This is a genomic window from Herpetosiphonaceae bacterium, assembly GCA_036374795.1.
GTDB lineage: Bacteria > Chloroflexota > Chloroflexia > Chloroflexales > Kallotenuaceae > LB3-1.
In genome coordinates this window covers 57672-115342 of the sequence record DASUTC010000221.1, presented here as the reverse complement: position 1 = coordinate 115342, position 57671 = coordinate 57672, and the positions used below count along the sequence as shown (strand labels likewise).

At 61.4% G+C, this 57671-nt stretch carries 46 protein-coding genes and 1 riboswitch (1 of these 47 only partly in view); of the genes, 24 read left to right on the top strand and 22 right to left on the bottom strand.

Annotated features, from left to right (window positions below):
• Positions 1 to 136: 136 nt before the first annotated feature.
• The 3 genes from mutS (at position 137) to VFZ66_16815 (ending at position 6397) form a co-directional block, all read left to right on the top strand.
• Positions 137 to 3085 (top strand): DNA mismatch repair protein MutS, encoded by a 2949-nt coding sequence (mutS, locus tag VFZ66_16825; protein HEX6290851.1) that lies wholly within the window; start codon positions 137 to 139, stop codon positions 3083 to 3085.
• 249 nt (positions 3086 to 3334) lie between these two features.
• Positions 3335 to 3422, top strand: a riboswitch (cyclic di-GMP riboswitch).
• A 327-nt stretch (positions 3423 to 3749) separates the two neighbouring features.
• Complete coding sequence (locus tag VFZ66_16820; protein HEX6290850.1) at positions 3750 to 4334, top strand: RNA polymerase sigma factor; 585 nt, start codon at positions 3750 to 3752, stop codon at positions 4332 to 4334.
• 155 nt (positions 4335 to 4489) lie between these two features.
• Positions 4490 to 6397, top strand: a complete 1908-nt coding sequence (locus VFZ66_16815; protein ID HEX6290849.1) for a DUF5667 domain-containing protein — start codon at positions 4490 to 4492, stop codon at positions 6395 to 6397.
• 78 nt (positions 6398 to 6475) lie between these two features.
• On the opposite strand, the gene ndk is transcribed toward VFZ66_16815, so the two are convergent.
• The 4 genes from ndk to VFZ66_16795 all read right to left on the bottom strand — a co-directional run bounded on the left by ndk (position 6476) and on the right by VFZ66_16795 (position 11971).
• Positions 6476 to 6928 (bottom strand): nucleoside-diphosphate kinase, encoded by a 453-nt coding sequence (ndk, locus tag VFZ66_16810; GenBank protein ID HEX6290848.1) that lies wholly within the window; start codon positions 6926 to 6928, stop codon positions 6476 to 6478.
• Positions 6929 to 7067: 139 nt separating this feature from the next.
• On the bottom strand, positions 7068 to 7415 hold the full coding sequence (locus VFZ66_16805; GenBank protein ID HEX6290847.1) for a roadblock/LC7 domain-containing protein: 348 nt from the start codon (positions 7413 to 7415) through the stop codon (positions 7068 to 7070).
• 31 nt (positions 7416 to 7446) lie between these two features.
• Positions 7447 to 11229: a tetratricopeptide repeat protein gene (locus VFZ66_16800; protein HEX6290846.1), complete on the bottom strand. Its 3783-nt coding sequence runs from the start codon at positions 11227 to 11229 to the stop codon at positions 7447 to 7449.
• Between the two features lie 412 nt (positions 11230 to 11641).
• The gene (locus VFZ66_16795; GenBank protein HEX6290845.1) at positions 11642 to 11971 is read right to left on the bottom strand and encodes an HNH endonuclease; all 330 of its coding nucleotides are present in this window, start codon (positions 11969 to 11971) and stop codon (positions 11642 to 11644) included.
• Between the two features lie 608 nt (positions 11972 to 12579).
• On the opposite strand from VFZ66_16795, the gene VFZ66_16790 reads away from it, so the two are divergent.
• From VFZ66_16790 to VFZ66_16750, 9 genes are all read left to right on the top strand, one after another.
• Positions 12580 to 12831 (top strand): hypothetical protein, encoded by a 252-nt coding sequence (locus VFZ66_16790; protein HEX6290844.1) that lies wholly within the window; start codon positions 12580 to 12582, stop codon positions 12829 to 12831.
• A 272-nt stretch (positions 12832 to 13103) separates the two neighbouring features.
• Positions 13104 to 14492, top strand: coding sequence for a hypothetical protein (locus VFZ66_16785; GenBank protein ID HEX6290843.1), 1389 nt, complete (start codon positions 13104 to 13106; stop codon positions 14490 to 14492).
• 243 nt (positions 14493 to 14735) lie between these two features.
• A complete protein-coding gene (locus tag VFZ66_16780; protein ID HEX6290842.1) occupies positions 14736 to 15707 on the top strand; it encodes an alpha/beta hydrolase-fold protein in 972 nt (323 codons plus the stop codon).
• A gap of 138 nt (positions 15708 to 15845) precedes the next feature.
• Positions 15846 to 16574 carry a gamma-glutamyl-gamma-aminobutyrate hydrolase family protein gene (locus VFZ66_16775; GenBank protein ID HEX6290841.1) on the top strand — a complete coding sequence of 243 codons (729 nt, stop codon included), beginning with the start codon at positions 15846 to 15848 and terminating at the stop codon, positions 16572 to 16574.
• Positions 16575 to 16710: 136 nt separating this feature from the next.
• Complete coding sequence (locus VFZ66_16770; GenBank protein HEX6290840.1) at positions 16711 to 17430, top strand: alpha/beta hydrolase-fold protein; 720 nt, start codon at positions 16711 to 16713, stop codon at positions 17428 to 17430.
• 30 nt (positions 17431 to 17460) lie between these two features.
• Positions 17461 to 18216, top strand: coding sequence for a glycerophosphodiester phosphodiesterase family protein (locus VFZ66_16765; GenBank protein ID HEX6290839.1), 756 nt, complete (start codon positions 17461 to 17463; stop codon positions 18214 to 18216).
• Positions 18217 to 18307: 91 nt separating this feature from the next.
• A complete protein-coding gene (locus tag VFZ66_16760) occupies positions 18308 to 19492 on the top strand; it encodes a hypothetical protein (GenBank protein HEX6290838.1) in 1185 nt (394 codons plus the stop codon).
• Positions 19493 to 19603: 111 nt separating this feature from the next.
• A complete protein-coding gene (locus VFZ66_16755; GenBank protein ID HEX6290837.1) occupies positions 19604 to 21004 on the top strand; it encodes a hypothetical protein in 1401 nt (466 codons plus the stop codon).
• 2 nt (positions 21005 to 21006) lie between these two features.
• Positions 21007 to 22158, top strand: a complete 1152-nt coding sequence (locus tag VFZ66_16750; GenBank protein HEX6290836.1) for a carboxylate-amine ligase — start codon at positions 21007 to 21009, stop codon at positions 22156 to 22158.
• Positions 22159 to 22319: 161 nt separating this feature from the next.
• On the opposite strand, the gene VFZ66_16745 is transcribed toward VFZ66_16750, so the two are convergent.
• From VFZ66_16745 to VFZ66_16730, 4 genes are all read right to left on the bottom strand, one after another.
• A complete protein-coding gene (locus VFZ66_16745; protein ID HEX6290835.1) occupies positions 22320 to 24347 on the bottom strand; it encodes a S9 family peptidase in 2028 nt (675 codons plus the stop codon).
• An 85-nt stretch (positions 24348 to 24432) separates the two neighbouring features.
• The gene (locus tag VFZ66_16740; protein ID HEX6290834.1) at positions 24433 to 25908 is read right to left on the bottom strand and encodes an O-antigen ligase family protein; all 1476 of its coding nucleotides are present in this window, start codon (positions 25906 to 25908) and stop codon (positions 24433 to 24435) included.
• A 60-nt stretch (positions 25909 to 25968) separates the two neighbouring features.
• Positions 25969 to 26952, bottom strand: a complete 984-nt coding sequence (gene corA / locus VFZ66_16735; protein HEX6290833.1) for a magnesium/cobalt transporter CorA — start codon at positions 26950 to 26952, stop codon at positions 25969 to 25971.
• 53 nt (positions 26953 to 27005) lie between these two features.
• Entirely contained in the window at positions 27006 to 27806 is an 801-nt protein-coding gene (locus tag VFZ66_16730) for a class I SAM-dependent methyltransferase (protein HEX6290832.1), read from the bottom strand.
• Between the two features lie 128 nt (positions 27807 to 27934).
• Here VFZ66_16730 and VFZ66_16725 point away from each other — a divergent pair, with 128 nt between their 5' ends.
• Positions 27935 to 29164 (top strand): hypothetical protein, encoded by a 1230-nt coding sequence (locus VFZ66_16725; GenBank protein ID HEX6290831.1) that lies wholly within the window; start codon positions 27935 to 27937, stop codon positions 29162 to 29164.
• A 4-nt stretch (positions 29165 to 29168) separates the two neighbouring features.
• Positions 29169 to 30086: an MBL fold metallo-hydrolase gene (locus tag VFZ66_16720; GenBank protein HEX6290830.1), complete on the top strand. Its 918-nt coding sequence runs from the start codon at positions 29169 to 29171 to the stop codon at positions 30084 to 30086.
• Positions 30087 to 30299: 213 nt separating this feature from the next.
• Here the strand turns inward: VFZ66_16720 and VFZ66_16715 are convergent, their stop codons facing one another.
• Positions 30300 to 31547, bottom strand: coding sequence for a styrene monooxygenase/indole monooxygenase family protein (locus VFZ66_16715; GenBank protein HEX6290829.1), 1248 nt, complete (start codon positions 31545 to 31547; stop codon positions 30300 to 30302).
• Positions 31548 to 31735: 188 nt separating this feature from the next.
• On the opposite strand from VFZ66_16715, the gene VFZ66_16710 reads away from it, so the two are divergent.
• From VFZ66_16710 to VFZ66_16695, 4 genes are all read left to right on the top strand, one after another.
• Positions 31736 to 32254 (top strand): gamma carbonic anhydrase family protein, encoded by a 519-nt coding sequence (locus tag VFZ66_16710; GenBank protein ID HEX6290828.1) that lies wholly within the window; start codon positions 31736 to 31738, stop codon positions 32252 to 32254.
• Positions 32255 to 32362: 108 nt separating this feature from the next.
• Positions 32363 to 32770, top strand: coding sequence for a hypothetical protein (locus VFZ66_16705; protein HEX6290827.1), 408 nt, complete (start codon positions 32363 to 32365; stop codon positions 32768 to 32770).
• 48 nt (positions 32771 to 32818) lie between these two features.
• Positions 32819 to 33466 carry a histidine phosphatase family protein gene (locus VFZ66_16700; protein HEX6290826.1) on the top strand — a complete coding sequence of 216 codons (648 nt, stop codon included), beginning with the start codon at positions 32819 to 32821 and terminating at the stop codon, positions 33464 to 33466.
• A 118-nt stretch (positions 33467 to 33584) separates the two neighbouring features.
• Positions 33585 to 34886: a Gmad2 immunoglobulin-like domain-containing protein gene (locus VFZ66_16695; GenBank protein ID HEX6290825.1), complete on the top strand. Its 1302-nt coding sequence runs from the start codon at positions 33585 to 33587 to the stop codon at positions 34884 to 34886.
• Positions 34887 to 34947: 61 nt separating this feature from the next.
• Here VFZ66_16695 and VFZ66_16690 read toward each other — a convergent pair whose 3' ends face one another.
• Positions 34948 to 35373, bottom strand: a complete 426-nt coding sequence (locus VFZ66_16690) for a hypothetical protein (GenBank protein ID HEX6290824.1) — start codon at positions 35371 to 35373, stop codon at positions 34948 to 34950.
• Positions 35374 to 35421: 48 nt separating this feature from the next.
• A complete protein-coding gene (locus tag VFZ66_16685) occupies positions 35422 to 36954 on the bottom strand; it encodes a helix-turn-helix domain-containing protein (protein ID HEX6290823.1) in 1533 nt (510 codons plus the stop codon).
• Between the two features lie 385 nt (positions 36955 to 37339).
• Here VFZ66_16685 and VFZ66_16680 point away from each other — a divergent pair, with 385 nt between their 5' ends.
• Genes VFZ66_16680 through VFZ66_16670 form a run of 3 tightly spaced genes read left to right on the top strand, consistent with a single transcriptional unit; the run spans position 37340 to position 39659 of the window.
• Positions 37340 to 38269: a hypothetical protein gene (locus tag VFZ66_16680; protein HEX6290822.1), complete on the top strand. Its 930-nt coding sequence runs from the start codon at positions 37340 to 37342 to the stop codon at positions 38267 to 38269.
• Positions 38269 to 38658, top strand: coding sequence for a phage holin family protein (locus VFZ66_16675; GenBank protein ID HEX6290821.1), 390 nt, complete (start codon positions 38269 to 38271; stop codon positions 38656 to 38658). The genes VFZ66_16680 and VFZ66_16675 overlap by 1 nt, the downstream gene beginning before the upstream one ends.
• Entirely contained in the window at positions 38655 to 39659 is a 1005-nt protein-coding gene (locus tag VFZ66_16670; GenBank protein ID HEX6290820.1) for a DUF3618 domain-containing protein, read from the top strand. Before VFZ66_16675 ends, VFZ66_16670 begins: the two co-directional genes overlap by 4 nt.
• 119 nt (positions 39660 to 39778) lie before the next feature.
• On the opposite strand, the gene VFZ66_16665 is transcribed toward VFZ66_16670, so the two are convergent.
• The 6 genes from VFZ66_16665 to rpoD form a co-directional block, all read right to left on the bottom strand.
• Positions 39779 to 40933: a PAS domain-containing sensor histidine kinase gene (locus tag VFZ66_16665; protein HEX6290819.1), complete on the bottom strand. Its 1155-nt coding sequence runs from the start codon at positions 40931 to 40933 to the stop codon at positions 39779 to 39781.
• Positions 40934 to 40945: 12 nt separating this feature from the next.
• Positions 40946 to 41734 carry an alpha/beta hydrolase gene (locus VFZ66_16660; protein HEX6290818.1) on the bottom strand — a complete coding sequence of 263 codons (789 nt, stop codon included), beginning with the start codon at positions 41732 to 41734 and terminating at the stop codon, positions 40946 to 40948.
• Between the two features lie 184 nt (positions 41735 to 41918).
• A complete protein-coding gene (locus VFZ66_16655; GenBank protein HEX6290817.1) occupies positions 41919 to 43487 on the bottom strand; it encodes a heme peroxidase family protein in 1569 nt (522 codons plus the stop codon).
• 298 nt (positions 43488 to 43785) lie between these two features.
• Complete coding sequence (locus VFZ66_16650) at positions 43786 to 44403, bottom strand: hypothetical protein (GenBank protein ID HEX6290816.1); 618 nt, start codon at positions 44401 to 44403, stop codon at positions 43786 to 43788.
• 251 nt (positions 44404 to 44654) lie between these two features.
• Positions 44655 to 45506: a 3-hydroxybutyryl-CoA dehydrogenase gene (locus tag VFZ66_16645; protein ID HEX6290815.1), complete on the bottom strand. Its 852-nt coding sequence runs from the start codon at positions 45504 to 45506 to the stop codon at positions 44655 to 44657.
• A gap of 174 nt (positions 45507 to 45680) precedes the next feature.
• Entirely contained in the window at positions 45681 to 46646 is a 966-nt protein-coding gene (gene rpoD / locus VFZ66_16640) for an RNA polymerase sigma factor RpoD (GenBank protein HEX6290814.1), read from the bottom strand.
• Between the two features lie 362 nt (positions 46647 to 47008).
• On the opposite strand from rpoD, the gene VFZ66_16635 reads away from it, so the two are divergent.
• The 3 genes from VFZ66_16635 to VFZ66_16625 all read left to right on the top strand — a co-directional run bounded on the left by VFZ66_16635 (position 47009) and on the right by VFZ66_16625 (position 51787).
• Positions 47009 to 48211, top strand: coding sequence for an aminotransferase class I/II-fold pyridoxal phosphate-dependent enzyme (locus VFZ66_16635; protein HEX6290813.1), 1203 nt, complete (start codon positions 47009 to 47011; stop codon positions 48209 to 48211).
• Between the two features lie 179 nt (positions 48212 to 48390).
• Positions 48391 to 50889, top strand: coding sequence for a mannose-1-phosphate guanyltransferase (locus tag VFZ66_16630; GenBank protein ID HEX6290812.1), 2499 nt, complete (start codon positions 48391 to 48393; stop codon positions 50887 to 50889).
• Between the two features lie 49 nt (positions 50890 to 50938).
• Positions 50939 to 51787: a diguanylate cyclase gene (locus VFZ66_16625; protein HEX6290811.1), complete on the top strand. Its 849-nt coding sequence runs from the start codon at positions 50939 to 50941 to the stop codon at positions 51785 to 51787.
• A gap of 441 nt (positions 51788 to 52228) precedes the next feature.
• Here VFZ66_16625 and VFZ66_16620 read toward each other — a convergent pair whose 3' ends face one another.
• The 5 genes from VFZ66_16620 to VFZ66_16600 all read right to left on the bottom strand — a co-directional run.
• On the bottom strand, positions 52229 to 53506 hold the full coding sequence (locus VFZ66_16620) for a Glu/Leu/Phe/Val dehydrogenase (protein ID HEX6290810.1): 1278 nt from the start codon (positions 53504 to 53506) through the stop codon (positions 52229 to 52231).
• 24 nt (positions 53507 to 53530) lie between these two features.
• The gene (locus tag VFZ66_16615; GenBank protein HEX6290809.1) at positions 53531 to 54529 is read right to left on the bottom strand and encodes a TIM barrel protein; all 999 of its coding nucleotides are present in this window, start codon (positions 54527 to 54529) and stop codon (positions 53531 to 53533) included.
• A 115-nt stretch (positions 54530 to 54644) separates the two neighbouring features.
• A complete protein-coding gene (locus VFZ66_16610) occupies positions 54645 to 56570 on the bottom strand; it encodes a glycosyltransferase (GenBank protein HEX6290808.1) in 1926 nt (641 codons plus the stop codon).
• A gap of 23 nt (positions 56571 to 56593) precedes the next feature.
• Entirely contained in the window at positions 56594 to 57457 is an 864-nt protein-coding gene (locus VFZ66_16605) for a ParB/RepB/Spo0J family partition protein (GenBank protein HEX6290807.1), read from the bottom strand.
• Positions 57454 to 57671, bottom strand: partial view of a ParA family protein gene (locus VFZ66_16600; GenBank protein HEX6290806.1) — the end only. Its footprint extends 550 nt past the window's final position; only the last 218 of its 768 coding nucleotides appear in the window; its start codon lies beyond the right edge, outside the window; the stop codon is at positions 57454 to 57456. The genes VFZ66_16605 and VFZ66_16600 overlap by 4 nt, the downstream gene beginning before the upstream one ends.

Genomic DNA, 57671 nt, shown 5'->3' with positions numbered 1-57671 from the left:
ACTTGCGACAGGCTATGGTATAATAGCGCCACCCCAGGCGATGGAACGCGGCGCTCATATCGCCTAAACCTGGATCGACCATACGCTTAACAATGCCGAGCGGCGTCAGCAGACATGAAACGAGCCGGAGTAGACCATGACGACGAGTAACGAGCAGCTCACCCCGATGATGCGGCAGTACCGCCAGATCAAAGCCCAGTATCCCGATACGATCCTCTTCTGGCGGCTTGGCGATTTCTACGAAACCTTCGAGGACGATGCCAAGCTCCTGGCGGCGACATTGGATGTCACACTGACGAGGCGCAGCAACGCTACCAAGAGCGGCGACGGCGTGCCGATGGCAGGCGTGCCCTATCACGCCGTCGAAAATTACGTCCAGCGCCTCCTGCAACTTGGCTATCGTGTCGCTATCGCCGAGCAGACATCGCCCACTGAGGCGATGCAGACCGATACGCGCGCCAAGAGCGTCTATCAGCGCTCCGACCTGATGCGTGATCGCGCCTCGCAGAAGGGCATGGTCGACCGCGAAGTGGTGCGCGTGCTCACGCCGGGCACGCTCTTCGAGCCCGCGCTGATGGATGCCCGCAGCAACAACTATCTCGTCGCGGTGATCATGGAGCGGGGCCGTGTCGGCCTGGCCTACACCGATATTTCGACCGGCGAGCTTGCCGCAACCGAGCTGGAGGGTGCGAAGGCGCTGCTGCGGCTGGAAGGCGAGATCACCCGCCTGCATCCTGCCGAGATTCTAGTGTCGGATGACGAGCGCTGCCGACCGGAGATGCTCCAGCCGAAGAATGCTCGTCTGGCGCAAGACCTGCAACCAATGCATCGCGACGAGCGTGAGCGGCTGCTGCCTCACGAGCGGGTCGCACGCAAGGTCGACGGCCAGCAGGCGACCGGCGAGTGGGTCCAGGGCCGGGTCACGCCCTGGGCCGCGTGGCACTGGGATATGCAGACTACCCGCGATGCTCTCAAGCAGCAGTTCGGCAGCGCCTCGCTGCAAGGCTTTGGCCTGAGCGACAAGCCGCTGGCGACTCGCGCCGCCGGTGCGATGCTGCAATACCTCTCTGAGACACAGCGCACGGCGGCGGCGCAGTTGACGGGCGTGCGCTGCTACAGCGTCGAAGATTTCATGTTTCTGGACCCCCAGACCCGGCGCAACCTGGAATTGCTCGAAAGCGCGACGGGCCGCAAGCATGGCTCGCTGATCGATGTGCTCGACCAGACGCGCACGCCCATGGGCGCGCGCCTGCTGCGCCGCTGGATCTCGCAGCCGCTACTGGACATTGCCCGCTTGCAGCAGCGTCAGCAGGCGGTCAAACGCTTCGTCGACGATGCGCTGTTGCGCGCCGAGGTTCGTGCCCGGCTCAAAAACATCGGCGACATGGAGCGCACGATCAACCGTGTGGTGCAGGGCGTCGCGCTGCCGCGCGATCTCGTCCGGCTGCGCGAGGCGCTTCAGGCGCTGCCGGAGCTGCTGACGCTCCTGGGCAGCGCGCAGATCAAGCCGATCGAGACGGGCATTGCCGAGGCCGCGCCCGATAATACATTTGCGATCGATGATGAGCTGTTCGACGACGGCATCGATCAGGCCGAGCCGCAGCCCGCTTCGACCAAGCATGTGCTCGACACATGCGGCGATATTTGCAAGCTGCTTGAGCGCTCAGTCGCAGACAATCCACCGGCGCTGCTGGGCGGCTGGAATCCCAAAGACGCGGAGAACGTGATCCGGCGCGGCTTCGACCCGGCGATCGAGGAGCTGCTTCAGCGCAGCAGCGAGGCCCGCCAGTGGATGAACGATCTTGAGCGCCGCGAGATCGAGCGCACCGGGATCAAGTCGCTCAAAGTCGGCTATAACAAAAACTTCAACTGGTACATTGAGATCTCCAAGGCTGTGCCTGAGTCGCAGATCCCGCCGGAGTACATCCGCAAGCAAACGCTGGTCGGAGCCGAGCGCTACCGCACCGCTGAGCTGGACGAGTACGAGACGATCCTGCTGCTGGCCGAGCAGAAGCTCAACGAGCTTGAGCGCGACGCCTTCAAGCGCGTGCTCCAGATGGCCGCGCAGCAAGCGCCGCGCCTGCTGACCACCGCCCGTGGCCTGGCCGAGCTCGACGTATACGCAGCGCTGGCCGATGTCGCGGTGCGCGGACGCTACACCTGCCCGATGCTGGCCGAGGAGCCGATCCTGCGCATCGAGGGCGGTCGGCATCCGGTCGTCGAGCAAACGCTGGATCAGCCGTTTGTCGCCAATGATGTCGAGATGGACGCCGCCAGCACACAGATCCTGGTGATCACCGGGCCGAACATGAGCGGCAAGAGCACGTACCTGCGGCAGGTAGCCCTGATTGTGCTGCTGGCGCAGATCGGCGCGTGGGTGCCCGCCGACGTAGCCGAGATCGGCCTGGTCGATCGTATCTTTACCCGCATCGGCGCGCAGGATGATATTGCCACCGGCCAGAGCACGTTCATGGTCGAGATGACCGAGACTGCCAGTATTCTGGCGCAGAGCACCCGCAGCAGCCTGATCGTGCTGGATGAGATCGGGCGCGGCACCAGCACCTACGACGGCCTGGCAATCGCTCGCTCGGTCGTCGAGTACATCCACAACAATCCACGCCTGGGCGGGCGCACGCTGTTTGCGACGCACTATCACGAGCTGACGGAGTTGGCCCAGGTGTTGCCGCGCGTGCGCAACTATAGCGTGCAAGTCACCGAGGCCGATGGGCATGTCGTCTTTCTGCACAAGATCGTGCCGGGCGCTGCCGATCGCTCCTACGGCGTGCATGTTGCCGAGCTGGCCGGCATTCCTAAAGCGGTGGTCCAGCGCGCGAAGCAACTGCTGGCGGAGCTGGAGGGCACGAATAAGGCCGAGCGGCAGCGTATCCGGGGGATCATGCAGCAGGGCACGGAGGCCGATCCGCAGATCCAGCTTTCGTTGTTCGCCGCGTCGGTCGAGCATCCGGTGGTCGAGGCGCTGCGCGATCTGCATGTCGAAGAGCTGACGCCGATCGAGGCGCTGACGCTGCTCTACGACCTTCAGCGCCAGGCACGGCTGGCCGCCAACCCGCAGCCGACCGACTAGACGCTCTGGCGGTACGCTGCCGACATCGATGTTCGGACCCTGATCGTAGGTCTACGGTGATGCCCTGGTGCGGATACGCACCAGGGCATCCGCAATCATTGCTCAAACAGCATCCATGCGTCCCTTCGCGATCAATGGCTCTGACCACCGCTCTAGCTGCGCTACTCCTTTCGCTGCCAAACAATCTTAACTAAATCTCAACTTGTAGAACTATTGCGCAACCTACAGGGCGTCTTTATAATGAACAAGACGCTTTCAGGGCAACTATAGCGAAAGCTATGGCACGCAAAACTATGGGTCTACGGCTCGTAAGAGCTACGATTGCCAGGTTGCCGTCCTCGTTAGAAGCTTGGCCTATTTCTTGCTTAGCTCACGTGCGGCTTAGTTGCGTGCAGTAGTTGCTGGTAGCTTGTCCCCTATCTACGCAGCGGCACTGTGTATCCTAAGTTCGTATCCAACTGACGAGGCGCGCTGATCCTGAGGATGTCGGCGGTCATCCCACCCAGCGATCAGACGTGTCTATCAGAACATTGGCTTAAGTTAGGTTCACAGCAAAGTAGGCGTATCTAAACTGATCGATCCTGCGTTTACTAAGGCGTAGGGGATCGATTAATAGTTCACCTGCGTAAGCGGAGAACGTTGCGCGAGGGTAGGAGTGCGTCCCATGCCCAGCTCCATCGATCTTCCGTCGGTCATCGCGCGGGCCCGCGAGGGCAATCCTCACGCCATCCGCGAGTTGCACGATGTTTATGCCGATTCGGTTCGACGGTATTGTTACGTTCGTCTAGGAGATATTGAGGCTGCCCAGGATTGTGTGCAAGAAGTGTTTATGTGCATCTGGAAGGGTGTCAAAACCTTCGAGTACCGGGGCGATCTCTCGTTTACGGCCTGGCTGTATACGATTGCGAACAATGTGCTTGTAAGTTACATCCGCAAGCGAAAACGAGCGGAACAGGTATCCTTAACGCCGGAGCTAAACTTAACCGATCCCAAAAGCTTCGATACCGCGCGCACGATCTGTGATCGTCTGGCGCTACGGGAAGCGATTAGCCAGCTCACAACGGAGCAACAACAGGTTATTACGCTCAAGTTTTTCGTTGGATTATCGAACTTAGAAATTGCTGCGGCGGTCGATCGTAGTGAGGGAGCGGTCAAAGCGCTCCAACATCGGGCGATCAACCGCTTACAACAGATGCTGGCTCACGAGCGCATGGGTGCGCTTTCAGAGTTGAGTTTGGGAGAGGTGTAACACCGTGTTCCACCTCTCGCTGAGAGGGTAGAACCGTGTCTAGGCTGTCCTTCACAGAAGCACTAGATCAAGCCCTGGAACTTCTTGAACAAGGTCATCCCCTCGAATATTGTGTTCGGCAGTTTCCGGAATACGCTGATGAACTCAGGCCGCTGTTGCAGGTCAGCGATGACCTGCACCGGCTGGCGAATGCCCCGCTGCCAGTCTTCGACAAGTCTACCGTCGAGCCAAATTGGGAAGCCATTCTGGCGAGTGTTCCCCAGGATAAGCCTAGCCTGGCTACGCGCTATCGGGCGGCCTTTATGCAGTGGCTTAAAGAGCTGCAACGGCATCCCGTGCAGCGCTATTCCTCTCTGGCCGCTGCCCTGCTGATTCTGTTTGTGCTGAGCTGGCAGGGATCGAAACAAAGCGATCCTCATAGTCCACTCTACCCAATTAAGCGAGCCGTCGAGCAGGTCGAGATGGTCGCAGCGCTCGATCTGGCCGATCGCGCCGAGCTGCATATTGAGTTTGCGCGGCGGCGGTTTGATGAGCTGGAGCGGCAGGCAACCCTGACCCGCCGGATCGAACAGCCGTTGCTGGACGAGGCGCTGACCGAAACCCATCAGGCGGTGCATGTTGCAAAGCAGGCCGGAGTTGGGCAGGAGCTTTATACCGAGCTGTCACGGCTCTTATCCGAAGCAGACTCGTCGATCGATCAGTTGAAAGAAAGGGTGGAGAGTCCCGCCCCGGATGCGCTCGACAACGCCGGGGAGACTGTCAGCAGGCTACGCGACGATCTGGAAAATGTCGCCGTGGCAGAGTCCGGTACGCCGACGCCTACTGCCACGCCCACTGCTGTAAGAGCGACCCCAACCGCTACTCGCACGGCGACCCCAACCGCAACGGCGGTACGTACACCGGCTGTTACGCCTATGCCGGTGGATGATGCCCCCGATGATGTGGTCGTGCCTGCGCCGACAAAGACGCCCGCGCCGACCAGTGTTCCACCGACGCAGACGCCAGCGCCGACCAGCACGCCGACGACACCACCAGTGACGGCTGTGCCAACCAGGATTCCAACGCCGGTTTCGACACGAGTGTCTACTCCGTTACCGACGGCAGTGCCGACACAAGAACCGACACCGGAGCCAACGCCGAAGCCGACACAAGAACCGACGCCGGAGCCAACGCCGGAGCCGACAGCCGTGCCGACGCAAGAACCGACAGCGGTGCCGACGCAAGAACCGACGCCGGAGCCAACAGCGGTGCCGACGGAAGCGCCAACGACAGAGCCAACTGCACCGACGCAGCCAACGGAAACGCCGACGCAAACGCCAACGGAAGCCCCGACACCGGAGCCGACGGCTGAGCCGACGCAAACGCCAACGGAAGCCCCGACACCGGAGCCGACACAAGAACCGACGCCGGAGCCAACAGCGGTGCCGACGGAAGCGCCAACGGAAGCTCCGACACCGGAGCCGACGGCTGAGCCGACCCCGACCGGGACGCCAGGCGAAACGCCGACGCCGACGCAAGAGCCGATCCCGACGGTGCAGATCACCGTGACGATCATTCCACCCGATCCGACGCAGACGGTAGTGCCAACGGCGCAGCCCACCGAGATCCCGGCGCCGACGATCCTGCCGACGGACCCGCCAGCCGAGACGCCCACGACAGCGCCAGCACCAGTGGTTACGGAGACGGCGACAGCAGAGCCGACGCCAGAGCCATCTCAGGCACCTGCCCCACCGCCGTCCGAAACGGCTACGTCGGCTGCGGTGCGGGTCGCGCAGCCAGCGCAGGCGAGCGCGCACAGCACTTCGACGAGCAGCCTACAAGCAAAGCCGCTTGTCAAGGCTGCGCTGCGCTGGAAGTCTGCAATGAAAAAGATCGCTAAAACCGCCGGGCATAAGCAGATCCAGCAGAACGTCGTAGGGCAGCCGCCAAAGAGCGATCGGCTGGATGTACCCACGCTGCTAGAGGTGCTCAAGGCCGATCCCCTGCGGCAAACTGGCATCGGCTTATCGCCGCCGCTGGGAGAGGGTCTGCTGCCGGATCGGAAGCGGCTGAGCACGCCCTAGCTCTGCGCAAGCGCTCCAAATATAAGAGCACTCGGTGCATAACCGAGTGCTCTTTGCTTATGCTGGCCGCCGAAACGTCTACTCAAAGATCCAGGGATCGACGCTGCGGCTGAAGTCTTGCAGCAGATCCGACTCCTGAAAGAAGTTTTTGACCTCGCGCTCGCCGCTCTCCGGCTTGTCGGAGGCGTGGATCAGGTTGCGCCCGATCGAGACGGCAAAATCGCCCCGGATCGTGCCCGGCGCAGATTTGACCGGGTTTGTCGCGCCGACGATGCTGCGCACCATCTCGATCACGTTCTCGCCCGCGATCACCAGCACCACCACGGGGCCGGACGTGATGTAGCTTACCAGATCGTTAAAGAAGCCTTTGCCCTCGTGCTCGGCATAGTGCGTTCGAGCAAGCTGCTCGTCGATGCGCATCAGCTTCATGCCGATGATCTTCAGGCCGCGCTGCTCAAGGCGTGTCAGAATCGGGCCGACCAGTCCGCGCTGAACGGCATCCGGCTTCAGAATAACGAGTGAGCGCTCCATGTCATCCCTCCACGATCGATGTCAATATTTGGGCGGCAGACGTAGCCGTCTCGCACGCTGTGCATGGTGAAGGACCGCACAAAGGCGGTCCTTCATGATGTCTCCGGTATCTTACTCGATTATGCCAATTTGGACAAGCCTAAATCGGCACGGCCTCGCTGATGCGCCGCGCGGCACGACGCATCTCCATCTTGATCAAGCCCAGGTTGACCATGCGCTGCGTGATGACCACCAGGATCAGGTCTTTGGCCTCAAGCAGCAGGATCGAGCCTTCTTGCGCGTCGATGATCGCATCGACGAGCGTCCCGACGCCGATCCGCTTGGTCGATTTGTCGATCTCACCGTACACGGCGGCGGACATAGCGCCAAGCACTTCCGCATCTTCTGGATCGAGCAGGGTGCTGGCAACGACAAGGCCGTCTTTGCCGACAAGCAAACTGCCGATCACCCCATCAACTCGGATTAAGTCCTCTACAATCTTGCGCATACTGCTGATTATCCCTCTACGTTGGGCCTAGCTACCTGCTACGCGCGAGAGTCCAGCTATACTCGTCCATTGCTTCGCGGAAGCGATTTTGTTTCATATACGCATCGCCCAGCAGCCGGTGGAGTCGGCGGAGCATCTGCGGATCGTCGGTATCGGCGATCGTATCCTGAAGATCGACTACGACCTCGTCCAGCAAGCTGCCGCGCTTGATCAGGTGCTTGTACTGGTCGAGCGCCTGAGCTGTGTCGCTGGTCTGCTGGCTCATGCGCGCCACTGCCAGGCGCATCACATCGTTTTCAGGATCGGACTCAAGCATCGCGCGAATTGCCGATACCTGATCGTCACCCGCGCTGCCCCACATGCCGCTTGAGGCTGGTGCTGCGGCCTGGACTGGCGCCGGATGGTGATACTCCTCGGCGGCGGAAGCAACCGATTGCGCGCCCTCCGGCAGATCCATCGGCAGCGCGTGCTCGGCGTGCGTATCGCTGTCTGTCGTGCGCTCGGTCGTATCGTATGGTGTGCCGCTCGGCTGCGCCGCGCTTTCTTGGGCGCTACCCGCATCCAGATCGGCCAGCGAGAACGGCGACTCAAACGGCTCCATCGCCTGCTGATCCGGCAGCTCGATAGGCTCAGCAGTTTCTCGCCGCGCAATCGCGGCTGCCGCTGCCTCCTCTGCCTCTGCTGCCGACGGCGCGCTCTGCTCCGCTGCCTGGGCCTGCTCGAAGAACGTCAGCTCCTCATCGCTCAGCCCAAAATCGGCCAGCGAGAATGGCGTCAGATCGGGCTCCTGCTCGCCGGTCGCCGCCTCGGCAGGCTGCTCGCCTGTCTCGTCCAGCCGGAGTTCGCCAAAGACCTGATCGGCGGAAGCCTGCGCCGGTGTTTCCGGCTGCTCCGCTCCCCAGACGGCCTGCTCTTGATCCGCCGCCGTTTCTTGCGGCTGGTAGGCTGCCTCAGCAGCCGATGGCAGATCGAAGTCTCCGAACAGCTCTTCAAGCGCGCTGTCCGATTGCTCGGCGGCGCCGACATCGCCTGAGATCTCCGACATATTCAGATCAGCAAACAGCGCGTCGAACTCGCTGCTCGGCAGATCCAGGCTCTCGTCAGCGGCGCTGCCTGGCGCGGGAATCGCTTCGGGCGCTGCGGTCTGATCCGCAGCGGCGCCGGTTTCGTGCTCGGCCTGAGCCTGCTCTAAAAACGCCAGCTCTTCATCGTTGAGGCCAAGGTCGGCCAGCGAGAAGGGCGTTAAGTCCGGCTCTTGCGCGCTGGTGTCGACTGAAGGCTGCGCGGCGGTATCGGACATATCGGAGCGCATATCTTCAGGCAGCGCTGGCGCTTCACTGCCGGTTGGCTCAGCCGCTACCGGCTCGCTCTCTTGCAGATCGAGCGCGGCGATCTCCTCGTCGCTCAAGCCAAGATCGCTCAGCGAGAAGGGCAGCATCTCTGGCTCCTGCTGCTCGCCCGACGCTTCGGATTGAATATCCAACGCGGAAAGCTCTTCGTCGCTCAAGCCGAGATCGCTCAGCGAGAACGGCTGCGTATCTTGCTCGGCAGCGGGCTCGGACGGCTGACTCGCGCCGGGAGTCTCCCAGGAGAAGCCCTGCTCGGACTCCAGCTCGTCGAGCGCGAAGAAGCCCGCGCTATCTGAGGTGGGGCTTTCTTCTGGCGACTGACTCGCGCCGGGAGTCTCCCAGGAGAAGCCCTGCTCGGACTCCAGCTCGTCGAGCGCGAAGAAGCCCGCGCTATCCGTAGCCGCACCCAGGTCGATCTGCTCCGCCGCTGCGCCGCCCGGCATCTCCTGCGCCGGAGCCGTCAGATCGGGCTGCGATGGCTGTGCCGCCTGAAGATCCTGATCGTCGTCCAGATCCAGCCGCAGCGGCTCGTCATCGAGCGAGAAGAAGCTCATCGGCTCGTCCTCAGCGTCCTCCTCTGCGGCCTCCTCCGCTGGCGGCGTCTGCTCCGGCGGGCGGTTGCGCATCAGCTTGGCGAAGATCGACTCGCCTTCGATAGATTCGCTGCGCTCGCTTTGAGTAGTCTGTGTGCGCCAGGAAGGCTCCTGCCAGCTAAACCCGCTGCGCTCCTCGCTCTCCTCGTCTTCGCTGCTAATGTGAGGACCGCTGAGCGAGCTACCGGCCTCGCCCTCCAGCGAGTCGAGCGACAGCTCATCGAGCGAGAAGGGCTTGAAGCCGCCGAATTCGTCTTTCTCTTCGTCCGCGCCTAGCTCGTCGGCGGAGAGCGGCTTCAAGCCGCTGGCGTCGTCGTCAAGGCCCCAGTCGTCGAGCGAGAAGGGCTGTACCTGGCCCAGCCCGGCATCTGCCGGAGCGGGCGCGTTGCCGGATGCGACGCCTTCCTCCTCGAATGAGAAGGGCGCGACACCACCGAAATCGCCGAGGTCGTCCTCTAACGAAAACGGCTTGACTTCCGGCACAGTGTCCTCGGCATCGAAGCTGAACGGCTCAAGCTTACCGCCTTTGCCGGAGGTATCGTCATCCAACGAGAAGGCCTCGATGTCGGGAAAATCAAGCTCATCCTCGGAGGCTGTCGGCGCGGGAGTCTGCGCGGTCGGCAGATCGCTGCCAAGATCCCAATCATCGAACGAGAAGGGCTTAACATCGGCAACATCGGCGCTCGGACGCTGAGCGGTTTCGGCATCGAACATGCCAACATTGTCGAGCGACGACGGCAGCGGCTCGTCGAGCGACGGCTGGCCGCCCTGGGTATCGTCGCCCCAGTCGAAGCCGAACGGCTGTAGCTGATCGCGGTCCCTGGCCGGCGTGGTAGGCGCTGGCTCAGGCTCCGCCGACGCGAAGCCAAGCAGACTGGCTAGCAGGTCGTCGTCATCGGAGGCGGCGCCAGCGCTCGCAAAGCCTGCGTTTGGCTGGGCCTCGTAGATGCGTGTGTTCTGGGCGGATGCGTTTGTCGCGCCCGCCGAAGCTAGCCATGAGTCGGCAAAGAAATCGTCTTCGGCGCTCGTGCTCAGGGCAGCCGCAGCGGTCGCCGCAGCGGGAACCGGCTGCTCGGCGACACGACGAGCCTCTTTCGCGCGCCACTCGGCCTCGTCGAACTCCGGCAGCACCGGCTCTTCCAGACGGATCGGCGGCAAAATATCAAACAGCGACCGTGCCAGCGTCATGGTCGCGTCTTGCTCGGCGGCGCGACGCCAGAGCGTCTCACCTTCGGGATGCCCTGTTGCAAAGAGCAGGTAGCCCAGCAGAACCGTCGGCTTCAAGAGGTCGGGCTGCCGATCGAGCACATCGCGGCAGAACTCCATCGCCTCATCTTCCTGGCCGTCGCGCCAGAGCGCTTCCGCCAGGGCCGCCTTGACATCGTCGCGGCTGGGATCAGCATCCAGCACGGCCCGAAACTCATCGATCGCCTGGCCGAACATACCGCCGCGCGCGTACAGCCGCCCCAGGCCGGCGCGGCTTAGCCGAAACTGACCGGCAGATCCGGGCGTCTCGGAATAGAGGCGCATGAGCTGCGTGCGGAGATCGGCGAGATTGGGCTGAATTTCAAGCGCGCGCTCAAAGGCTGTGATTGCCGCGCTCCGCTGATCCAGGCTTTGCCGCGCCAGACCCAGGCCGTAATAGGCGGCAACATTTTCGGGATCGGCTTGGAGAACGCGCTCGAATGCAGCAGCGGCTTGCTCGGACTGGCTGGCGTTTAAATGAGCTTCGCCCAAGAGCCGATAGCCCTCGATCATGCGCGGGAAGTGTGCCAAAATATGTTGCGCGATACCGATTGCCTTGTCCGCCGCACCGGTTTCGAGCGCCCGGTGGGCTTCGTCGAAAACCGTTTGGAGGGAGACGGTGGCCATGAAACCTCCTCTCGTGGACCGCCCGTACTGGCGGCGTCGAGGTTAGGGGAATCTAGATCATAACAGCAACAGAACAGCCTGACCCACAGAGGGTACATGGCTGGTGCAAATGCTGCATCATTATATCGGAGGTTGTCAAGTGCAGCAATGGGACGTTCCGGCCTACATCCGCGTAGCAACTTAGTGCTGAGCGGCTAGGACTGTAGAACGCCACGCGAGAGGGCAGCCCGGAGCACGATCGGGTGTGGATTGGGTATGTGGAGACGTTTGCATGCCCTCAGGCCGGGGCAAGTGCCATTCGGGCACGTTCTGCGCATGAGCAAACGCCGGGAAGCTCCCAAACATGCGCCTGCTGAGGCAGAATCGGCTGTTTCGCGGACAAGCGTCCTGGACAAGGTATTGCCTTGAACGCTCAGGCCCGCCCGACTGAGCTTGGCAGAAACTTACGCCATTCTTCGTACGCTCCATCGCGCAGACGGCGCTCAATCGCGTAATACGGCCCCGCGCTCGGACGATACGGCAGCTTATGAAGCTTCATGCGCGCTTCCTCAGGCGTGCGCCCGCCTTTCCGGTGATTACACTGTCGGCACGCGCTGACCAGATTTTCCCAGGTATGAGCGCCGCCACGGTGACGCGGCAACACGTGATCGAGGGTCAGATCGTTGCTATGCAGGCCGCAATACTGGCAGGTATAGTTATCCCGCCGGAAGATTTCGCGGCGGGATAGTTTGACTTGCGGCATTGGACGCCTGACCAGATGAGACAGTCTGATCACAGAGGGCGCTCTCAAAACCTGGGACGGGGTAATAATATCGTGGCCGTTATGCTCCAGCACCTCAGCTTTACCACCCAGCACAAGAACAACAGCTCTCCGCGCCGCGCAAATGTTGAGCGGCTCGTAGTTGGAGTTGAGGACTAAAACAGGTATGTCCATCGGTTGTGCCTCCCAGATGTTGACGAAATTGTACCACGGGACGAATCACAGGCGCAACAACATTATGTTGCAAAATGATGTTGACGACCATCATGAATCGGTCATTGACGGAGAGGCAGGAGCGGGCGCCATGCCCAGAGGGCACCCGGCACATCAAGAACCAAGGGCGGCCAGTTGGGGATCTAACGATTCCTCACTCCAATGCGGGATCGTGTGAGCACTTTCCCGAACAGGTCCTTTGATTCCGCCTCAGGCACTCGGTTCGCTTGCGCGCGGCCTTGTCGCATTGCTCAGCATTTTGTCATTATCTTGCAATGCAGCCACTCTCACCAGCGCTCCGGCACCCTACTACAATACAGCATCGGCGCTTGATGGAGCAGCCGCTCCGATCTGACTCTATGATCTTGGAGTATCCGATGGAATCCAATCAGTCATCAGCATGGTCATTGACGGACGAAGAATGGTGCGAGATCTGCTTTATGCTCGTCGAGCTGGGAACAGCCCAGCAGCAGCTTCAAGCGTTGCTGCTGGCCGATAACCGTCCCACGCTGAATCAGCTATGGATCTCCGCCAGCGCATATCAGCGAACATCACAGACATTGTTCGATTATCTTGCGCAGCAGCTACGGTCCCGCGCGCTCGACTCGGAGCGCCGCAACGCGGCCTAGTGTTCGATACCGCAAGCCTCCGCTCATTAACCTATGCCTGTAGCCTCAGTATTGATGCAAGAGCAGCATTCCCACTTGACGATCAGGCATCGCGAATGATAGATTTACCTCAGCCTGAGGTTCATTCACCACCACCATCGGCAGACTCCTGATCAAGGAGGTGTCCGCGCTCTAGGGCAGATCCGTACCCACTGGCAGCGCTTTCCCTCACTCGCTGCATGGTCGTCTTGTCGGCTCGTCACTAACAACAGAACGGATGGAGGATGTTCGTGATGCGACGATCCTACCGCTTCCTGGTGCCGCTCTTTGGAGCGCTCCTGCTGCTCTTGTCCGCGTTTCCCGCCAGCGCCCATGATCCAGACGATGGGCATGATCACGAAGATCACTCCGGTCCAGGATCGACGGGGCCGGACGTGCATAGCCAAAATCTCAAGATCCTGGCAACTTCGCCGCGCCCGACGCGGGTAACACAGTCGGATCTGGCCTTCGACGGCAGGATTGCCTACGCTGGAACCTACGACGGCTTTCGTGTCATCGACATCTCCGACCCGGAGAATCCCGTACAGCTTTTGCACTATGTCTGCCCCGGCTCGCAGGGCGATGTCTCGTTCTATCATGGGCTGCTCTTCGTTTCTATCGACGGGCCGCGCAGCAACGATTCCTGTAGCAGCACGGCGGTTTCGGCCAGCACGCCGGGAGCGTGGGAGGGCCTGCGCATTTTCGACGTACGCGATCCCATCAATCCGCAGTATATCGCCGCCATACGCACCGATTGCGGCTCGCACACCAATACGCTGGTCCCCGATCCGGCCAACAGCCGCGTCTTGATCTATGTATCCTCCTACCCGCTGGGCACTGCTGCGATCGGCCCGAACTGCCAGGTGCCACACGGCTTTATCTCGATCGTCGATGTGCCGCTGAGCAGCCCGGCCAGCGCCAGCGTCTCGAAGTATTATCTCGATCCTGCGACCGAGCTGGGCAATTTCCTGTCGGGAGGGCGGCCCTACGATTTTACCGCCTGCCACGATATTAGCGTCTTTACGGAGCTGAATCTCGCCGCCGCCGCGTGTATGAGCGAGGCCCAGATCTGGGACATCTCCGATCCGGCGAATCCGGTCTTCCTCAGGCGCTTCGATGATCCGGTCATCAACACCCGCAATAGCGACCTGTGGCACTCGGCGGCCTTTAGCTGGGATGGCAGGGTCGTGGCGTTCGGCGATGAGTCGGGCGGTGGCAGCGCGGCCCGCTGCGCTACGCCAAACGATCTGCGAGGCCGGATCTGGTTCCTGGATCTGGAAAGCTGGACGCTCCAGGGGACGTTCAAGATCCCCCGCGTGGTGACAACGTCCTGCACCATGCACAACTTCAACTTCATCCCGCTTACAGGTGGCCGTAAAGTGCTGGTTTCTTCCGCCTATAGCGGCGGCACGACGGTTATCGATGTCGATAAGCTGATCGCCGGAGCCACTCCCGCCGAGGCCGAGATCGGCTATTACCAATCGGGCGGCGGTAGCGTCTGGTCGTCCTACTGGTACAACGGCTTTATCTATGGGCAGGGCAACCGTGGCCTCGACGTGATGCTCTTGAGCGACAATGCGCGCGCGGGTGCTCGCAAGTTCTCGTACATGAACCCGCAGACCCAGGAGACGGTGATTCCGTAGTCGGTCGATCCTCTTGTATCGTCGCGGACGGCTGCGAGACTAAGGAGCCGTCCGCGATGCGTATTGCTGGTACATATCCTGCTTGTTCGGAAGCCGGGATTTGCCAGCCCAGCGCCAGCACAACGCGCTGGTCGATCCCACGGCACCAGCGGTCCTTGCACAAGCTAACTACTTCAGGATACGGCTAGCAGGTCAGCGGTACTGCTGACAGGCGTATAATACGCCTGCATGATTCAAAGATATATGAGCTTATACAACCCCAAGCGTGCCATCAGGCTCGGTCGCCAGACGCTTGCACAGTGGCAGGAGCGGAAGACGCTCGACCGGCGCGTGCACGCGATCAATCTACGCAGTAAAGCTCTGGGCATCACCAAGCGCTGCTATATCTACACGCCGCCACACTTCGACAAACGCCGCGAGCGCTTGCCAGTCCTTTATCTGTTTCGGGGCCACGAGCGCGAGTGGATCAATCCGGCCCAGGATCAGTCGCGCCGGGGACAGACGGTGATCGACGTGTACGAGGATTTGCTGCGTGGGGGCACGATCGGGCGGATGATCCTGGTCTTTCCCGGCGTGTGCAGCGACGACGGCAGCGTGCCAGGATTACTGGTCAACTTCAAGCAGCCCTCGGCTCGGCCAGTGGCGGGTATCGGCAGCGGACGGTTCGAGGATTATTTTTTGCGCGAGCTGATGCCCTACGTCGATAGCAACTTCCACACGCGGCCCGCGCGGGCGGTGGATGGATTTTCGCTTGGCGGCTTTATGGCGGTAAAGATCGCCGCGCAGCACCCGGCGCTCTTCGACTCGGTCGGCGCGTACGATGGCCTGTATTTTTGGGACGATCCCGCCGACTCGCATCGCATCGAGCGCGGAGACGGCACGTTTCAAAACCCGATGTTCGATCCGGCCTTCGGCGCTGACGAGCAGCGTGATGTGATCTATGCCGCCGCGCATAATCCGCTGAATCTGGTGCGCAACGGCGATCCGCAGCGTTTGGGACGCCTGCGCTGGCTGATCGAGTACGGGCCTGAGGCGGGCGAGCCCGGCGACTCGAACTTTTATCGCGGTGATCGGCTGTGCAGGCTGCTGGCGGAAAAAAGGATCGCCAATCATGGGCGCGGCGAGCTTAAGAGCGGCACGCACAACTGGCACTGCGCCGACGAGCACATGCGCTATGTCCTGCCGCTGCACTGGCAGACGTTTCAGCAGATTTGACGACGATCGCGCTCATTGCCGGAGGCTTGTGGTACAATGCCTCGACATAACGGCGGTCATCCGCCGCTTTGATACGGCAAGAGCGCCCCGACCTCTCTTTGGTCGCGGGCTATTTTATTATTTGGGAAGGACACATGGATGAAACCCCTGATCGGCATAACCTGCGGCACATTCCGGGATCGTGAATGGTGCCCCCCGATTCACGGCCATCGTCAGACCTACGTCGATTCAGTGGTGACAGCAGGCGGCGCGCCGTTTCTTTTTCCGCTGGTGGACGACGAGGCCACAGTTCGCGCGCTCTACGAGCGGCTTGACGGCATCCTGCTTGCCGGTGGCTGCGATGTCGATCCGCGCTACTACGGCGAGGAGCCGATACCGGAGCTTGGGCCGGTCGATGCGCTGCGCGACCGGGTTGAGATCTGGCTGGCCCGCTGGGCGGCAGACGAGGGCAAGCCGGTGCTTGGCATCTGCCGTGGCATGCAGGTGCTCAACGTAGCGCTTGGCGGCTCGCTCTACCAGGACATTCCCACCCAACTGGAGCCCGCCTTCGTCCACGACGGCTCGTATGCCTGCGAAGACTGGACACATATGGTCCACGATCTGCGGCTGGAGCCTTCCTCCCAGGTCGCGCGCATCTTCGACACCGACGCATTCCCGATCAACTCGCTGCACCACCAATCGCTGAAAGTCGTCGCGCCGCAGCTCCAGCCGGTCGGCTGGTCGCCTGACGGTATCGTCGAGCTGGTTGAGGGCACCAACGGTCATTTCATGGTCGGCGTGCAGTGCCACCCGGAGGCGCTTCAGGCGGAGGCCGATCCGCGCTGGCGCGGGCTGTTCGCACAGTTCGTCGATAGCTGCCGCGCCTGAGCAATACCTCTCAACAAACGCGCGCCATGCCGAGCACCCGCTCAGCATGGCGCGCAGCGTGTTATGCTACAATAATGCCTCGCTGAGCTGGGACATTCCCCCAACGTCCAAACCTTAGCTGCTGGAGGAGTTTCCGATGCATCGTAGCTATCATCGGTGGTTTAGCCCAACCCTGAATCGCGATATGGAGCTGCTGCTTTTGGGCCATCATGGCGCTCCGGTTCTCGTCTTCCCCACCTCTCAGGGCCGTTTCTTTGAGTACGAAGATCGCGGGATGGTCGAGGCGCTGACGGAGCATCTGGAGCAAGGATGGATTCAGCTTGTCTGCGTCGATAGCATCGACAGCGAGAGCTTCTACTGTGAGTGGGCGCATCCCGGCGGGCGGATCTGGCGGCATGTGCAGTACGAGCAATATCTGCTCAACGAGGTCCTCCCGGCAGTGCGCGCCTACAACGATAATCCTTTCTGGATGACGACCGGCTGCTCCTTCGGCGCGTACCACGCGGTCAATTTCGCGCTGCGCCATCCTGAGCTTATCCGCCGCACGATCGGCCTCAGCGGCATCTACGATATTCGCCGCTTCCTCGACGGCTACTCCGACGACAACGTGTATTTCAATAATCCGCTGGACTACACCGCCAACCTCCAGGATCGCCACCAGATCGAGCGGCTGCAACAGCAGGATATTATCTTTGTCACCGGCAGCGACGACGCGAATCGCTGGACCAACGATCAGCTCTCGACCAATTTGTGGCGCGCCGAGATCGGTCATGCCTACCGCATTTGGGAGGGCTGGTCGCACGACTGGCCCTACTGGCAGCAGATGATCCGCACCTACATCGGCGGGCACGACTGATGCTAGAGCGATAGCAGAGGAAAGAGATCTATGCTCATCACACTTGGAAATCGGCCAGGACCGCAGGTGATCGGCCATCGGGGAGCGGCTGGCTACGCGCCCGAAAATACGATGGCCTCGTTCGAGCGCGGGCTGTCGCTGGGCGTGGATGCGATCGAGCTGGATGTCCACCCGACCAGCGACGGCGAGCTGGTGGTGATCCACGATCCGACGCTCGACCGCACCACCGACGGACACGGCCTGGTCAGCGCCCATACGCTGGCGCAGATCCAGCAGTTGGACGCTGGCTCGTGGTTCGATCCGGCCTTCGCGGGCCAGCGCGTGCCGCTCTTTCGCGACGTGATGAGCTGGGCGCGCGGTCGTACTCGCGTGGTGATCGAGATCAAGCAAGGCCCGATCTTCTATCCCAACGTCGAGGAGCTGCTGATCGCCGCGCTGGATCAGACCGGTATGCGCGATCAGGTGATGGTGATCTCGTTCGATCACCACAGCGTGCGCAAGTTCAAGCAGCTTGCGCCCGACGTTCCGACCGGCGTGCTCTACGCGGGGCGCTGCATCAACCCGGTGGCGCTGGCCTGCGACGCACAGGCCGATGCGCTGATGCCGCACTGGGCGATGCTGACCAAAGAGGAGGTCGCGGCAGCGCACGATGCCGGGCTGTTTATCGGGCCGTGGGGCGGCCCGGAGCAGAACTACGAGTTCATCTTCGCTACGGGCGTCGATGCGGTCATCGGCGATTTTCCCGATCGTCCGCTTCAGATACTCGGACGCGCGCAGACGATGTAGCAGGGAGCGCTGTGTACAGCAAGGGGCATGTTTGGAGAACGCCTCCAAACCCCCGGCCTGACGGCAGGCTAGCAACAGAAGGAGGGTTTCATTGTCAAACAAGAGCGACACCAAAACGATCGGCGTGATGGTCGGGCGTGAGTGGTCGTGGCCGCCCGCGTTCATCGAGGAGGTCAATCGCCGCAATGCGGGCGTGCGCGCCGAGTACGTCAAGATCGGCGGCACGCAGATGAGCGAGCCGTGTCCGTACGCGGTGATCATCGATCGCATCTCGCACGAGATTCCGTACTACCGGACCTACCTGAAGAACGCGGTGCTACAGGGTACGGTCGTCGTCAACAACCCGTTCTGGTGGTCGGCGGACGATAAGTTCATCGGCGCGTGTCTGGCCGATAAGCTGGGCATTGCCCATCCGAAGACCGTGGCGCTGCCGTCGCACTCCTACGTCGAGGGCGTGGTCGAAGAGTCGCTGCGCAATCTGGACTATCCGGTGCCCTGGGAGCGGCACGTCGAGTCGCTGGGCGGCTTTCCGGTGATCCTCAAACCGGCCTGGGGCGGCGGCTTCAAGAAGGTTTATAAGCTCAACAGCTACGAGGAGCTATTTCGCGCCTACAACGAGACGGGCACCGAGTGCATGATGTTGCAGCAGTATATCGAGTGGGAGAAGTACGCGCGCTGCATCTGCATCGGGCAGGAGGATATTCTGACGATCAAGTTCGATGCGAACGCGCCGTGGCCGCATCGCTACTTCGTCGATCATGAGTTCCTCACGCCCGACGAAGGCCGCCAGGTCCACGAGGGCGCGCTCAAGCTCAACCGCGCGCTCGGCTACGATATGAACACTGTCGAGTTCGCGATCAAGGACGGCGTGGCCTACGCGATCGATTTCACGAATCCCGCGCCGGACTTCGACGTAGTCTCGCTGACCGAGCACTATTTCCCGTGGGTCGTCAACAAGATGGCCGATCTGTGCATCGATCTGGCGCTCGGCAGGCGCAAGCGCGAGCAGGCTATGCCGCGCTGGGATCGGCTGATGGAGGCGGGCATGAAGCCGGCTGAGGCAGCCGCCGCCGCTCCCTCCACAGCGACCGCACGCAGCAGGCGCAAGAGCGAGACGACCGCAGCCGAAAAACCGGCGGCGTCGCGTGCACGCGGCAAGAGCGAGACGAGCGCCGAGGCTGACGCGCCCAGGAATCGCGCCACGCGCAGGCCAGCCACCGAGCAGGCGGCGGCGGTCGGCGCGATCAACACCGACAGCGATCAGGTGACATCGTAGCCCAGGCGACGGCTTGTTGAAGCCGCGAGCCACGGCTCAAGCATGATCAACGCAGAGGCGATTCGATCGACAGGATGCGCGTCGCCTCTGCGATAGCGGAAGGACAGCAGGGTGCTATCTGAGGCGATCAGCTACTACCATAGCCTGCTCGACGACGAGACGGCTCGTGACAACCAACGGCTGCTTGACGACGCGCAGCGCCAGGCAGGTCTGTACTTCGGCGAGCGACCGATCTCGACGGTCTTACGCCCGCGTCTTCTCACCCCGCAGCAGTACGAGCATCTCCGCCAGGTCAGCGAAATTGTCGCCTTTGCCTCGCGCAGTGCGTGCGCCTACGTGCTGGACGATTCCCGCGTGCGCGACCTGATGGCCTTCACGCCCGGCGAGGAGGCGCTGCTTGAGATCGATCCGGGCTATACCGAGCCGAGCGCCTCCTCGCGCCTCGACTCGTTCTTCGACAACGACACGGGCTCGCTCCAGTTCGTCGAGTATAACGCGGAAAGTCCCGCCGCGATTGCGTATGAAGATGTGCTCTCGGATGTGTTCATGGCGCTGCCGGTGGTGCAGGCGTTCGGACAGCGCTACCGCATCCGTCCGATCCCGGCGCGGCACCGGATGTTCCAGGCGCTAATGGAGGCGTTCCGCGAGTGGGGCCGCGCCGACGAGCCGCGCGCCGCGATTCTGGACTGGCAGGGCTTGCCGACGCACTCCGAGTTCGTGCTGTTCCGCGACTACTTCGCCGAGCAGAATCTCGACACGATCATCTGCTCGCCGGAGGAGCTGGAGTACCGCGACGGGACGCTGTACGCGCAGGGCAGGCCGATCAATCTGGTCTATCGGCGGCTGCTGACCAGCGAGTTTCTAGGCCGCTACGGCGACGCGGCGCTTGAGCATCCGCTGGTGCGCGCCTGCAAAGACTACAAGGTCTGTCTGGTCAACAGCTTCCGCACCAAGCCGCTCTACAAAAAGATGCTCTTTGGCCTGCTCAGCGATCCTGAGATCATGGACGCCGCCGGGATCGACCGCGATACGCAGACGACGTTAGCCCGGCATATTCCCTGGACGCGCCGGGTGCAGCGCGGGAGCACCACCTACCAGGGCCAGGAGATCGATCTGCTGGCGTTCGTCGTCGAAAACCAGGATCGGCTGCTGCTCAAGCCCAACGATGAGTACGGCGGCAAAGGCATTACGATCGGCTGGGAGGTGGGGCCGGACGAGTGGCGGCGGGCGCTCGACGCGGCGCTTGACGATCCGTTTGTGGTGCAGGAGCGCGTTCATATCGCCTACGAGGACTATCCCTCGGTGCAGGATGGGCGGCTGCACATCGGGCGGCGGCTGGTCGATACCGATCCCTATCTGTTCGGCACGCACGTCGAGGGCTGCCTGACACGGCTTTCGACGGTGACGCTGCTCAACGTTACAGCGGGCGGCGGCTCGACGGTTCCGACGCTGCTGATCGAGCCCAGAGATGTCGCTGCCGTCGCGCCCATCGACCGGAGCAAGGGAGAATGACGATGAGCTACTTTGATCCTCATAGCCCTAACTTTCCGTTCACACTCGGCATCGAGGAGGAATACCAGATCATCGATCCCGAAACCCGCGAGCTGCGCTCCTACATCACCCAGATTTTGGAGCAGGGTCGGCTCGTGCTGCAAGAGCAGCTCAAGCCTGAGATGATGCAATCGGTGGTCGAGGTCGGCACGCATGTCTGCCGCACCGCCGACGAGGCGCGGGCCGAGATCGTGCGGCTGCGCGGCGCGATTGCGTCGCTGGCGGCGAACCAGGGGCTGACGATCGCGGCGGCTGGGACGCATCCGTTTTCGTCGTGGGAGGCCCAGGAGATCTACCCCCACGAGCGCTACTACGGGGTGGTCAACGAGATGCAGGATGCCGCCCGCCAACTGCTGATCTTCGGCATGCATGTCCACGTCGGCATGCCCGATCTGGAGCTAGGCATTCAGATCCAGAACGTCGCGCGCTACTTCCTGCCGCATCTGCTGCTGCTCTCCAACAGCTCGCCCTTCTGGATGGGCCGTCAGACCGGCTTCAAATCCTACCGTTCGCTCATCTTCTCGAACTTTCCGCGCACGGGCATTCCCAGCGAGTACGCCTCGATTAATGAGTTCAACAGCTACATCGATCTGCTGGTCAAAACCGGCAGCATCGACAACGGCAAGAAGGTCTGGTGGGATATTCGTCCTCATCCGATCTTCGGCACGATCGAGGTCCGCATCTGCGATCTGTGTACGCGCGTGGACGAGACGATCGCCATCGCCGCGCTGATCCAGGCGATCTTCGTCAAGATCTACAAGCTCTTCACCTGTAACATGACCTTCCGGGTCTATCGCCGCGCGCTGATCAACGAGAACAAGTGGCGGGCGATGCGCTACGGTCTTGACGGCGATCTGATCGATTTCGGCAAGCAGCAATCGATCGCCGCGCGCGACCTGCTGACTGAGCTGGTCGAGTTCGTGGACGATGTCGTCGACGACCTGGGATCGCGTCAGGCGGTCGAGTATGTGTACCGCATTCTGGAGAACGGCACCAGCGCCGATCGGCAGCTAGCCACCTACGAGCGCACCGGCGACTTGAAGGCGGTCGTCGATCAGATTGTGCGCGAGACGCTGGAGGGCGTGCCCATCAACGGGCAGGCCAAAACCGCGTAGCGAGCCGCTAGGCCGCGGGTTTGGAGCCGATCGATGGTATCTACAAAATGATTGCCGCAGGGACGTGATAGATCGCGCCCTGAGCATCATCACGGCGTTTGAGTCATGATTCCGATGTGTTCGTAGGGGCGTAGCAATACGCCCCTACAATATTATGTAAATCAAACTTGCGCCCTGGCTGGCTTGAGATACCGCGTGAACCAGTCCACGATATGGCCCATACGGTTCACGCGGCGCTGAGGCTGGCCCGCTCGCGGCAGCTCATGGCCCTCGTCGGGGAAGCGCACGAGCTTGACGGGCACGCCCAGCACCACCAGCGCGCTGTAGAGCTGCTCCGCCTGCTCGATCGGGCAGCGATGATCCTGCTCCTGATGCAAAATCAGCGTTGGCGTCTTGACGTTCTGCACGTAGCGGATCGGCGACTTCGACATCAGCAGCTCTTCGTCGCGCCACGGCAGATCGCCGTACTCGTCGAGGCTAAACTCCGGCCCGACATCGCTCGTTCCGGCGAATGAGTAGAGGTTGGAGATCGAGCGCTGCGAGCATGCGGCGGCAAACCGATCGGTGTGCGTGATGATCCAGTTGGTCATAAAGCCGCCGTACGAGCCGCCCATGATGCCCATGCGCTGCTCATCGACCCACTCCCAGCTTGCAGCGAGATCGGCGGCGTGCATCACATCCTCGTAATCTTTCTCGCCGAAATGATGTCGCACCGCATCGGCAAACTCCTCGCCGTACGAGGACGAGCCGCGCGGATTGGTGAAAAAGATGCCGAAACCGGCAGCCGCCAGCACCTGAAACTCGTGGAAGAAGCCGTTGCCGTACGCGGTATGCGGCCCGCCATGCACATACACGATCAGTGGATGGCGCTGCTCTGACGCCTGCTCCATGTCGAGCGGACGAATCACCCAGCCCTCAAGATCCCAGCCATCGGCACCCTTGAACTGCACATGCTCCGGCGGCTGGATGCGATAGGTGCTGAAGAAATGATCGCCTGCGTGCGAGCGCCGTTGCAGCCGGTGCCCCTCGCGCATGGTGTAGACCTCGCCCGAACGCGCGTTAGTCTCGCCGATAAACGCGATCGTATCGCCGCGCTGCGTGAAGGCAACCACCGATAAGCCCGACGTGCTGATCGACTCGATCTCGCCGCCGGAGGCCGCAACGCGATACAGACCGGCGCGGCCATGCACCAGCGCCTCGAAGGTGACGCGCTCCTGCCGATCCCAGTAGGGCCGCGTCGTGCGATACGACGGCGAGCCGATGTGCGAGTCGCCGCTTGCCAGCTCGCCGACCTCGCCGGTCAGCGCCTCGCTGATACAGCACGTGCTGCAATCCTCCAGATTCGCCACCAGGACCTTCATCGTCGTCGCGTTGCCTCGGCGGCGATCGTGGCCCAGGTAGGCGATGCGCGTTCCGTCAGGGCTCCACACTGGCTCGCTAACCGGCCCGACCGACCGGGTAATCTGCCGCAGGTCGCTGCCGTCGACATCGACGACGTAGAGATTATCGACCCACTTGTACTCCGGAACATCGGTGCCCTGCGACGTAAACGCGATGCGCCGTCCATCCGGGCTCCACATCGGTCGTCCGGCGTCGCGCTCAAGCGTGGTAATCTGCGTACACTCCGAGCCGTCGCGGTGGATGCGGTAAATCTGGCTGCGGCGCTCCTCAAGCAGGCCCACGCCGTCGAACTTGAACGGCATGCGACCTTCGTACACCTTCTCGTCGTGGATCTCCTGCTGCTTCTTCTCGTCCTCGGTTTTATGGCCCGTTGAGGTAAAGCAGAACATCGTGCCCGACGGATGCCAGTCGTAATCCTCGACGCCCTCCGACAGATTCTCGGTCTTGGTGATCTGCTCGGCCTCGCCGCCCGCCAGGTAGAGCGCAAAGATCTGCGGCGCGTCGCCGTCGCGCGTCGATAGAAAGGCAAGCTGCTGACCGTCCGGCGACCAGCGCGGCGCGTAGTCTTTGCCGGTATGCGCGTACGTCAGACGGCGCGGGCGCGCATCCGGCGCAGCGCTCAAAAAGATTGCCGAGCGGTATGCCTTGCGCTGCTTGCCGTCTTTGTCAATCTCTTCGATCCAGTGCTCGACATACGCAACCTGCTGACCATCGGGCGCAATCTGCGGGTCCGAAACCCAACGCATATCGAATAATGACTCAGGGGTACACGCTTTTCGTTCAGACACGATGTATTCTCCTTACAGCGGTGAGCAGATTGATTGATCTCGTATGGCACATAGCCTACGCCCAGGGCATGGCACCGCCGTGCCCTTACGAATCATCGTTTGTTGCTAGAGTCTCCGGCAGGTCATCGCGCACCAGCACCATGCCCAGGCCGGTAACACCCCAGAAGAGCGCGGCCATATGCGAAAACTCGATGTTGAAATAGTAGTGGTCGAGCAGGCCCACCGCCAGCGCCGCGACGATCCCGGCCTGCACGCCCAGCAGCAGCGCGCTGCGCTCCTCGTCGATCCGGCGGATCGCCCGCAGCGTGATCGCGAAGAACGTCGCGCAGATGCCGATGAACACGCCCAGCCCAACCAGGCCGATCCGCTCGGCCATCGCCAGATAGATCGACGATACGCCCGTGATCAGGCCAAGCTCTGGCCCCGCGCCAAAGCCCACGCCGAAGACCGGATAGCGGCGGATGATCTCCAGCGCGTTCCGAAACTCGGCCAGCCGCATCTGGTTTGCCTGGTCGCGGAACTGCACGCCCTCGACGATCCGCTCCACGAACGCATCGCCCAGGCCCAGCCCAAAGATCGCGATTGCGCCAGCAGCCGCAGCGCCGCCGATCAGCCACCACAGGCGGCGCTCGCGCACGATCGCCAGAAAGAGCGTCGCCACCACCAGGCCGCCCAGCGCCGCCCGCGAGTAGGTCAGAAACGTGCAGAGCGCCATCGCCGCGGCCATGCCCGCCAGCAGCCAGCGCGGCAGCACCGGACGCCGCGCCCAGAGCTGCGCGGTGGTCAGCGCGCAGATCAGCGCCAGTGTGCCGCCGAAGCTGTTGGGATCGATTGCGGTGCCGATCGCGCGCTCAAGACCGCCGGGGTCGTCCTCGACGTAGCGCAGCACGCGCCCCGACGTGGGATAGCCCAGCCGTCCCAGCGCCACCAGCAGCCGCAGCGCCGTCTGGTCATTCAGCGCGTACAGCGCCAGCCCGATCAGTGCCGCTGCCGCGCCGCCGCCGATCACTACCCGAAATGCAAAGCGCATCTGGGCGCGCGTCCGCACGACGTTGATCACGCCGAAAAAGAGCAGCACGCCCAGCACAAACTTAAGGTAGTTGTGCAGCGTCAGGTTATCGGGCAGGCCGCCAGCGCCAAGCACCAGCGAAAAGATCGTCAGGCCCAGCCAGGCCAGCAGCGGCCCGCCAAGCGCCGACATCCGCACGTCGAGTTCGGGCAGCGCCAGCACGCGCAGCGCCGTGATGCCCAGCAGCGCGATCAGCGCCAGCTCCAGAAACGTCGGCGTCACCGCGATTTTGAACGGCAGCGCGCCAAACGGCAGCAGCGCGATCACCGCGAAGACCGCTGCCAGGCCCATGTCGGTCGAGCGCAGCAGCGCAATGCCGCCCAGCACGGCGATCAGCCCGGCAAAGCCCAGCCAGAACGGCCCGAAGCTCACCGCAGCACCGGCGATTGTGCCAACCAGCAGGCATAACAGCACCAGGCCGAGCGCGCGGAGGGCAGGTTGTTCTTGGAGCGTGGCGGCGATCGACTTGGATGAAAATTGAGGTAACTGCATCAGAATAGTATCATACCATGCGATGCGACCCGTACGGGTGTACAACCATGAATCCGTGGGCTAGACCCAGCCCTTATAGCGAAAGTAGCTGAGCATGCCCAGCGCCGCCGCCAGCATCCAGCCGGAGACGATCACAAAGGCAAACGGATGCTCCGCAAAGGGCAGACCGATGTTCATGCCGTAGATGCTTGCGACCAGCGTCATCGGCAGCAGCACCACTGAGATCACCGTGAGAATCTTCATCACCTCGTTGATGCGATGCGATGTCAGGGTGTCGAGCGTGTCGTTCAAGCCCTCGATGATCTCTTTGTCGTCCTCAAGCATATCCCACTGCCTGCCGAGATGATCGAGAATGCTACCAAAGTACGTATCTTCGTCCAGATTCAAAAAGGCGCGCTCGCGGCTTTCGAGCTGACGCAGCACCGGCAGATTCGGCTTGATGATCCGGCGCAGCGTGATAATGTCGCGGCGCGCAAAGGATAGCTCTTGCACCAATTTGCGCACATCGCCGTCGATGATGTCGTTCTCGACCTGCTCGATCTGCTCGTCGATCTTCCGCAGGATCGGAAAAACGTAATCGACCAGCCGGTCGATGATGCGGTAGAGCAGAAAGCCCGATCCCCGGCCCATCAGCCGCTCGCGCACGCCCTCGTCGTTCTGCGCCGCCGCAAACGTCTGTAACAGGGGCTTGAGATGGCCCTCGTGGACTGTCACCACATAGCCGCTGCCGACGAAAATATCGACCTCGGCGGGATTGGTATGGCGAGTCTGCTTGTTGAAGATCGGAAAATGCAGCACCAGAAAGATGTAGCCTTCCTCGGTGTAGTCGTCGAGCTTCGGGCGCTGCACTTTGCTCAAGCAATCGTCGAGCGTGAGCGGATGGAATGGAAATCTACGGCGCAGATCGCCCATCTCCGTCGGCGTTGGCTGCCGGATGTCGATCCAGACCAGATCGCCATGCGTGATCGTCTGGATGCGCGGCGACCGCTCGACGGGCTGCGGCGGCGGTAGCGGTTTCGCTGGACGAAGTTGTTTAACGGCCATAACTCTATCTTTCCGCTCGTATCACGCGCGCCGCTCAGCCAACCGCCGCTGACTCAGCGCGTCATGGGTAGCCGGTACACGTCCCATACGAATTGCTGCTCTTCGCGGATCGGCGCGTCCAGGCTGCCGAACCGTTCGAGCGCCCAGCGCCGTCCTTCTGCCACGGTCTGGGCCAGCACGGCATCCGAGAGCGCCCATGTGTGCGACCAGCAGCGCGCCTCGATGGCGTCGATGATCTCGCGTGGCGTGCGCGTCACCTGCCAGAAGGGCGTCGCCACCTCGCGCGGTGGGCCGAAGCGCTGCTCCAATGCCTGCGCAATCTGCGGATGATCCAGCCGCTCGGTCGGCGATGCATTGTCGGCGGTACTGAGTGATTTGGCAATGGAGGATATCCGCTTCTTCAGCTCGTCCGCCGCCGACTCCCCGGCTGAGCGGTTGTGCCCGTGGAGCAGCATGCCGCCGGGCCGCAGCACCCGCCTGACCTCATCCATGCCTTGCGACCACGCGCTGACGAGATGAAACACATGCACCGCGACGATCGCATCAAACGTGCCAGCGTCGAGCGGCAGAGCGGCAATATCGCCCTGGATCAGCGCGATTGGCACGTCTCCGAGTTTGGCGCGCAGCGCCTCCATCATGGTACGCGAAAGATCGATGCCTGTGTAACGATACTGATTACTATGGATTAACGGAAGCGCAATCCGGCCCGTGCCGACGCCGATCTCAAGCACCCGGCTGCCCGGCTGGAGCGCGGTCTGCTCGCGTAGCGCCTGGGCTAGCCAGCTCTCCGCCTGCTGCGGCAGCGCCCGCGTTCGATCGTAAAACGAAGCCGCACGATCAAAAACAACGCTCATACACGCTTCTCGTCTCTCGTGTGATGCAGGTATGCGCATGGACACATGTGAGCCAGTATAGCATACATCCTGCGCCGTCACGCCCTGTGTGTGGATGCTATAATCGAACAAAGGCAAGGAGACGAGCTATGCGGCGGTTTGCGCAGGCGTTGAGTATGATCGTGGCGCTGCTCCTGGGCACTACCAGCGCGGGCGTGTGGTGGGTCGCGCGGGGCATGCCCGAAGCCTGGACGATCGTGGTTCAGCAGCGCGACGGCAACCTGCTGCTCGTCGACGAGCAGGGCAGGACGCGACCGCTGACCAGCGATGCCAACGGCTCAACGCTGATCTACCGCTTTCCAACGCCCGCGCCCGATGGTCGCAGTGTCGCCGCCGTGACGCTCCGCCATACCTCGGCCAGCATTGTGTCGACGCTGACGATCCATCGCCTCGACGGCGAGCCGCTCACGCTCTACGACCAGCCCAACAGTCACCCGTTCTATCTGTCGTGGTCGCCCGATAGCCGGAGGCTGGCCTTTCTGGCGAACGATCCCACGGGCATGACGCTCCACGGCGTGCCGCTCGCCGCACCCGATCAGGCGATGTCGATCGCGCCGGGCGAGCCCTCGTATTTCTCGTGGTCGCCCAACAGCCAGCAGTTGCTCCTGCATATCGGCGGCGGCGCTCCATCCGGCTCGTTGCAGCTCTACGATTGGGGCGCGACAGAGCCGCGCGCGCTTCCGGCAGCGCCCGCCCTCTTTCAAGCGCCGGGCTGGCTACCAGAAGGCCAGCAAGCCCTCGTGGTGATCCGCGAATCGTCCGGCCCGGCGCTCGTCACGATCGACGGACAGGGCAGCGTGCAGCGGCGGCTGGCTAGCGTCGACGAGAATACGCTTTTTGTCACCGCGCCCGACGCGCGGCACATCGCCTATCTCACCTTTGCCGACGATGCGCTCGGAGAGCTGCATATCCTGCGCGCCGCCGACGGCGACGACCAAACGATCAAGAGCGGCGTGCTGACCTGCTTCTGGTCCCCGGCAGGCGATGCGCTGGCCTTTCTGACACTGGCCGCTCGTGGCGAAACCGAGACGATCTCGCTGGCGCAGGAGCGATTGCGGATGCGCTGGAACGTGCTCACGCTGCGCGACGGCGATATACGCTCCTTTGATCTCTTCACGCCCTCGGAGGAGTTTCTGGACCTGCTGCCGTTCTTCGATCAGTATGCCCAATCGATCCGGGTGTGGGATCGTACCGGCAGCCGCTTGTTATACGCCTCCACCAGCGGCGTTTATTCGCTCGACGTTGCTTCGGGGCAGACGCAGTTGGTGAGCCAGGGTGTCCTGGGCTTGTGGCTAGACTCAGCAAAGGAGCGTCCATAACGCTATGACGACATCGTACGACTTTCGTATCGTTCCCAACGCAGGCTGGGACCAGCGGATTCTTGTGTTTCAATATGAGCGGCTGGTGACAAGCTTTGCCGTCGTCAGCCAGCGCTACGTCGTGCTGCTCGACACGCTGCTCAATCCCGCGCTGGCAGGCATGATGCTCGCTGCCGTCAGCGACGCGCTCGATGGCCGACGCCAGCTCCTGGTGATCAATACGCACGCCGATTGGGATCATGCCTGGGGTAACGCCGCCTTCGTCGGAGCGGAGGCGCGCTATCCCGCGCCGGTGATCGGCCACCGTCTCTGCCGCGAGCGCCTCCTGTCCGCCGAGGCGCAGACGGCCCTGGCCCAGAAACAGGCGGAGGAGCCGCAGACGTTCGCGGATGTGCGGCTTGTGCCGCCAACGCTGGTCTTCAGCGGCGGTCTGACGATCGACGGCGGTGATCTGACCTTTGAGCTGCTGCCGACGCCCGGCCACACGCCCGATCATGTGTCGATCTGGATTCCTGAGATTCGCACGGTCTTTGCGGGTGATGCCGCCGAGATGCCCTTTCCGTTCGTCGGCAGCCCCGCCGATCTGCCCTATCTGCGCGCGTCGCTCAAGCAGCTTCAGGCGCTCGAACCGGTGACGGTGCTCTACTGCCACGCGCCCGGCATGCACAGCCCCGACGTGCTGAGCGCCAACAGCGCTTATTTCGACGAGGTCGAGCAGCGGGTGGTCACGGCGCTGACGGCGGATCGGGTTCCGCCCCATCTCGACGATACGAGCGATGTCGAGATGCTGATCGATTATCCGTTTGACGACGTGCCTAACACGGCAGCGCTGGACGAGAAAGAGCGCGCGTTCTATCGCTCAGGGCATCAGCAGGCAATTCGGGCAATGGTGGTGTATCTGCAAGGGCTGCCGCCGCTGTGATCCGTGCCCGCTCTGGCGGGCAATGGACGAGGGTGAAATGCGATCGTCTCGCACTCCACCCCCGTTCGAGTTCCAAGTTTCGAGTTCAAGAACCGAGTTCCAGGTCCTCACCATGCCCAGAGGGCACCCGCCCCCTCTCCCGCTGCGCAGGCGAGGGGGAAGCGGGTTCTTGGTTCTTGGTTCTCGGCTCTCCCTTTGTTCCTTTGTTCTCCGTCAGGCCGCCTGGAGCATCTGCGGCATGCCCTGCCAGCCGAACTGCCGAAGAAACTCGGCGGTCGACTCCGCGCTGGACATGACCTGCCAGGCGATAACCGGCTGCTCGAAGAAGCCCGCAAAGGCGTCGGCGACCGCCTGGTTGTGCGCTGCTGCGACCATCAGCTCGATCATGTGGTCCTGCGGCGGCTGCAACATCGCGTTGCTCCATTTGGCGACCTGGCCGGCGTAGGCGATGACGCGCTGCTCCATCCATTGGAAGAAGCCCTCGTCGAAGGTCGGGTTGTTGCGGATCGCCTCGCCGAGCATAAAGGCAACGCGGGATGCGGTGTTCGCGCCCTGGCCGGTGATCGGATCGTTGGTGACATGGGCGTCGCCCAGCGCCATGATGTACCTGCCGTTGCCAAGCTGGGCATAGCCGCGCCGCACCGCAGGCGTGACACCGCCCTGCAGCAGGTCCAGCGGTCGCGTCAGCTCGAAGCGCTCAGGGTCGATCCGCTCATAGATCAGCGGTGCGTGCTCGCGGATGAGGTCGAGCCACGTGCGGTTGAAGCGCTGCGGATCGTCCTCATATCGCATCCGCACGGCTTCCTCGAACGCGCTGCCGGGCGCGGCCTCAATGCCCAGGCCGGTCACGTTCGGCTCGAATGAGTAGATCGGAAACTCGAAGATCTCGCCGTGGCCCGGCGCAAAGATGACAGAGGCGCTGGACGGGTTGGCCCTGATGCCCCGGAAGATGCCCGTCGCGATCCAGCGCTGCGGTCGGTCGAAGGGTGAAAGCTCATCGATGCGGGGAAACACGCCCAGCAGACCGCCGCGACCAGCCGCCACCACCAGCAGATCGTGCTGCTCGGATAGCCGCTCCAGATCGCTCGCATCCACCGCACCGACGACGACATGCCCGCCGCGCGCGACAAAGTCTTCCTGAAGCCGTCCCAGGTAGATGCGCATGTCCACGGCGATCAATGGGCTGGATGCATGACCCGTAAAGCTGAGCGGCTGCTCGCCGCTGATGTAGACGTTGAGGCGACCAAACTCGTTGTTGCCGCCATCCCAGTGGTTGACGCCAAGCTGCCGCTCGCGCTCGCGGGTATGTCCGACGCGAGCGACCAGCGCCGGAAGCCGGCTGCCGAACTGCTGCTCAGGTGATCGCTCGGCGTAGAGCGTGGTTTCAATGTTATGCTGCCGAAGATATAAACCAAGTTGCAGGCCCGCGACTCCCGCGCCAACAATACCGATGTTCGTCATTGCTCCGCTCCTGATGTTTTTTCATGATTACCTGATTCAATGATCACAGGAGCCTGATTATTTGCTGACTCGGCGGGGCTTTGTACCGATCTCTGCCCTACGCCAAAAGATGTAGCGGCAGGTCAGCGGCGAGAGTTTGGGATAAAATACGAGCAGTGTATGCAATCCAGGATGAAAGGATCTAGCCTATGACCTCATGGCCGAACATCACCGACCGTCTATCGATCGATCCCTCCGCCTATATCTCGCCCCATGCCTATGTGCGCGGCACGGTCTGCATCGGCGCGGATAGCAGCGTCTGGCCGATGGCGGTCATTCGCGGCGACGAAGGCGAGATCCGTATCGGATCACGCACGAATATTCAAGACGGCTGCGTGCTGCACGCCGATCCCGATGCGTATCTGACAATCGGCAGCAACGTCACGCTCGGTCACGGCGCGATCGTTCATGGCTGTACGATCGAGGACGATGTGCTGATCGGCATGGGCGCGGTGGTGCTCAATCATGCGCAGATCGGCTCCGGCTCGATCGTCGCGGCGCGGGCGCTGGTGCCGGAGGGCATGATCGTGCCGCCCGGCTCGCTGGTGATGGGCGTGCCCGGCCAGGTTCGCCTGCTCCGGCCTGAGCAGCGCGCGCGCATCGCCAGGCCGGCCAACAACTATGTCGCGCTCAAGGCGCTCCACAAGGCGCGCGAGGACGAGCAGTAGTGCCGCTCGTTCGCTTCCAGGGTAGCTTCACATCTCGTGGCGCTGGTATGAGGATGCTCTTGTCGTCGATGATGTTCAAAGACCTGGATCGTTTGGAGCCAACGTGTCATGCGCTGGAAATTCTACATTCCGCACACCTGGGATACGCCGCGTACGATCTGGGAAGATGTGTATCTGCTTCCAGATGATCCCGAATGCTCGAAACCTCCCATCTGGCTCACCCTGGATGCGATTGGAGGACAAACCTATGCGGGGCATGGTATGCGAAAGGCCGAATATAAAAGGCTGACTCGAACAAGGTTTGCCGAACGAGGTTATTGGATCGAAGGATGTTACATGTGCGTCCACGCTAATACGTTCAGTAAAGACGAGCTATTGGCATGGGTTCACGTTTGGCTGCATGAGCGAGGCTTCACAGTCTCGGAGTTGGTAGAGGTCGCTTTGGAAGATCTCGAACCCACTGGCGATCATCATCTGCTCCGCACGAGCATGCGCTGCTCATCATCCGATGTTTGACGCTCCCTGGCGATCGTGCTAGGCTGCGCATTCACAATAGCTATGAACATGAAACAACGCACCCGCATTATTCTTGTCCGGCACGGCGAAACCGCCGCCAACCGCGAGATGCGCTACATCGGCAGCCGCGACGACGAGCTGACCGAGCGGGGGCAGCAGCAGGCGCAGCATCTCGCCCATGCGCTCGCGACGCTGCCGATCCACGCGCTCTACGTCAGCCCCCGCCGCCGCACCCGGGCGACGGCACAGCCGCTTGCTGCGACATTAGGCCTGCCGATCGTGGTCGCCGATGAGCTGCGCGAAAATGCCTTTGGCTCCTGGGAGGGCATGAGTCGAGCCGAGGTGCTGGCGCATAGCACGGAGTACGCGGCGCAGCATCAAGCCTGGGAGTCCGATCCGTCGCTCGCGCCGCCGGGAGGCGAGAGCATCGCGGCCATGGCTGCGCGCGTCGAGGTCTTCGCCACCGGCCTGTGTGCGCGCCATCCAGACCAGACCATTGTGCTGGTTTCGCATGTCGGGCCGATCAAGGCGCTGATCGCCGTGACCCTGGGCGTGCCGCCCGGCGTGGCTCAGCGCATGTTTCTCGATCCGGCGACGATCAGCGTGATCGACTGGAGCGGAGCGCAGCGCGTCCTTCGTCTGTTCAACAGCCACGCGCATCTGGGCTGGCACGCTGCGCGCTGGATGGAGCCGTGACCGCAGCGCTATCAGGGTCGTATCAGGTTATCAACAACACGTTACCGCTTCGTGGTACGACCGTCACGCTTAAGTGATGGTCGTTTTGCTATGCTTAATAGGCTCAAGGAGTGTACAGATGCGTTACCCAAGATATGGACTGATCCTCTGCCTGATCGTTTTGACCAGTTGCGGCAGCCCAACCCCGCCCGCAGGCCCGGCGGTGCAGCCGCCAGCCCCGACGATGGAGCAGCCGAGCGGCTCGCCTGCTGCCCAGCCATCGCCCAGCGCGGCACCGACGCCAACGCTTGTCGCCGTCCAGCCCACCGCTACAGAGCAGCCAGCGCCGACCAGTGCTCCCGCAGCGGAGCCGACGACAGCGGCTCCCGCGCAGCGCACGATTACGATCACCGAGCCGAAGCCCGGCGCGAGCGTCAGCAACTCGATCACGATCAAGGGCCAGACGAACTACTGGCCGTTTGAGGCAAACCTGACCGCGCAGCTCAAGGATGCATCGGGCAACGTGCTTGCGACAATCCCGGTGACGGTCCACGCGCCCGACATCGGTCAGGGCGGCCCGTTCGAGGAGCAGATGACCTTCAGGCTGCCCGCTCAGGCGCAGACAGCCACGCTTGAGATCTTCGAGGCCAGCGCCAAGGACGGCTCGATGCTCGCCAGCCAGTCGGTGCAGGTCCAGTTGCAAGCCGGAGAAACCAGGGGTGGCCTTCAGCTCGATGCCCCCGTGGAGGGACAGGCGGTGACGCTGCCGATGCATGTCGCGTTTCGTGGCGTGCAGCCCAATCAGTCGATCCTTGGACGGCTGCGGTTCGGCAACGGGGAGACGCTGGAGCAGACGATCCCGGTCGTCGTGGGCACCGATAACGTCGGCTACGGCGTTGCCAATATCGACTGGAACACGGAGAGCATGCCGCCGGCTGTGCCGCCCGGCGCGACGACATTCGAGATCGTCGGCGGCGATGGCGCGGTTCTTCAGAGCGTCGGCGTCAGGCTGCTGGCAGAGGCCGAGACACAGCGCGTCGATGTTGTCTGGACGACGCCGGAGGCCGATGATTTTATCGTCTTCAAGCACGACGTGCCACGCACTCCGCAGATCGCCTCGGCAGCGCTGAACGAGCTGCTCAAAGGCCCTCCCGACGGCAACGCGGCGGGCGCTGTCACCGCGCTGCCGACGGTCCAGGAGATCGTCACGTTTCCGGGCCGCCAGCCCGACTGGGGCTACGAGGTCCGGCTGATCAAGCTGACGATCACCAACGGCGTCGCGACCGCCAACTTCTCGAAGGAGCTGCGCGCGTACGGCGGCGGCGCGGCGCGCGTCCAGGCGATCCGCCAGCAGATCGAGCGCACGCTCAGGCAGTTCAAATCGGTGCAGAGCGTGGTGATCCAGATCGAGGGCCAGAGCGAAGGCGTGTTGGAGCCGTAAGCATCTGGCTGCGCAACTGGCAACAGGGCACGTTGTCTCGTGCCCTGTTTTTGATCGTCCGCTACCTGCGCCCCTCGATGTCGGCGCGGAAGCCCTGCGCCGCCTCCCAGGCTTTCGCATCGCTGCCAGATAGTAGTGTGGTCAGCACGCGCCGCTGGTTGGCGTTGAGCGCCTCAGGCCCGACCGGACTCGCCGCCATCTCGATCGAGTCGAACGGCGCTGCCAGAAATTCGTCGTAGAGATCGCGGCCCGGCGAGCGATGCGAGTATTGCAGCCGGAACACTTGCAGATCGCCGAAGCGCTCGCCGACCTCATGCACGAATTGCACGGCGATGACGGCTGCGCCCTGCGGTGCCCTGACCTCCTGCTGGTACGGCCCGACCTTTTTTCCGCCAGGCGGGAACACATGGTGCTCCAGCGCCTCGACCATAACGCCTGCCTCGTTGAGCAGGAGCGTCGGTGTGAGTGTTCGTTTACGCCAGCGCATAGGCTAACCCCTTGTCGCGGCATCGCACCATCCATGCCGCAGAGTGCATTATTGTTTGATCATCGTCAAGATGCGGTGGACACGTAGCGCGATCTGCAACGCCAGCACATCCTCCGCTCGCTTCAAGCTCAAGCCGCTGATCTCGCCGATCCGCCGCAGACGGTAGATCAGCGTGTTGCGATGAATATGCAGCAGATCAGCGGCTTGATGTAGATTGCCCAGCGCGGCAAAGTAGCCCTCTAGCGTCTGTACGAGCTCGCCGCTGTTGCTGCGATCGTGCGCGATCAACGCGCCGAGCGTCTCGTGATAAAAGCTGTGCAGCTCCGACGATTCGCGCATCTCCAGCAGCAGGCGATACACGCCAAGGTCGCTGAAGGCGGTGAAGCTGCTCGGCCCGAAGAGCTGACGCCCCAGTTGCAGCGCCTGATCGGCCTCGTCATAGGCGCGCGGCCACTGCGCGGCGGTCGGCGCGATCGTGCTCAGGCCAGCCACAATCGGCAGATCGGCGGCCAGCGCCTTAAGCAGCGCATACGGCTGCGTTAGCTGCTCGTCGCTGGGACACAAACAGATGATGACGTTCTCGCGCAGCAGACTTGGCGCGGCCTGCTGACGGGCCAGAAGACGACGCAGCTCCTTGTAGATCTCGTCACAGGTGACGCTAGCATCGGATGGCGCGATCACCAGCGCGACATGCGGACGCTGAAGATCGTAGCCTAGCTCGGCGGCTTGCTGCTGCAACGAGGCTGGCTCGGTGATCGTGCCGCTCAGGATCGTCCGCAGCACATCGCCACGTACCCGCGCCTCAGCCGCCTGCACCGCCTGCTGCTTCGCCAGCTCCAGCGCCAGCGCGGCTGCCGCCTGTGTCGCGGCCAGCTCATCCCAGCGATCGAGCGACGAGCCAGCGATCGCCAGGTAGCCGAGCCGCATCCCTGGCTGCCCGATCGGATGCGCCTGTACGACCAGATCCATGATCGTCTGCGCGAAGGGCAGCGGTGCCTGAAGCATGTTGAAGGCTGCCCGCACCTGGCGCGACCCGCGCTGGATTCTCAGCTCTCCCTCCGCGCTCAAAAACGCGACGGCACAGCCGGTACGCTCCGCTGTGAGCCGCACAATGCCTTCCGCGCCATCGCCAGCCGCAACATGCTGCGTCAGCTCGCTGTAGAGCTGCGCCGCGCGCCGCTCGATCTGTGCGTCGGGGTCCGAGAGCAGGCGCTGAATGTCACGCTCTACGGTCCGCAGATCGGTCTGATCCGGCAGATGCAGCAGTGGAAGGTCGGCCTCGCCCGCGACGCTCAGCGCATCGCCGTCGATCTCGCCGACCACCCCAATCGCCGCCACCGACACATCCGACAGCCGCCGCACGATCGTCGGCAACGTCAGCCGCTCGTCGAGCATTCGCGCCTGCGCGACGTTAATTAGCGCGATCTCGCCGCCGCGCAGGCGTGGAAACGCGGGCAGCGTCGCGCGCAGGCTGACGACAGGCCCTACATGTTTGTGGATGCCATCGCCCGGTGTGACTAGGGCGCTACCCGGTGGTAATGCCAGGCGGAGCAGATCGCGGATTGTGGTTGTGTTCATCATTCGGGCCGGTGCTTGCAAGCTTTGGCTGGATTATAGCAGAACGGAGAACGGAGGACCGAGAGCTAAGCGCATGAACAAGCGAGCAAAACAGCGAAGGAACAAAAGAACACACGCTTAAATCGCTTGTTCCCCGCCTCGGCCCCTGGACTTTCCTCGCTTGTTTCCTTCATTCTTGACACCTTATTCGCTGCTTAATGCTTCGTGCTTCTTCGTTCTTCATGCTTAGCTCTTGATTCTTCATGCTCCTTTGTTCCTAGTTCTCTGCGCCGTGTTTGGTTTTTCGCGTGGTACGGTATTTGCATTGCATACTAATTCACATTATTGCGCATTCTGTTGCGACAGTTTTTGGTGATATTTGTAAGGTCTAGTGAAAGGGCAGCACATCATGACACAACGGTCACAATCGACGGGCGACCAGTTTTCGGCCAGCAATACCAATGCTGGCACTACCCAGCCGATCGGTACGACTGGCTCGGCGGGTATGAGCCAGCAGGGCGGCTCAGGGCAGCAGATGGTCGATCAGGCCAAGCAGACGGCGAGCCAGGTAACTGATCAGGCCAAGCAGCAGGTGACATCGCAGATCTCGACGCAAAAAGATCGTGCCGCCGATAGCCTCAACAGTGTGGCGCACACGCTGCGACAGACCGGCCAGCAGTTGCGCGCGCAGGATCAGAGCGGCATGACCCAGTACGTCGACCGGGTCGCCGATCAGGTCGAGCGGTTCTCCGGCTACCTCAGGGACCGTGATGTTGGCGATATGATCCACGATGTGGAGCGCTTCGCGCGGCAGCAGCCCGCGCTCTTCGTGAGCGGCGCGTTCACGCTGGGCCTGCTGGCAGCGCGCTTCCTCAAGAGTTCCAGCCCGCAGAGCGGCTACTCCTACGGAGCACGCGACCAGTACTCGCGAGCGCGCACCTACAACCAGGGCTACGGCACCACCGGCTACAGCCAGGGCTACGGCCAGAGCTACGAGCGGACGGGCGGCTACAACCAGGGCTACGGCACCACCGGCTACAGTCAGGGCTACGCTGGCACGACGGGCGCTACGTCGGGCTACGACACGTCCTCCGATATCGGCGGCACATACGGCGGGACCATGGGCGCTGGCACGACGGGCGCTACATCGGGCTACGACACGTCCTCGGACGCAACGCGCACTGGCCTGGTCGGAGCCGACACCTCGGATACATCGCGCGGCAACTTTGGTAACACCAGCACGACAGGCATGCCCGGCACGAGCAGCAGCGGCACCACCAGCTCGCAGTACGGCTCTACCGAAAACTCCCAGGAGCGCGGAGGTAGGGGAGGTCTTTAATGGAGCGCCAAACGGACACGCGCTCGCTCGGCGAACTCCTCTCCGAGCTGGCAAACGAAACCACCACGCTGGTGCGCCAGGAGATTCAGCTCGCCAAGACCGAGATGACGCAGAAGGCGACCAGAGCAGGTAAAGACGTGGGCATGATCGGCGCGGGCGGCGCGCTGGCTTACGCCGGGCTGCTCGCGATCATCGCCGCGGTCATCATCGGCCTGGGACAGATTATCCCGATGTGGCTCTCCGCTCTGATTGTCGGGCTGGTGGTCGTCGGCATCGGCTACGTGCTGATCCAGCGCGGTCTGAGTGAGCTAAAACGGATCGATCCGGCACCACGCCAGACCATCCAGACGTTGAAGGAAGACAAGGAGTGGGTGAAGGAGCAGCCATGATGAACCGCGATCCGCAGGACACTATGCGCTCGTCGAATAATCCCGCCGTGGTGCGCGAGACGATCACGACGAGCGTACCCGACAGCGACGACGAAACCGCCGAGATTCGCGCCAATATCGAGCAGACGCGCGCCGAGATGAGCGAGACGATCGATGCGATTCAGGATCGGCTTAATCCGACGCATCTCAAGGAGCAGGCCAAGGAGCAGGTGCGCGAGCAGTTTGAAGAAGCCAAAGAGATGGTTCGTGAGGCGACTATTGGGAGGGTTGAGCATATGGTACGAAATGTAAGCGATACCGTTAACGATACACGCTACACCATGATGGATACGATCAGGGAAAATCCGATCCCGGCGGCGCTCGTCGGCATCGGCCTGGGCTGGCTGTTCATGAATCGCAGCACAAAAACGCCCGTACGCTATAGCGGTCGCGGCAGCATGCGCGGTGGCCGACCATACGACGAGCGGCAGCGCTCCTACGACGACCGCCGTGGCTACTACGATGATCGTGGCTATTATGTGGACGAGCGCGGCTACTACGACAATCGCCGTGGCTACAACCAGCCGGGCATGATCGACCGCGCGCAGGGTGTTGCCAGCAATATCGCGGATCGCGCGCAGGGAACGGCGAGCAATGTCGCCAGCAGCGTCAGCGAGACGGCGAGCAATGTCGCCAGCAGCGTCAGCGAAACTGCCAGCAACCTGGCTGATCAGGCGCAGTACCAGGCGCAGCGCGTCGAAGATCGCTTCCAGAACACGCTTCAGGATAATCCGCTGGCCGTCGGCGCGATTGCCCTGGCGCTGGGCACTGCCGTCGGTCTGGCGCTGCCGCAGACGCAGCGCGAGAACGAGTGGATGGGCGAGGCACGCGACACGCTGCTCGATCGGGCGCAGGAGGTCGCGCAGGATACGATGGAGAAGGTGCAGCGCGTGGCATCCGACGTCACCGACGAGGCGACGCAGACCGCCAAGGAGCGCGCCAGAGAGCACGGCCTGACGTGATCGCCGCAGATCCTCTGGTTGCGCTCGACCAGACGCCGATGCATGTTTCTCACGAGAAGCGTGCATCGGCGCTTCTCTTCTTTCTGGATCGGTCGATGCGCCGCGCTCCGTCAGGCGGCTTATCGCTGCAACAGGGGATCAATCGGCAAGGCTACGGTAAAGGTGCTCCCGTGGCCTTCGGCACTCTCTACCGTTACGGTACCATCGTGCAATTCGACGATTTCCTTAACGACATACAGGCCAATGCCCAGGCCGCTGATGCTTTTCTGATTCACGTTGCCTGCCCGATAGAATCGCTCGAAGAGCTGTGGTAGCTCAGCCTGGGGAATACCGATGCCTCGATCCTGCACGTCAACAAACACATGTGTTTGATCATGTCTTACCGCCACCACAATCGGCTGGTGCTGCGGGCTATACTTCAAGGCGTTTTGAATGAGATTCTGGAAAACCTGCTCCAGTCGCAGCTCATCGCCCTGGATCATTAGCGCAGAGCCAGGACAGAGCGCCTCAATCTGGCGCTCAGTAATCGTTGCCCGCACGTCATCCACAAGCCGTCTGATCAGCGCGCACACGTCGAGGGGCATCCGTTCGATCGAAAGCTGGCCGGTTTCAATTCGTGAAATATCCAGCAAGGAAGCGATCATTTTATTGAGCCGGGTCGCCTGGTCGGCAATAATCTGGATCGTCCGTTGCTCGCGAGCACTCAACGTATTCTCTTTGCGGACGCGCCGTTGCAAAACCTGGATATAGCCAAGGATGGAGGTCAGTGGCGTTTTCAACTCGTGGGAGGCCAGCGACAAAAAGTGATTGCGCAGGTCAAGCGCTTCCTCTGCTTTTTTGCGGGCAAGCTGAAGTTCGCGCTCATATTGCCGGCGCTCGCTGGCGTTGAAAATCGTGGTTCGATTTAGAATCGGTCTGCCAGCGCTGTCTCGTTTCTGGATCGTGCTCACCAGGACCGGCAATCGATGACCATCTCGACAGACAACCTCAAAGGCGATCTCGCTAACCGATCCCTGCATATCAAGCAGTGGGGCGTAGTGCGTTTCATAGAAGATCTTACCGCCAACCGTCAATAAGTCTTGAAGCCGCTTGCCTGCCAGAAGCTCTTCACGCGGATACCCGGTCCAATCGAGAAATGTTTGATTGACTTTGGCAAACGTGCCGTCGGGTAATGCGGAGATATAGCCACAGGGCGCATGCTCATACAAGTCCTCAAGGCTTTCCTGCAAGAACCTCTCATCCGACGTGTCGCTTGTCTCCAACTTGCCTGACAAAGATTTCAGTCCTTATACAAACGTCTTCATGGCAGCAATCGTCTCGTCAGGAGCACTCAGATTCGGGCAATGTCCTGTAGCCTTCATCACAACAAGCTGACTATGAGCGAGGGTTCGGTGCAGGTAGTGGCCTACTGATTCTGGCGCGATCATATCGCGCGAGCACTGAAGAATCAGCGCTGGAGTTTTCAGCTTTGGAAGGTCGGCTCGATTATCAGACAAAAATGTGACGCGCGCAAAGTGCTTGGCAATCTCAGGATTGGTGCGGCAAAAGCTATTGGTTAGCTCTTGCCCAAGCTCAGGCCGCTCGGCATTACCCATAATTGCGGGTGCCACCGTGCTCGACCAGCCGAGATAATTGTCGTCCAGTTGCTCCAGCAATTCCTCGATGTCTGCTCGATCGAACCCGCCTATGTAATCATCATCGTTGATATAGCAGGGAGAAGGACCGACGAGAACCAGCTTCTCAAAGCGATCTGGCTCTTTGATCGCCGCGAGTATGCCGATCATAGCCGAAACCGAATGTCCTACGAAGACGGCGCCCGTGACATCCAGCGCGCGGCAGATCTCGAGCACATCATCGGCGTAGCCATTGAGGGTGCTGTATTTTTTGGGATTATACGAGGACTGATCTGATTGACCGGCCCCAACATGATCGAACAAGATCAGTTTATACTCGTCCTCAAAGGCTGGCGCAACGAAGCGCCACATATGCTGATCGCAGCCAAAACCGTGGGCAAACAGCATTGGTTTCTGACCCCTACCAGAAACCTGGACGTTGTTTCGCTTAAGAACAGACACCGTGTACTCCAATCTTATTCATAGGTATTATAGGCCAATGTTACGCGGAATGCGGAGGCGGCTTAGCGTTGAAAACAGCAAACGCCGAACTATTTGTCCGGCGTTCGTATGTTTATCGCCTTCCCGGATGTGCTACAGGGGAGGCTTGTCGTAGCCTTCCTCGTTCTTTGTGCTCCTATGCCCGCTACGCCGCTCCAGCGAATTTAAGCAGATCGACAAGTGTAAACTGTCCGCTCAGCGGCGCAATCGGCGGTGTCGGCTTCCAGGCCGGATCGAGAAAGAGATAGGAATTCCGGTCGCGCTGCAACAGGCCAACCAGCACCTCGGCGACGATGCGCCCGCCGACATAGCCTAGCTGCTCGCCGCTATGCAAGAGCTCCGCCTCCTTCAGGATGTAGTACCACAGTGGTGCCTCGCCGTTCCATCGTGCATCGATCAGTCCGAGCTGCTGATTGCTCAACACTGTTGCGCGCATTGCCCTTGCAACCTGCTGTCCTGACGGCAGCCCAACCTGCTTGCCGCGCAAGTTATTGCGCACCGCAAGCAGCTTTTGCGGGTCGGGTGGCGGCACGACCGAGCCAGGCAGGTTGAAAAGCGGAAGCGATAGCCTGGTGTCGATCTTGCGCGGCTTGCGCGGCGTGAAGGTAGGATCAACCTCAAGAATATTCTTCCACTCCACGACCAATTCTTTCGGGATCGGACGGCCTCCGTTCAGATTCCAGCCAGCCGTCTCGCCAAAAATGGGCACGCCTCCGGCGTCGAGCGTTGGCTGATTGATGACGTAGAAGGGACGGACGATGCTATGTCCAAAGCGGTAAGCTGCAACTGCAAACTCTACCGGCATGAATGGACGATCGTCACGATTCGTAGGCTTGTAGTAGTTAAGGGTAATCACCGGAGCTTTGCCGACCTGCTCTTTGTACACCTGACCGGCAGGCCCGACCAATGCTTCTCCGACGAAGCGCGGCAGGAAATCGTGAATCACGAGCCACTGGTAATGCCACCGCGTAAGGCGGCGAGCTGTTTCAAAGACCCACTCTTTGCGCACGCCTTGCGACCGAGCATGATCGACCAGCTTGTTGTGAAACTTCATGAAGGCGATATGAAGCTGGATGATGATCAGGTTTTCATCGTTACGGGGCTCAGGGATGAGCGCGCGACCGTCCGCCGCATTGCGGGGCACGTCCTCCACACCGTTAAGGTTTGGAAGGAGCAAAAGCTTGTCGGGATCGTTCGGATCGTACAGTGTTGGCTCCGCCGCCGGTCCTTTACCGTACATCGAGTCCAGGTCATAGCGGGGCGTGCGAAAGTTTATCCGCGCGTCCGGGTCAGCTTGCTGCTGATCGAGCGGCGTGTTGTCGAGGGTGATGTCGTGGTCGATGAACTGCCCAAGAAAGGTGAAGCCGGCAAAGAGCCGAGTGCTCGTATTGAGGTGTGCCTCGTCTGGCACGGCGGGCGGCTGCTCCTCGATCATCGTGTTGCCAAGCGCCGTCAGCAGGTCGTCAGGCGGCGCAAACGCCGGGAGCCGCTTGAACATGATCCCGAAGCGTCCCTCGGCTAGGCGGTCTTTCGCCGGAAGATACACGCCCCGTAGCTGCGCGCCGTGCTGCGAGACTGTCGATTCCGTGGCATGCACAGCCTGCGGTACCATGCGTCCGCCGACGAACGCGCCGATCGACACCGCCGCTGTGCGCCTTAAGAACGATCGCCGACTCACGTGCCGATGGTGCGCGTGGTGATGGTTGCGCTTCATGGTGGAGCTCCTTCATCAAGATGATCATGCAAGATTGAGTGCGTGATCATCCTCGTGCGGGGGACTGAAGGCGTATCGAAGATGAAAGCGGCGGAAGCGTGGGCGGAAGGTGCATGATCCCAGCCGTTTAGCTTGTCGGTCAAAACCATGTCGGCAGATGGCGGGCTGCGAGCAGCCGGAAATACAAAGAAGTTTCGAGGCACAGGCCAGGAGCCTGCCCGCTGACGTACAGCCCGCCTTTACCGGTCGATGTGTCGCGCTTAACGACCCGCAGCAAACGCTGTCGCTCCGTTAAGCATCACTCAACCTCAATGTTGCCACCCCCAAGCAATCCGGATCGGGCGTAAATAATGGTATCTTCCGTAAGCTGTGAGGATACCACCGTAGCGTTAGACAGCTTGATCGAGAAGAAATCACCCTGCGAGGGAGCACGATCACCATCATTATCTCTCACGATCACCTCAAACCGGCAGCGTGGGATGTCGCGAGTACACCGAGGATCAAATTGTCTACGGCTTGAGGATGTTGATCGGTACACGCCCAAAAAGATAAGCTCGTTGCCGCCCGGCGGCGGCTCCTGACCGATACAGATCGCGGATTCTAACACAGGATCGAGCGTATCCGCTTCGCCGTGGATCGAAAATGGGCCGCCTAATGGGTTGCTCCCATGATCAGAGTATTCCAGCTCGATGTGTAGCTGCCCGGTTCCAGGTTTGGTGTTGACGCTCTGGGAAGAGCGCTCACAGCGGAATGAGAAGCCGAGTGTTGCCTGCTCTTGAAACCCTAGCAGTGGGTTGGGAGGTAGCCAACCACCACCACGCCCCGTACAGCTTGCCAGCAACAAAACAAGCAGGCTCAGCCCTCCGATCTTACCTATCCGGCGAGAGAGACTCGCCGCCGTCAACCGCTTCACCATCACTATCCTCCATACTGGAAGTGTGGTCGAAGCTACATCGAAGCGTCGTTGTCTAGCTGGTGCTTATCCTGATACCACACCTATACGTTCCGTGCCCAACCTATACGTTCCGTGCCCATGTGTTCGTGGGCTAGCGATCGCTGTTGCATAACCTGTACCATCAGAAGCAGCCGCAGCGAACCAGGGAACAAACAACAAAGGAAATAGCCTGCTGTCGCTATGCTTTGTTCTTTGCTCCCTTGCCCCTTGCGCTATTCGTACGTATAAAACCCTCTTCCGGTCTTCTTGCCGAGCAAGCCCGCCGTCACCATCCGGCGCAGCAGCGGGCAGGGGCGGTACTTGGGATCGCCCAGACCACTGTGCAGCACCTCCAGGATCGCCAGGCAGGTGTCGAGGCCGATAAAATCCGCCAGTTGCAGCGGCCCCATCGGGTGGTTCATACCCAGCTTCATCACGGTGTCGATCGCCTCGGCAGTGGCAACGCCCTCGTAGAGTGTGTAGACGGCCTCGTTGATCATTGGCATCAGGATGCGATTGGAGACGAATCCGGGGAAGTCGTTGACCTCAACCGGAGTCTTGCCCAGGTCCGAGGCGAGCCCCTCGATCGTCTGGTAGGTTTCCTCGCTCGTCAGCAGCCCGCGCACGATCTCCACCAGGCTCATCAGCGGCACCGGGTTGAAAAAGTGCATGCCGATAACATTGGCGGGCCGTTTGGTCTGCGCCGCGATCTCGGTGATCGAGATCGACGAGGTGTTGGAGGCTAGAATCGTCTCAGGCGGGCAGATCTCGTCCAGACGGCGGAAGAGATCGAACTTCAGATCTTTGCGCTCCGTCGCGGCCTCGATCACAATCGCGGCCTCGCTGAAGCGATCGAGATCCAGCACCGGCTGAATCCGCCCCAGGATCTGCGCTTTATCCTCCGCCGCCACCGCGCCCTTTTTAATCAGCCGGTCGAGCGACGTGCCGATCGTCTGAATGCCGCGCTGTACGGCTTCTTCGTTTATGTCAAGTAGTAGGACGGGATAGCCACGCTGGGCAAAGACCTGCCCAATGCCGCCGCCCATCTGCCCCGCGCCGACCACGCCAATCGTTGGATGTTCCACGGATAACTCCTTTGTTGCGTCCTGCGTCTGATACTACGCGCCGCGAGCGCTGCGCCTGCTTTTAAGCGCAGCCGAATCTACAACGGAGCGCCAGGATTGTCCAGCGGCGCCGGGCACGACAACGCCCGACCAGCATGTGATCGGGCGCGACAACAGCGGCTGCTCGAATCTCATCTACTCAAGGTAGGAGCGCAGCGTGCGGCCATACGAGGGATGCCGCAGCTTGCGCAGCACCTTCGACTCGATCTGCCGGATGCGCTCGCGGGTGATGCCGAACTCCTTGCCGACCTCTTCGAGCGTGCGGTAGCGGCCATCGTTGAGGCCGTAGCGCAACTGAATGATCTTGCGCTCGCGCTCCGGCAGCCGTGCCAGCACGCCCTCGATCTGCTCGCGGAGGATCTGGTGCGCCGCCGAGTCGATCGGCGTGGAGGAGCGATCGTCCTCGATGAAATCGCCGAGCACCGAGTCGCCGTCGTCGCCGACGGGCTGCTCCAGCGAGACTGGCAGCCGCGCTGCCTCCAGCACGCGCCGCACCTTGTCTTCGGAGATCCCGACCTCCCGCGCGATCTCTTCGGGCGTCGGCTCGCGCTGCAAGCCCTGTTGCAGTAGATGCGCGGTCTTCTTGACCCGGTTGATCGTCTCGCCAACATGCACCGGCAGCCGGATCGTGCGGCTTTGATCCGAGATCGAGCGCGTGATCGCCTGGCGAATCCACCACGTCGCGTAGGTCGAAAACTTGTAGCCCTTGGTATAATCGAATTTCTCGGTCGCGCGCATCAGGCCGATGTTGCCCTCCTGGATCAGATCCAGGAACGACAGGCCACGGCCAACGTACTTTTTGGCGATCGAGACGACGAGGCGTAGGTTCGCGTTGATCAGGTGCTGGCGCGCAGCCTCTCCTTCCTGCGCCCAGTGTTGCAGCGTCGAGCGCTCTTCGCGCACAAAGACGTCCTCGTTGAGCCGGGCGTAGGCCAGCGCGCCACGCTCGACCTGCTGTGCGAGCTGGATCTCTTCAGCCGCCGTCAGCAGGCTAATCCGCCCGATCTCACGCAGGTAGAGCCGGATCGGATCTTCAAGGCCCGGCTCGCTCTGGAGCACCTCTTCGAGGTCAACGTCGTCCGCGTCGATAGCATCGACCATGTCGAATTCAGCATCTGTTGCGACGCCTTCGATAACCTCAATCTCTTCGGAAAGGCAGCAGGCAAAAAGATGATCGACAAGCGAAATATCGAGTTCTGGCCGGGGGATGTAACGCAGGATGGTATCGTAGGTCAGAATTCGTTGCTGCCGTGCAAGAGCCAACATCTGATCGAGTACGTTGATCAATGTCGCACCGACCTTTTCTGTAGAGGGGTGTATCGATGGTAACGGCAGAGTAATATGCTTATCACTATAACACGAACTCTGTTCATATTCAAGACCTATTGTGGTTTCCATGTAAAATGTTCTGTAACGAACCACAGATTCATCACCAGCAAGGAGTCAAGGCCGTGCAGCAGTATATGGCACAACGTGTTCAAGGCTTCGGCACGTCGATCTTTAGCGAGATGAGCGCGCTTGCCGCCCAGCATCAGGCGATCAATCTATCCCAGGGCTTTCCCGATTTTGCCGGTCCGGCGCATGTCAAAGAGGCGGCGATTGCGGCGATCATGGCCGACCACAACCAGTACGCGCCTTCTCCGGGCGTTCCCGCGCTGCGCCAGGCGATCGCGGCGACCTACGGCAGCGCCTACGGCCTGGATGTTACCGCCGCCGATGTCACCGTGACCTGCGGCGCGACCGAGGCGCTCTGCGCGGTGCTGCTGGCAGTAGTCAATCCCGGCGACGAGGTGATTATCTTTGAGCCGGCCTATGACGCCTATGGCCCCGATACGATAATGGCAGGCGGCGTGCCGCGCTACGTCCGGCTTGAGCCGCCCCAGACTACCGACCATGCGGAAGACTCGGACCATGCGCCGTGGAGCTTCGATCCGGCTGCGCTGCGGTCGGCATTCGGCCCCAAAACCCGCGCGATCATCGTCAACACGCCGCACAACCCCACCGGCAAAGTCTTCAGCCGCGACGAGCTGGAGCTGATCGCCCGGCTGTGCGTCGAGCACCACGTGATCGCCATCGCCGACGAGGTCTATGATCGGATGATCTACACGGGGCAGCACGTGCCGATCGCCACGCTGCCGGGCATGTGGCCGCGCTCGATCACGATCAACAGCACGGGGAAGACCTTCAGCATGACTGGCTGGAAGATCGGCTATACGATCGCGCCGCCGCCGCTTACCGAGGCGATCCGCCGCGTCCACCAGTTCAGCACCTTTGCCGTCGCCACGCCGTTTCAGCACGCCATGGCGGCGGCGCTCGACGACGCGCTGCGCTCGCACTATTACGCCGAACTGCTCGACTTTTACCGCCAGCGCCGCAATATGCTGGTGGAGATTCTGCGCGCCAGCGGCTTTGAGGTTGCGTCGCCCGCTGGCACCTACTTTGTGATGGCCGGTATTCGCTCATGGGGCTTCGACAGTGATGTCGCCTTCTGCCGCCACCTGACGACCGAGGTCGGCGTAGCGGCGATCCCGCCGTCGGCGTTCTACGCGCAGCCGGAGACGGCGCCTTTGATGGCGCGCTTCTGTTTCGCCAAGGAGATCGCCACGCTGCAAGCCGCCGCCGAGCGGCTCCAGCGGCGGACAACCGGCGTGGGCAGCGCAACCTGAGCTACTTGCACCCGAACGCGATGCGGATCGAGCCGTGAGCTACGGATCGCGTGGCGTGCGACAAAGCGTGGTACAGCGCAAGGACCAACGCCCGTTGGCCTGGCTTGAGCAGGGTGCTATACTGCCGCTGAGCCACACCCCGCATCGATCGGGAGTGCCGCCAGATCAGGAGGATTGCTATGAAAGCTGTGGTGATGGCCGGTGGGGAAGGCTCTCGGCTCCGCCCTCTGACGATAAATCGGCCTAAGCCGATGGTCCCGCTTGTGGACCGTCCGGTGATGGCGCATATCATCGAGCTGCTTAAGCTGCACGGTATTACCGAGATTATCGTCACGGTGCAATATCTCGCCAACGTGATTCAGGATTACTTCGGCGATGGCACGTCGTACGGCGTGCAGATTACCTACTCGGTCGAGGAAACGCCGCTTGGCACTGCCGGTAGCGTCAAAAACGCGCAAGATCTGCTGCAAGAGCCGTTCCTGGTCATCTCCGGCGATGCGCTGACCGACATTAACCTGACCGAGGTGATCAATTACCATACGTCGAGCAACGCGCTTGCCACGCTGACGCTCAAGCGAGTGGACAATCCGCTCGACTATGGCGTGATTATCACCGACGAGGATGGGCGCATCAAGCAGTTTCTCGAAAAGCCCTCATGGGGCGAGGTTTTTTCCGATACGGTCAATACCGGGATCTATGTGCTCGATCCCAAGATTTTCGAGTATTTCGAGCCAGGCCAGAACGTCGACTGGTCGAAAGATATTTTTCCGCAGCTCCTGAAGCAGGGCGAGGCGCTCTACGGCTATATCGCCGACGGCTACTGGACCGACATCGGCACGCTCGAAGCCTACATGCGCGCGACTGCGGATTATCTCCAGAATCGCGTGCGGCTGCCGCGTCTCGGCACTAATATCGGTGACGAGATCTGGGCGGGCGGCGAGTACGAGATCGCGCCCGACGCGCGGCTCTACGGGCCGATCTTCCTGGGCCACGGCGTGAAGATCAAAGGCGGCGTGATCATCCACGGCCCCACAGTGATCCGCGATTACAATATCGTGGATACGCGCGCGACGATCGATCGCTCGATCATCTGGCGCAACTCGTACATCGGCGAGCGGGCCGAGCTACGCGGCGCGATCGTCACCCGTCAGTCGAACATCAAGAGCCGCGCGGTGCTCTTCGAGGGCGCGGTCGTCGGCGACTATACGGTTGTCAACTCCGGCGCGGTGATCAACGCAGGCGTCAAGATCTGGCCGAGCAAGGAGATCGACGAGGGTGCGACAGTGATGAACAGCATCATCTGGGGCTCGCAGGGCCGCCGCGTGCTGTTTGGTCGCTATGGCATCACCGGGCTGGTGAATATCGACATCACGCCTGAGTTTTGCGCCAAGCTGGGCGCGGCCTACGGCGGCACGCTGCCGAAGGGCTCGACGGTGCTGATCAATCGCGACGCACACAACACGCCGCGTATGTTGAAGCGCGCGATCATCTCCGGCCTGCCATCCGCCGGGATCAACGTCGCCGATGTCAGCACGATGCCGATCCCGGTGGCGCGCTACATGGTCTATGCAACCAACGCGGTGGGCGGGATTCACGTGCGCCTATCGCCGCTGGATAATCGCGTGGTCGACATCAAATTCTTTAACCGCGAGGGTCTGGACATCGATCGCGCTACGGAGCGCACGATCGAGAACATTTATTTCCGCGAAGATTACCGGCGCGTGTATCTGGACGAGATCGGACGCATCAGGTACGAAACCGCCATCGAGGAAACGTACCTGAAGGCGTTTTTCGAGGCGCTCAGCCCCGAAGCGCTCAGGGCGATAGCCGGAACATTCAAGATCGTTGTAGACTATGCCAACGCCAACGCTTCGAGTATCGCCTCGACGGCGCTGCGCCGCCTGCAGTGCGATGTGGTGGAGCTGAACGCGGTGCTCAACGAGGCGCGAATCTTCCAAACACCGCCTGAGTTCAACGTCGGTATGCAGCAGTTGGCGGCGATCGTTCCGGTGCTGAATGCCGAGCTTGGCGTGCGGCTCGATCCCGGCGGCGAGAAGATTTTTGTCGTGGACGACCGGGGACGGCAGTTGAGCGATCTGCAAACGCTGGCCGCGCTCACCGACCTGTCGATGCGCTGCTGTGGCGGCGGCACGGTCGCCGTGCCGGTCAATATGCCGCGCGCCTTCGAGCAGATCGCGCAGCGCCACGGCGGCACGATCGTCCGCACGCGCTCGAATCTGGCGGCACTGATGCAGACGGGCGCGGAGCATCGTGATTATCTGCTGCTGGGCGACGCGGCGGGCAATCAGATCTTTCCCGGCTTTTATCCGATTGCCGACGGCTTGTTTGCGATGGTCAAGCTGATGGAGTTGCTGGCGCTCCAGCACGTGCGCCTGTCGAGTGTGGTCGATTCACTTCCGCCCTACTTCATGGCCGCGACGAAAGTGCCCTGTCGCTGGGAAAACAAAGGCAAGGTCATGCGTATTCTCAACGAGCAGTACGCCGACCGGCAGCTCGATCAGATCGACGGGATCAAGCTCGATCTCGGCGACGAGTGGGTGCTGGTGCTGCCCGATCCCGAAGGTCCTTTTTTTCATGTGATCGCCGAAGGTACCAGCGACGAGCAGGCCCGTATCCTGACCGAAAAGTATGCCGGTCTTGTGCTCAATTTGCAGTGAACAGATAATCCATACAGTAGCTTATAGACTTGGAGGACGGAGAACCCCGATGCAGTTTATAACGCCCGCGACCAAAACGATTTTGCTGGTGGCAACCTCGGAGCAGCGACGCAATATGTTGACCCAGCAGTTGGAGGCGCTCGGCTATAGTGTGATCGCGATCCCCGATCGGCGGTCGTTAGAGCGGGTGCTCCAGCTCACCAGATATGATCTGCTGGTCGTCGATCTGAGCGGCAATGAGACGGCAGAGACGCATGCGCTCTCCGAGCATGTGGCCGAGCTGCTGGCGCAGGGCATTCCAATGCTCACGCTGACGACCGATCACCAGCATACCACAGAGGCGTGGACGCAAGAGACGCTGGGGTTTCGGGTGTCTGCGGCCTTGCGCAATCGCAACTCCAACGACGTTTTGACCGAGCGCGCGCTGCGCTGGGAAGGGCTGAACGTGCTCGATCCCGAAACGCTTCTGTTTAGCCGCCGCTACCTGGACGCGATCTTCCCGATCGAGATCGAGCGCTCAAAGCGCGTTCACCAGCCGATGTCGCTGCTGCTGATTGACTGTTCCGTGCCCGGCATACCGGCGGAGGTCTGGCGCTCGATTAGCACGCGCCTGCTGACCAGCCTGCGGCGCACCGATGTGATTGTGCGCTACGACGAGACGATCATCCTGGTGCTCCTGCCGATCACGGAGGTGGCGCTTGCCCGTGCGGTAGCCATTCGCCTGACCAAGACGTTAGTGACGATTATGGTGAATGAGACAACGCCGCTTCACGTTACAACCGGCATTGCGGCCTATCCCCAGCACGGCGAGAGTGCCGAGACGCTGACCGTTGCGGCCTTTCAGGCGCTCCGTCACGCGGCGCATACCGGCGGAATCGTCAGCTTTGGGCAGATGTAGCGGAGAGGAACAAAGAACAGAGGACCAAACGAAAGAACCAGGAACCGAGAGCCAAGAGCTAAGAACTAAGAATAGGCAATAGATGGTGAATGAGCAAAGGATGAAGAAAAAGAAAGCAAAGGAGAATGCGAATGGGTGGAAGGAAAAGAAAAATGGGGTAGGGGAGTATTATATTGATTAGTTATTTTGCCTCGTAGGAGTATGATCTACCGCGTCCTGAGTTTATATGTTGTACCGCGTAAATTGTTTATTTGTCCAATTATTATTTTGTAAGGAGAGATGGATAAAATCAGTGAATAGAGATTGGAAAGCCGTGGAAAAAGATTAAGAACCAAGCGCTGAGAGTCAAATGCGAATCTCGGCGCTTGGTGCTTGATGTTGGGTTCTTCAATCTGCTTATGCAGTTCTTTATTCCCTTGTTTCCTCGTTCCTTTGTTCTTCCTACGGGTAGATACCCCGGATCAGCGTAGCATCGGCGACCCGCTTGACCGCAACCATATACGCGGCTGTCCGCATCGGGATTTTGTGCGTGAGCGCCAGCTCGAGCACGCTGCCGAATGAGCGTACCATGATCCGCTCCAGGCGCTCGTTGATCTCCTCCTCGGTCCAGAAGAATTCTTGCAAGCCCTGGACCCATTCAAAGTAAGAGACTGTCACACCGCCGGCGTTCGCCAGAATATCGGGCACGACAAACACGCCGTTATCGTACAAGATCTCGTCAGCGCCGGGAGTAGTAGGACCGTTCGCGCCTTCGACGATGATCCGCGCCTTGATTCGGCTGGCGTTGGCATGGGTTATCTGATTTTCGAGCGCGGCAGGTACCAAAATATCACACTTTAGCTCAAGCAGCTCGGCATTCGAGATCTTTTCCAGCCCCGGCTCTTTGTAATCTACCAGCGATCGATACTGGCGCGCATGCTGGAGCATCGCCGGGATATTCAGGCCGCGCTTGTTGTAGTAGCCACCGGCTACGTCGCTGACAGCGATAACGCGCGCGCCCATGTTGCTCATCAGCAGAGCAGACGCGCCGCCGACGTTACCAAAGCCCTGCACGACAACCGTGGCCTCGTCGAACTTGACGCCAAGATGTTTCGCGGCCTCGCGCGCGGTGATGCTCACGCCACGTCCGGTAGCATCGGCGCGACCCAGCGAGCCGAACACGTCGATCGGCTTGCCGGTGACGACCGCAGGCACGGTATAGCCACGATGCATCGAAATCGTGTCCATGATCCAGGCCATGACCTGCGCGTCGGTGTTGACATCGGGCGCGGGAATGTCTTTCTCAGGCCCGATCAAAATCGAAATCTCACTAGCAAACCGGCGGGTCATATGCTCTAGCTCGCGCATCGAAAGCTGCTTGGGATCGACGATCACGCCGCCTTTCGCGCCGCCGTAGGGAATATTGACCAGCGCGCACTTCCAGGTCATCCACATCGCCAGCGCCCGAACCTCGTCGATGTCGACATCGGGATGGTAGCGAATGCCGCCCTTGGCCGGGCCGCGCGTGATATTGTGGTGAATGCGGTAGCCGGTGAAGACCCGTACCGAGCCGTCCTCCATCGTCACGGGAAAGCGCACCGTTAGCTCGCGCTGCGGCACGCGCAGAATTTGCCGCATACCCGCGTCAAGGTTGAGAATGTCGGCAGCAATATCAAACTGCTGCTGTGCAATTTCAAAAGGATTTTCTTTGTGTTGGGATTCTACCAATGAGGCTGCCATTATGTTCTCCTTCGGGATGGAAAATTAGTTGATCCGAAAGACTTGTCGTGCGATAGCTAATGATCGTTCGAGGACATGCCACCGATCGCCAAACATGTGCGTCTGCGGGGTATATCGAATTGCCAGGCAGACGACTCCAGCAAAACCGTGTTGTAGTAACGGGCGCAACTGGCTGGCATACGGCACATTGCCGACGACGAGCGGCCAATGATCGGTTCCGCTGTCATCGACATCATGCAGACGCACGTAGGCAACCCGGCGCAGAAAATCCGCCGAGGCCGCGCTCTGCCAGTCGGCTACGCCACCCTTCGCACCACCTAACCAATCATGCGCAACATCCCAGGCGATAACGCAGTTAGGGTGATTCACCTCCATGACGACCTGTAGGGTTTCTTGACGTGTGCCTGTGCCGCTAAAGCCGTCCGTTCGGCGAAGCATTCGCCACCGGCTGCTCTTGAGCCAGGGATCGAACTCTGTAGCTGGTGGGACTGGCTGCGGCGCAGCCTGGGATGCTACGCCCATGCCACTCCCGACGCCGATCGGACGCTGTATGCGCCCTTGCAGCTTGTCGCCTCGCAGATTGCGGATCATGCCTCCAAGACCGGCTGCTGCTCCCTTATTCCAGCTCTGCTCGACGGCAACGGTGACAGTCGGCGGTAAGCGTGTGAGCAGTGCGTACACGTATGCAACTGTCTGCGCCACAAGATCAGGTGCTCGTCGCGTAGCAGTACAGCCATGGACGATCAGCGTTACCGGAGTGGTCGCAAGCTCTCCGATCCATGTCAGCACATGGCTCCAGATCGGGCTGTCGGCGGCCAGGGGCGCATGAAGCGCCAGCTTGAGCCGTCGCTCTCGCGCCTGGTCGATAAGCGCGGCCCACCTATCGATGTCCTCGGCGCGCAGCGTCGGCGGCAGTTGAACCTCAACGGCCGTAATTCCTAAGCTGAGCAGCCGATCCAGGTATGCTGCCGTCGTCAATCCACCGGTCCAATCGGCATGGAGCGGCAAGCTAAGCTCAATCATGCAGCCACGCGAAAAGCCGCGACGATGCGCGGCTTCCTAAAATAGTATCGTGGTCGTGGGACATCATCGTCCTTCATAACAGGTGGTGCATTTTAGCACTCACCGCCGACCGGCGTCAAGATGGCGACTGATCGCGCGAGGCGAACCAGCTACGCCGCTGCGTCACCTTCGCCGCTCGGCGCTGCTTGCCTTCGGTCTGGAACCAGACATGGTAGATCCGCTGCGCCGCCGTGAAGTTCGTGAACAGCGCCAGAATCGCCAGTGTGACATGCAGCCAGCCGATGATCAGGCCCAGCGAGAGCAAAATCACCCGTTCGGGCCGCGCAAGAATACCAACTTTACATTCGATCCCCAGCGCCTCAGCCCGCGCGCGCGTATAGCTTACCATCAGCGAGCCGACGATCGCCAGGTACACAAATGTTAGCTCGAAATGAGACGCGGGCACCTGCTGATAGTGCAGTAACAGACCAAGGAAGATCAGCGCCTCAGAGTAGCGATCGATCGTCGAGTCGAAAAATGCACCAAATGTGCTCTGCTGCTCTTTCGATCGGGCGAGCGCTCCGTCAAGCATATCGAACGCGCTTGTCAACAACACCAGCACACCGCCCCATACGAGATGCCCGGTTGCCAGCGTTGCAGTAACACCAACCGTCAGCACAAGACCTAGCATGGTCAGCATATTAGGGGTGATGCCGGAGCGACCGAGCACATGTCCGACAACCCGCTGTGTAATCGCGCGTACACGCGCTTCAATGGGCTCGGTCAACATAGGCGTAGCTCCTTGTGTCTCATTATACAATGTCGTAGGCGGGGCTAACTGAACAACTGGCGATGCCAGAAGCGCGGTTCCAGGCGTGGCTAAGAGCGTCGGCGCTTTTGGCAGCAGGACACCCGATGAGGTGGAAAACGATCGAGCCTTTGCCCTATGCGCCAGGAAACAGGCGCGCTCATACACGTCGATCACGCGCTGGCTGACATCCGTCCACGCATACTGTGCTGCGGTTTCGGGTCCTGCGCTTGCAAGCTGCTGGCGCAACAGCTGATCGCCGAGGATCTGGAGCAGCCCGACGGCGAGCGCGTCGGGCTGACAGGGCGGGACAAGCAAGCCTTCGCGCCGGTGGGTGACAACCTGGGCATAGCCTTCGATATCGGAGGCCACGACCGGACAGCCGCTGCTCATGGCCTCAGCCAGGATGATCCCAAAGCTCTCCTGCCCCGTTGAAGGCGCGCATAATACATCGACCGAGCGGTAGTAGCGCGGCAGATCTTCGGCTGAGACGACGCCTTCAAAGACGAGGTTGCGCACGCCCAGCGCCCGTGCCTGCTCCTCGAAGGGGCCTGGATCGCCGCGACCGACCACCAGCATCCGTGCCTGGGGTATGTAGCGCTGAACCTCGGCGAAGGCGGGCAGGAGCATATTGAAGCCTTTGCGCGGCTCCTCGAACCGACCGACGAATAAGATCGTTGGCTGTTCGGTGCGCAGGCCCGGAAGCGGCTCGACACGGGTATTGAAGCGCTCCGTATCGACGCCGTTGGGGATGATCGTGTATTCTCCGGCAAAATACTGCTGGGCAAAGCGCGCCGCAGCAGGCGATACCGCTACCCGCACGGTCAGACGCTGCGCCAGCCAGTTCAAGAGCTTCCGCGAGGCTGCGTATCCCAGGCTGCGCTCGCCCGAAGCATGGAAGGTTCCCACATTCGGCGACGGCGAGGCATTCAGCACCGACAGCGGCAGCATCGGCGCGAGTGGCTCGTGCAGATGGATGACGTCGAAACGGTTGCGCGCCAGCAGCGCGCTGACCTCATCCGCAACTGCGGGCGAGAGCGTGGTCCGGGCGACCGAGCCATTGATCGGGATTGGCATGACGGTGCCGAGCGAGACAAGACCCGGCTCGGCTAGATCGGGCCGTGAGGAAGGCGCGAGGATCGTTACGTCGATGTTGCGCTGGCGTAGCTGTTTTGCAAGATGCTGCACATGCTCGGTCACGCCGCCATTCCGGGCGAAATCGTACGGCGACACGAGCGCAACTCGCTGAATCATACGCCCTCCTACCATCCATGGCTTTACAGCCCCATCAGCCGATCGTACAGGCCGCTCAGCATTTCTTCATCGTCAAAATGAATAACGAGACGACCGCCGCGTCCGGTACGCACCAGTTGTACTCTCACCCCATTTAAATGCTCTTCAAGAGTTCTGACGACCGATTCATCCTCTGGTGTTGCACGATTTGGCTGGTGTTTTTTACTCGAAGCAAGTTCTCTGCCATCAGCCATGCTGAGCTGTGCGATATATTGCTCGGTGCGGCGTACGCTCAAGCCCTGCTCGGCAATGTGACGCGCCGCGGCGATCTCTTTCTGTGGATCGCGCAGCCCCACCAGTATATTCGCGTGCCCTGGCGTAAGCCGCCCCGCCGACACCATCTCTTGCACTTCGAGCGGCAGCTTGAGCAGCCCCAGCGTCTCCGAGATGGTCGAGCGGCTTTTGCCGACGCGCTGGGCGATCTCGCCGTGCTTCAGCCCAAACTGGTCTTCCAGCATCGCATAGGCGCGCGCCTCCTCGATCGGATCGAGATCGGCCCGCTGAATATTCTCGATCAGCGCCAGCTCAAGCTGCTGCTGAGCCGATGCCTCTTTGATCACCACCGGCACAGCGTCCAGACCAGCCTGTCTGGCCGCGCGCAGGCGGCGCTCACCCGCGATTAGCTGGTAGTCGCCGGAGGATAACCGCGTGACGACTAGCGGCTGCAAGATGCCGTGCTGTTTGATAGACTCCGTTAGCTCGTCGAGCGCAGCCGGATCGAATACCGCGCGGGGCTGGTGCGGGTTGGGCACGATCGCCGCTACCGACACCTCTTGCAGCGCAGCCTGCTCTGTGGGCGCGGGCGCGATCAAGCCGCCGAAGCCGCTGCCTAAACCGCGTTTTCTCATGATCCAGCCTCCTCGCGCCGTAAGAGTTCTTCGGTCAGGGCGGCGTACGCCTTCGCGCCGCGGCTCTGCGGATCGTATTCAGAGATAAGCTCGCCGTGGCTGGGCGCTTCGCTCAGACGAATGTTGCGCGGAATCAGCGTATCGAAGATCCGCTGTGGGAAGTAGCGCCGCACCTCTTCGACTACCTGCCGCGCAAGGTTGGCTCGTCCATCGT

What these genes read in the sequence shown, in the direction of transcription:
- VFZ66_16710 (HEX6290828.1), top strand. Translation starts at nt 31,736, where the DNA reads ATGACCTCATGGCCGAACATCACCGACCGTCTATCGATCGATCCCTCC.
- VFZ66_16610 (HEX6290808.1), bottom strand. Translation starts at nt 56,570, where the DNA reads ATGATTCAGCGAGTTGCGCTCGTGTCGCCGTACGATTTCGCCCGGAAT.
- VFZ66_16690 (HEX6290824.1), bottom strand. Translation starts at nt 35,373, where the DNA reads ATGCGCTGGCGTAAACGAACACTCACACCGACGCTCCTGCTCAACGAG.
- VFZ66_16605 (HEX6290807.1), bottom strand. Translation starts at nt 57,457, where the DNA reads ATGAGAAAACGCGGTTTAGGCAGCGGCTTCGGCGGCTTGATCGCGCCC.
- VFZ66_16730 (HEX6290832.1), bottom strand. Translation starts at nt 27,806, where the DNA reads ATGAGCGTTGTTTTTGATCGTGCGGCTTCGTTTTACGATCGAACGCGG.
- corA (HEX6290833.1), bottom strand. Translation starts at nt 26,952, where the DNA reads ATGGCCGTTAAACAACTTCGTCCAGCGAAACCGCTACCGCCGCCGCAG.
- VFZ66_16740 (HEX6290834.1), bottom strand. Translation starts at nt 25,908, where the DNA reads ATGCAGTTACCTCAATTTTCATCCAAGTCGATCGCCGCCACGCTCCAA.
- VFZ66_16650 (HEX6290816.1), bottom strand. Translation starts at nt 44,403, where the DNA reads ATGGTGAAGCGGTTGACGGCGGCGAGTCTCTCTCGCCGGATAGGTAAG.
- VFZ66_16705 (HEX6290827.1), top strand. Translation starts at nt 32,363, where the DNA reads ATGCGCTGGAAATTCTACATTCCGCACACCTGGGATACGCCGCGTACG.
- rpoD (HEX6290814.1), bottom strand. Translation starts at nt 46,646, where the DNA reads ATGGTCGATGCTATCGACGCGGACGACGTTGACCTCGAAGAGGTGCTC.
- VFZ66_16765 (HEX6290839.1), top strand. Translation starts at nt 17,461, where the DNA reads ATGCTCATCACACTTGGAAATCGGCCAGGACCGCAGGTGATCGGCCAT.
- VFZ66_16655 (HEX6290817.1), bottom strand. Translation starts at nt 43,487, where the DNA reads ATGAAGCGCAACCATCACCACGCGCACCATCGGCACGTGAGTCGGCGA.
- mutS (HEX6290851.1), top strand. Translation starts at nt 137, where the DNA reads ATGACGACGAGTAACGAGCAGCTCACCCCGATGATGCGGCAGTACCGC.
- ndk (HEX6290848.1), bottom strand. Translation starts at nt 6,928, where the DNA reads ATGGAGCGCTCACTCGTTATTCTGAAGCCGGATGCCGTTCAGCGCGGA.
- VFZ66_16635 (HEX6290813.1), top strand. Translation starts at nt 47,009, where the DNA reads ATGGCACAACGTGTTCAAGGCTTCGGCACGTCGATCTTTAGCGAGATG.
- VFZ66_16685 (HEX6290823.1), bottom strand. Translation starts at nt 36,954, where the DNA reads ATGATGAACACAACCACAATCCGCGATCTGCTCCGCCTGGCATTACCA.
- VFZ66_16800 (HEX6290846.1), bottom strand. Translation starts at nt 11,229, where the DNA reads ATGGCCACCGTCTCCCTCCAAACGGTTTTCGACGAAGCCCACCGGGCG.
- VFZ66_16770 (HEX6290840.1), top strand. Translation starts at nt 16,711, where the DNA reads ATGCATCGTAGCTATCATCGGTGGTTTAGCCCAACCCTGAATCGCGAT.
- VFZ66_16775 (HEX6290841.1), top strand. Translation starts at nt 15,846, where the DNA reads ATGAAACCCCTGATCGGCATAACCTGCGGCACATTCCGGGATCGTGAA.
- VFZ66_16820 (HEX6290850.1), top strand. Translation starts at nt 3,750, where the DNA reads ATGCCCAGCTCCATCGATCTTCCGTCGGTCATCGCGCGGGCCCGCGAG.
- VFZ66_16780 (HEX6290842.1), top strand. Translation starts at nt 14,736, where the DNA reads ATGAGCTTATACAACCCCAAGCGTGCCATCAGGCTCGGTCGCCAGACG.
- VFZ66_16790 (HEX6290844.1), top strand. Translation starts at nt 12,580, where the DNA reads ATGGAATCCAATCAGTCATCAGCATGGTCATTGACGGACGAAGAATGG.
- VFZ66_16625 (HEX6290811.1), top strand. Translation starts at nt 50,939, where the DNA reads ATGCAGTTTATAACGCCCGCGACCAAAACGATTTTGCTGGTGGCAACC.
- VFZ66_16620 (HEX6290810.1), bottom strand. Translation starts at nt 53,506, where the DNA reads ATGGCAGCCTCATTGGTAGAATCCCAACACAAAGAAAATCCTTTTGAA.
- VFZ66_16675 (HEX6290821.1), top strand. Translation starts at nt 38,269, where the DNA reads ATGGAGCGCCAAACGGACACGCGCTCGCTCGGCGAACTCCTCTCCGAG.
- VFZ66_16715 (HEX6290829.1), bottom strand. Translation starts at nt 31,547, where the DNA reads ATGACGAACATCGGTATTGTTGGCGCGGGAGTCGCGGGCCTGCAACTT.
- VFZ66_16795 (HEX6290845.1), bottom strand. Translation starts at nt 11,971, where the DNA reads ATGCCGCAAGTCAAACTATCCCGCCGCGAAATCTTCCGGCGGGATAAC.
- VFZ66_16720 (HEX6290830.1), top strand. Translation starts at nt 29,169, where the DNA reads ATGACGACATCGTACGACTTTCGTATCGTTCCCAACGCAGGCTGGGAC.
- VFZ66_16750 (HEX6290836.1), top strand. Translation starts at nt 21,007, where the DNA reads ATGAGCTACTTTGATCCTCATAGCCCTAACTTTCCGTTCACACTCGGC.
- VFZ66_16785 (HEX6290843.1), top strand. Translation starts at nt 13,104, where the DNA reads ATGCGACGATCCTACCGCTTCCTGGTGCCGCTCTTTGGAGCGCTCCTG.
- VFZ66_16630 (HEX6290812.1), top strand. Translation starts at nt 48,391, where the DNA reads ATGAAAGCTGTGGTGATGGCCGGTGGGGAAGGCTCTCGGCTCCGCCCT.
- VFZ66_16680 (HEX6290822.1), top strand. Translation starts at nt 37,340, where the DNA reads ATGACACAACGGTCACAATCGACGGGCGACCAGTTTTCGGCCAGCAAT.
- VFZ66_16725 (HEX6290831.1), top strand. Translation starts at nt 27,935, where the DNA reads ATGCGGCGGTTTGCGCAGGCGTTGAGTATGATCGTGGCGCTGCTCCTG.
- VFZ66_16805 (HEX6290847.1), bottom strand. Translation starts at nt 7,415, where the DNA reads ATGCGCAAGATTGTAGAGGACTTAATCCGAGTTGATGGGGTGATCGGC.
- VFZ66_16695 (HEX6290825.1), top strand. Translation starts at nt 33,585, where the DNA reads ATGCGTTACCCAAGATATGGACTGATCCTCTGCCTGATCGTTTTGACC.
- VFZ66_16700 (HEX6290826.1), top strand. Translation starts at nt 32,819, where the DNA reads ATGAAACAACGCACCCGCATTATTCTTGTCCGGCACGGCGAAACCGCC.
- VFZ66_16670 (HEX6290820.1), top strand. Translation starts at nt 38,655, where the DNA reads ATGATGAACCGCGATCCGCAGGACACTATGCGCTCGTCGAATAATCCC.
- VFZ66_16615 (HEX6290809.1), bottom strand. Translation starts at nt 54,529, where the DNA reads ATGATTGAGCTTAGCTTGCCGCTCCATGCCGATTGGACCGGTGGATTG.